The sequence below is a fragment of the Quadrisphaera sp. KR29 genome (assembly GCF_052644995.1).
The window spans coordinates 56,568-114,238 of record NZ_JBQXXG010000012.1; the positions used below are offsets into that span (position 1 = coordinate 56,568).

General features: G+C 76.1%; 44 protein-coding genes and 1 pseudogene (1 of these 45 only partly in view). 24 read left to right on the top strand and 21 right to left on the bottom strand.

Going from position 1 to position 57,671, the window contains the following annotated elements; genetic code table 11:
• Positions 1-30: 30 nt before the first annotated feature.
• From ACUN9U_RS12205 to ACUN9U_RS12215, 3 genes are all read right to left on the bottom strand, one after another.
• Positions 31-285, bottom strand: coding sequence for a MoaD/ThiS family protein (locus tag ACUN9U_RS12205; protein ID WP_445485333.1), 255 nt, complete (start codon positions 283-285; stop codon positions 31-33).
• 7 nt (positions 286-292) lie between these two features.
• The gene (gene moaA, locus ACUN9U_RS12210; RefSeq protein WP_445485334.1) at positions 293-1,378 is read right to left on the bottom strand and encodes a GTP 3',8-cyclase MoaA; all 1,086 of its coding nucleotides are present in this window, start codon (positions 1,376-1,378) and stop codon (positions 293-295) included.
• Between the two features lie 117 nt (positions 1,379-1,495).
• Positions 1,496-2,359: an aldose 1-epimerase gene (locus tag ACUN9U_RS12215; protein WP_445485267.1), complete on the bottom strand. Its 864-nt coding sequence runs from the start codon at positions 2,357-2,359 to the stop codon at positions 1,496-1,498.
• Between the two features lie 39 nt (positions 2,360-2,398).
• Between ACUN9U_RS12215 and ACUN9U_RS12220 the strand changes: the two genes are divergently transcribed.
• On the top strand, positions 2,399-3,391 hold the full coding sequence (locus ACUN9U_RS12220) for an XdhC family protein (RefSeq protein WP_445485269.1): 993 nt from the start codon (positions 2,399-2,401) through the stop codon (positions 3,389-3,391).
• Here the strand turns inward: ACUN9U_RS12220 and ACUN9U_RS12225 are convergent.
• From ACUN9U_RS12225 to ACUN9U_RS12235, 3 genes are all read right to left on the bottom strand, one after another.
• Complete coding sequence (locus ACUN9U_RS12225; protein ID WP_445485270.1) at positions 3,381-3,671, bottom strand: WXG100 family type VII secretion target; 291 nt, start codon at positions 3,669-3,671, stop codon at positions 3,381-3,383. The genes ACUN9U_RS12220 and ACUN9U_RS12225 overlap by 11 nt on opposite strands.
• Before the next feature lie 48 nt (positions 3,672-3,719).
• Complete coding sequence (locus tag ACUN9U_RS12230) at positions 3,720-5,270, bottom strand: sensor histidine kinase (protein ID WP_445485271.1); 1,551 nt, start codon at positions 5,268-5,270, stop codon at positions 3,720-3,722.
• A 74-nt stretch (positions 5,271-5,344) separates the two neighbouring features.
• Entirely contained in the window at positions 5,345-6,076 is a 732-nt protein-coding gene (locus tag ACUN9U_RS12235) for a response regulator transcription factor (protein WP_445485272.1), read from the bottom strand.
• Between the two features lie 218 nt (positions 6,077-6,294).
• On the opposite strand from ACUN9U_RS12235, the gene ACUN9U_RS12240 reads away from it, so the two are divergent.
• Positions 6,295-7,650, top strand: a complete 1,356-nt coding sequence (locus ACUN9U_RS12240) for a sugar porter family MFS transporter (RefSeq protein ID WP_445485335.1) — start codon at positions 6,295-6,297, stop codon at positions 7,648-7,650.
• Between the two features lie 71 nt (positions 7,651-7,721).
• Here the strand turns inward: ACUN9U_RS12240 and xylB are convergent, their stop codons facing one another.
• Together xylB and xylA are read right to left on the bottom strand one after the other, a co-directional pair.
• A complete protein-coding gene (xylB, locus tag ACUN9U_RS12245; RefSeq protein WP_445485273.1) occupies positions 7,722-9,179 on the bottom strand; it encodes a xylulokinase in 1,458 nt (485 codons plus the stop codon).
• Entirely contained in the window at positions 9,179-10,396 is a 1,218-nt protein-coding gene (xylA, locus tag ACUN9U_RS12250) for a xylose isomerase (protein ID WP_445485274.1), read from the bottom strand. Before xylA ends, xylB begins: the two co-directional genes overlap by 1 nt.
• A gap of 234 nt (positions 10,397-10,630) precedes the next feature.
• Here xylA and ACUN9U_RS12255 point away from each other — a divergent pair.
• Positions 10,631-11,665 (top strand): annotated as a pseudogene (locus tag ACUN9U_RS12255) (ROK family protein); the annotation flags it as partial.
• A 98-nt stretch (positions 11,666-11,763) separates the two neighbouring features.
• Here ACUN9U_RS12255 and ACUN9U_RS12260 read toward each other — a convergent pair.
• From ACUN9U_RS12260 to ACUN9U_RS12270, 3 genes are all read right to left on the bottom strand, one after another.
• On the bottom strand, positions 11,764-12,828 hold the full coding sequence (locus ACUN9U_RS12260) for a substrate-binding domain-containing protein (protein WP_445485275.1): 1,065 nt from the start codon (positions 12,826-12,828) through the stop codon (positions 11,764-11,766).
• Between the two features lie 101 nt (positions 12,829-12,929).
• Positions 12,930-14,111, bottom strand: a complete 1,182-nt coding sequence (locus tag ACUN9U_RS12265) for an ABC transporter permease (protein WP_445485276.1) — start codon at positions 14,109-14,111, stop codon at positions 12,930-12,932.
• Entirely contained in the window at positions 14,108-15,634 is a 1,527-nt protein-coding gene (locus ACUN9U_RS12270) for a sugar ABC transporter ATP-binding protein (RefSeq protein WP_445485336.1), read from the bottom strand. Before ACUN9U_RS12270 ends, ACUN9U_RS12265 begins: the two co-directional genes overlap by 4 nt.
• Before the next feature lie 163 nt (positions 15,635-15,797).
• Between ACUN9U_RS12270 and ACUN9U_RS12275 the strand changes: the two genes are divergently transcribed.
• Complete coding sequence (locus tag ACUN9U_RS12275; protein WP_445485277.1) at positions 15,798-16,994, top strand: Gfo/Idh/MocA family protein; 1,197 nt, start codon at positions 15,798-15,800, stop codon at positions 16,992-16,994.
• A 1-nt stretch (position 16,995) separates the two neighbouring features.
• Here the strand turns inward: ACUN9U_RS12275 and ACUN9U_RS12280 are convergent, their stop codons facing one another.
• Positions 16,996-18,066, bottom strand: a complete 1,071-nt coding sequence (locus ACUN9U_RS12280) for a LacI family DNA-binding transcriptional regulator (RefSeq protein ID WP_445485278.1) — start codon at positions 18,064-18,066, stop codon at positions 16,996-16,998.
• Between the two features lie 392 nt (positions 18,067-18,458).
• On the opposite strand from ACUN9U_RS12280, the gene ACUN9U_RS12285 reads away from it, so the two are divergent.
• The 7 genes from ACUN9U_RS12285 to ACUN9U_RS12315 all read left to right on the top strand — a co-directional run bounded on the left by ACUN9U_RS12285 (position 18,459) and on the right by ACUN9U_RS12315 (position 27,548).
• On the top strand, positions 18,459-19,769 hold the full coding sequence (locus tag ACUN9U_RS12285; protein WP_445485337.1) for an extracellular solute-binding protein: 1,311 nt from the start codon (positions 18,459-18,461) through the stop codon (positions 19,767-19,769).
• Between the two features lie 112 nt (positions 19,770-19,881).
• A complete protein-coding gene (locus tag ACUN9U_RS12290) occupies positions 19,882-21,228 on the top strand; it encodes an extracellular solute-binding protein (RefSeq protein ID WP_445485279.1) in 1,347 nt (448 codons plus the stop codon).
• A 70-nt stretch (positions 21,229-21,298) separates the two neighbouring features.
• Complete coding sequence (locus ACUN9U_RS12295) at positions 21,299-22,252, top strand: carbohydrate ABC transporter permease (RefSeq protein WP_445485280.1); 954 nt, start codon at positions 21,299-21,301, stop codon at positions 22,250-22,252.
• A 139-nt stretch (positions 22,253-22,391) separates the two neighbouring features.
• Positions 22,392-23,189 (top strand): carbohydrate ABC transporter permease, encoded by a 798-nt coding sequence (locus tag ACUN9U_RS12300; RefSeq protein ID WP_445485338.1) that lies wholly within the window; start codon positions 22,392-22,394, stop codon positions 23,187-23,189.
• A 10-nt stretch (positions 23,190-23,199) separates the two neighbouring features.
• Complete coding sequence (locus ACUN9U_RS12305; RefSeq protein ID WP_445485281.1) at positions 23,200-23,934, top strand: ThuA domain-containing protein; 735 nt, start codon at positions 23,200-23,202, stop codon at positions 23,932-23,934.
• Positions 23,931-25,073 carry a Gfo/Idh/MocA family protein gene (locus ACUN9U_RS12310; RefSeq protein ID WP_445485282.1) on the top strand — a complete coding sequence of 381 codons (1,143 nt, stop codon included), beginning with the start codon at positions 23,931-23,933 and terminating at the stop codon, positions 25,071-25,073. The genes ACUN9U_RS12305 and ACUN9U_RS12310 overlap by 4 nt, the downstream gene beginning before the upstream one ends.
• A gap of 84 nt (positions 25,074-25,157) precedes the next feature.
• On the top strand, positions 25,158-27,548 hold the full coding sequence (locus tag ACUN9U_RS12315; RefSeq protein ID WP_445485283.1) for a beta-xylosidase/alpha-l-arabinosidase: 2,391 nt from the start codon (positions 25,158-25,160) through the stop codon (positions 27,546-27,548).
• 74 nt (positions 27,549-27,622) lie between these two features.
• Here ACUN9U_RS12315 and ACUN9U_RS12320 read toward each other — a convergent pair whose 3' ends face one another.
• Both ACUN9U_RS12320 and ACUN9U_RS12325 read right to left on the bottom strand, forming a co-directional pair.
• Positions 27,623-29,161, bottom strand: a complete 1,539-nt coding sequence (locus tag ACUN9U_RS12320; RefSeq protein ID WP_445485284.1) for a S1C family serine protease — start codon at positions 29,159-29,161, stop codon at positions 27,623-27,625.
• 125 nt (positions 29,162-29,286) lie between these two features.
• A complete protein-coding gene (locus ACUN9U_RS12325) occupies positions 29,287-31,161 on the bottom strand; it encodes a thiamine pyrophosphate-requiring protein (RefSeq protein WP_445485285.1) in 1,875 nt (624 codons plus the stop codon).
• A gap of 219 nt (positions 31,162-31,380) precedes the next feature.
• Here ACUN9U_RS12325 and ACUN9U_RS12330 point away from each other — a divergent pair, with 219 nt between their 5' ends.
• On the top strand, positions 31,381-31,818 hold the full coding sequence (locus ACUN9U_RS12330; RefSeq protein WP_445485339.1) for a TFIIB-type zinc ribbon-containing protein: 438 nt from the start codon (positions 31,381-31,383) through the stop codon (positions 31,816-31,818).
• Positions 31,819-31,840: 22 nt separating this feature from the next.
• Here ACUN9U_RS12330 and ACUN9U_RS12335 read toward each other — a convergent pair whose 3' ends face one another.
• The 3 genes from ACUN9U_RS12335 to ACUN9U_RS12345 form a co-directional block, all read right to left on the bottom strand.
• Entirely contained in the window at positions 31,841-33,502 is a 1,662-nt protein-coding gene (locus ACUN9U_RS12335) for a DNA repair helicase XPB (protein WP_445485286.1), read from the bottom strand.
• A gap of 43 nt (positions 33,503-33,545) precedes the next feature.
• Entirely contained in the window at positions 33,546-34,235 is a 690-nt protein-coding gene (locus tag ACUN9U_RS12340) for a hypothetical protein (RefSeq protein ID WP_445485287.1), read from the bottom strand.
• A gap of 164 nt (positions 34,236-34,399) precedes the next feature.
• Positions 34,400-36,814 carry a helicase-associated domain-containing protein gene (locus ACUN9U_RS12345; RefSeq protein ID WP_445485288.1) on the bottom strand — a complete coding sequence of 805 codons (2,415 nt, stop codon included), beginning with the start codon at positions 36,812-36,814 and terminating at the stop codon, positions 34,400-34,402.
• A 151-nt stretch (positions 36,815-36,965) separates the two neighbouring features.
• On the opposite strand from ACUN9U_RS12345, the gene ACUN9U_RS12350 reads away from it, so the two are divergent.
• From ACUN9U_RS12350 to ACUN9U_RS12365, 4 genes are read left to right on the top strand one after another with little or no spacing between them, the layout of a single operon-like run.
• Positions 36,966-37,349, top strand: a complete 384-nt coding sequence (locus ACUN9U_RS12350) for a cold-shock protein (protein ID WP_445485289.1) — start codon at positions 36,966-36,968, stop codon at positions 37,347-37,349.
• A gap of 28 nt (positions 37,350-37,377) precedes the next feature.
• Entirely contained in the window at positions 37,378-38,163 is a 786-nt protein-coding gene (locus ACUN9U_RS12355; RefSeq protein WP_445485290.1) for a DUF3027 domain-containing protein, read from the top strand.
• Positions 38,147-41,257 (top strand): sacsin N-terminal ATP-binding-like domain-containing protein, encoded by a 3,111-nt coding sequence (locus ACUN9U_RS12360; protein WP_445485291.1) that lies wholly within the window; start codon positions 38,147-38,149, stop codon positions 41,255-41,257. The genes ACUN9U_RS12355 and ACUN9U_RS12360 overlap by 17 nt, the downstream gene beginning before the upstream one ends.
• Positions 41,254-42,528: a CapA family protein gene (locus ACUN9U_RS12365; RefSeq protein WP_445485292.1), complete on the top strand. Its 1,275-nt coding sequence runs from the start codon at positions 41,254-41,256 to the stop codon at positions 42,526-42,528. Before ACUN9U_RS12360 ends, ACUN9U_RS12365 begins: the two co-directional genes overlap by 4 nt.
• A 13-nt stretch (positions 42,529-42,541) precedes the next feature.
• On the opposite strand, the gene ACUN9U_RS12370 is transcribed toward ACUN9U_RS12365, so the two are convergent.
• Entirely contained in the window at positions 42,542-42,778 is a 237-nt protein-coding gene (locus tag ACUN9U_RS12370; protein WP_445485293.1) for a DUF2530 domain-containing protein, read from the bottom strand.
• Positions 42,779-42,870: 92 nt separating this feature from the next.
• Between ACUN9U_RS12370 and ACUN9U_RS12375 the strand changes: the two genes are divergently transcribed.
• The 4 genes from ACUN9U_RS12375 (at position 42,871) to ACUN9U_RS12390 (ending at position 49,585) form a co-directional block, all read left to right on the top strand.
• Positions 42,871-43,335, top strand: coding sequence for a MarR family winged helix-turn-helix transcriptional regulator (locus tag ACUN9U_RS12375; protein ID WP_445485294.1), 465 nt, complete (start codon positions 42,871-42,873; stop codon positions 43,333-43,335).
• Complete coding sequence (locus ACUN9U_RS12380) at positions 43,332-44,696, top strand: MFS transporter (RefSeq protein WP_445485295.1); 1,365 nt, start codon at positions 43,332-43,334, stop codon at positions 44,694-44,696. The genes ACUN9U_RS12375 and ACUN9U_RS12380 overlap by 4 nt, the downstream gene beginning before the upstream one ends.
• Positions 44,696-45,904, top strand: coding sequence for a class I SAM-dependent methyltransferase (locus ACUN9U_RS12385; protein WP_445485296.1), 1,209 nt, complete (start codon positions 44,696-44,698; stop codon positions 45,902-45,904). The genes ACUN9U_RS12380 and ACUN9U_RS12385 overlap by 1 nt, the downstream gene beginning before the upstream one ends.
• 135 nt (positions 45,905-46,039) lie before the next feature.
• Positions 46,040-49,585, top strand: coding sequence for an ATP-binding cassette domain-containing protein (locus ACUN9U_RS12390; RefSeq protein ID WP_445485297.1), 3,546 nt, complete (start codon positions 46,040-46,042; stop codon positions 49,583-49,585).
• Between the two features lie 175 nt (positions 49,586-49,760).
• Here ACUN9U_RS12390 and serC read toward each other — a convergent pair whose 3' ends face one another.
• The gene (gene serC, locus ACUN9U_RS12395) at positions 49,761-50,939 is read right to left on the bottom strand and encodes a phosphoserine transaminase (RefSeq protein WP_445485298.1); all 1,179 of its coding nucleotides are present in this window, start codon (positions 50,937-50,939) and stop codon (positions 49,761-49,763) included.
• Between the two features lie 10 nt (positions 50,940-50,949).
• Between serC and pdxH the strand changes: the two genes are divergently transcribed.
• The gene (gene pdxH, locus ACUN9U_RS12400) at positions 50,950-51,645 is read left to right on the top strand and encodes a pyridoxamine 5'-phosphate oxidase (RefSeq protein ID WP_445485299.1); all 696 of its coding nucleotides are present in this window, start codon (positions 50,950-50,952) and stop codon (positions 51,643-51,645) included.
• Positions 51,646-51,663: 18 nt separating this feature from the next.
• On the opposite strand, the gene ACUN9U_RS12405 is transcribed toward pdxH, so the two are convergent.
• The gene (locus tag ACUN9U_RS12405; RefSeq protein WP_445485300.1) at positions 51,664-52,413 is read right to left on the bottom strand and encodes a PIG-L deacetylase family protein; all 750 of its coding nucleotides are present in this window, start codon (positions 52,411-52,413) and stop codon (positions 51,664-51,666) included.
• Between the two features lie 304 nt (positions 52,414-52,717).
• On the opposite strand from ACUN9U_RS12405, the gene ACUN9U_RS12410 reads away from it, so the two are divergent.
• Complete coding sequence (locus tag ACUN9U_RS12410; protein WP_445485301.1) at positions 52,718-54,025, top strand: MFS transporter; 1,308 nt, start codon at positions 52,718-52,720, stop codon at positions 54,023-54,025.
• Positions 54,026-54,050: 25 nt separating this feature from the next.
• Here the strand turns inward: ACUN9U_RS12410 and ACUN9U_RS12415 are convergent, their stop codons facing one another.
• A complete protein-coding gene (locus tag ACUN9U_RS12415; RefSeq protein ID WP_445485302.1) occupies positions 54,051-55,439 on the bottom strand; it encodes a cryptochrome/photolyase family protein in 1,389 nt (462 codons plus the stop codon).
• 231 nt (positions 55,440-55,670) lie between these two features.
• Between ACUN9U_RS12415 and ACUN9U_RS12420 the strand changes: the two genes are divergently transcribed.
• On the top strand, positions 55,671-57,215 hold the full coding sequence (locus tag ACUN9U_RS12420; protein ID WP_445485303.1) for an MmgE/PrpD family protein: 1,545 nt from the start codon (positions 55,671-55,673) through the stop codon (positions 57,213-57,215).
• Positions 57,215-57,671, top strand: the 5' portion of a protein-coding gene (gene prpB / locus ACUN9U_RS12425) for a methylisocitrate lyase (protein WP_445485304.1). 476 nt of this gene lie beyond the right edge of the window; 457 of the gene's 933 nt are visible here — the first part of the coding sequence; it begins with the start codon at positions 57,215-57,217; its stop codon lies off the right edge, out of view. Before ACUN9U_RS12420 ends, prpB begins: the two co-directional genes overlap by 1 nt.

Sequence of the window (57,671 nt, forward strand, 5' to 3'; positions counted from 1 at the left end):
AGTCGGCCACGTCGTGGCCCTGAGAGCGGCTCAGCCGCCGGCGAAGGGCGGCAGGACGTCGACCTGCAGCGGCCCACCCACCGGGGCAGGCAGGACGGTGGTGCGGTCGCGGACGGCCACCTCCTCGACGAGCAGGGTCGCCACCTCCAGCACCGCGCCCAGCCGCGGGTGGCGCTGCGCCAGGGCCCCCACGAGCTGCTCGGCGGTCGCGCCGTCGGGCAGCTCCACCGGCTCCTCGTCGGTGCCGGCCGCGGCCGCCGCGCCCGCGAAGTAGCGCACCTGCAGCTGCACCTCAGCCGCCGATCGCGCTCATCGGGCGCGTCGGCCGCTGCCCGACGCCGACGGCCGAGGGGTCGTCGCTGCCGTGCCCGGCGACCTTGCCCCACATGGCGCCGCGCCAGGCGTCAGCCAGCTGCTCGTCGGTGGCGCCGACGCGCAGCAGGGCGCGCAGGTCGTGCTCGCGTGAGCCGAACAGGCACTCGCGCACCTGCCCGTCGGCGGTCAGCCGGGTGCGGTCGCAGTCCGCGCAGAACGGGCGGGTCACCGAGGCGATGACGCCCACGGTGCCGAGCGGCTCCCCGCCCTCGCCGCGGCGGACGTGCCACAGCTCGGCCGGTGAGGACCCGCGGACCGAGGCCGGCTCGGGCTCCAGGTGGTACCGGGTGGCCAGGGAGGCGAGCACCTCGGCGGCGTCGACCATGAGGGAGCGGTCCCAGGCGCCGTGCGGGTCGAGCGGCATCTGCTCGATGAAGCGCAGCTGGTAGCCCTCCGCCAGCGCCCACGACAGCAGGTCGGGCGCCTCGTCGTCGTTGGTGCCGCGCAGCAGCACCGCGTTGACCTTCACCGGTCCGAGGCCGGCGTCGGCGGCGGCCCGCAGGCCGGCCAGCACGTCGCCGAGCCGGTCGCGGTGGGTGATCGCCGCGAAGCGCTCGGGCCGCACGGTGTCGAGGGAGGCGTTCACGCGGGTCAGCCCCGCCGCGGCGAGCCCCGCAGCGCGGCGCTCCAGGCCGAGCGCGTTGGTCGTCAGCGACGTCTCCGGCGAGCGCCCGTCGGCGGTCGTGAGCGCAGAGGTCGCCGCGACGATCCGCTCCAGGCCGCGGCGCAGCAGCGGCTCGCCGCCGGTGAAGCGCACCTCGGTGACGCCGAGGCGCTCCACGGCGACGGTGATGAGGCGCACGACCTCGTCGTCGTCGAGCAGCGTGGACGCGGGAGCCCAGTCGAGGCCCTCGGGCGGCATGCAGTACGTGCAGCGCAGGTTGCACCGGTCGGTCAGGCTGACGCGCAGGTCGGTCGCGGTACGCCCGTGCCGGTCGAGCAGGCCCGGCGACGCGGTGACCGGGGGGCGGTCAGCGGGCAGGGGGGCGAGCAGCGGCTCCAGTGCGGTGCTCCCGCCACCGGCGGGCGCGCTGCGCAGCCGAGGGATGCCGAGGGCGACGCTCACCCCCTCACAGTAGGTCTGCCGGGGCCGTGCCTCCTGCGGGCCGCCGCTCCCCGCTCACAGCGCGGTCGTCCAGCGCCAGGTCATGCGCATGGCGTGCGCCTCGCCGGGCTGCACCGCGTGCGCGAGCCCGAGGGCTGCGGCGTCGGGGGGACCGGTCTGCGGCTCGACGCAGACGGCCTCCTCGCGCTCGGTGAACACCACGCCGTACTCGGCGTCGGAGGTGACCTCCAGGCGGACCACCCCGGGCCAGGTGATGGTGGCCGGCCACGCGACCCCGGTCACGGCCTCGTCGATCCGGTGGTGGTTCGGTGCGCCGTGCGGCAGCGGGCCGCGGCGGCCGTCGCTGATGCCCTCGTCGTCCTTGACCATCACCGCTGTGGCGGGGTCCGCCAGGGGGACGTCCAGCACGGCCTCCGCGCCGCCGACCCACCGCGGGTGCCACGGGTGCATCCCGATCCACGCGGGCATCGGCCCGTCGTCGGCGCCGCCGTCGTTCCAGCACTCCAGGCGCAGGTCCAGGGAGGTCGGGGTGAGGTCGTAGCGGATCTCGGCGTGCCCCGGCCACGGCCAGTGCTCCCCGAGGTCGCAGCGCAGCACCGCGCGGTGCTCCTCGGCCTCCACGACCTCCCACGGGCGGTGGGCCACCGTGCCGTGGATCGCGTGCGGCGCCTTGTTCGGCGGAAGCTCCACGGTGCGTCCGCGCCAGGTGAGCCGTGCGTCGCGCACCCGCCCGGCCCACGGGACCATCGGGAACGCCCCCCAGCCGTGCGGGGTCTCGCTGTAGCGGCCCACCAGCTGCAGCTCCTCCGGCTCCCGGCCCTCCCGGGTGCGCACCGCCCCCGGCACCAGCAGCGAGGCGACCCGGGCCCCGAAGGACTCGTCCACGACCAGGCGCGTCGCGCCAGCAGTCAGCTCCACGGGCCCCAGCCTGGCGCACGGCGCCCCCAGGATGTCCAGGTGCTCGACATCCTCGACGCCGTGCTCGCCGCCCGCGCCGCCGGCGGGCGCGCTGTGCTCGCGGTGGTGGCTGCCACGTGGTCCTCCTCCCCGCGCCCCGTCGGCTCCGCGATGGCGGTGCTGCAGGACGGCACGGCCCTGGGCAGCGTCACCGGCGGGTGCGTCGAGGGCGACGTGCTCGCCCGCGCCACCGACCTGCTGGCCGAGGCGGCCGACGACGCCGACGGCCAGCTCGCCGCGCGCGCCGAGCTCGTGCACTACGGCGTGAGCGACGAGGACGCCCTCGCCGTCGGCCTGCCCTGCGGCGGCGCCCTCGACGTGCTCATCAGGCCGCTGGACGACGCGCTCGCCGGCCAGCTGCAGGCCCTGGCCGCGGCCCGCGCCCGCGGGCGCGCCGCGCGCCTGGAGCTCGCCCTGCCCGGCGGTGGCGTCGTGCAGGTGGCCGTGGAGCCGCCCGAGGAGCTGGTGGTGGCCGGGGCGGTCGCCCTCGCCGACGCGCTGGCCGCGCAGGCCGCCCTGCTGGGGATGCGCACGGCGGTGGTGGACGCCCGGGCCGCCTTCGCCACGCCCCGGCGGCTGCCTTCGGCCGACGAGGTGGTGGTCGACTGGCCCCACCGCTGGCTGGTCGCGCAGGCCGCCGCCGGCCGCGTGGGGCGCCGGACGTCGCTGGTGGTGCTCACCCACGACGCGCGGTTCGACCTGCCGCTGCTGGAGGTGGCCCTGCGCCTGGACCTCCGCTACGTGGGGGCGATGGGGTCGCGGCGCACGGTCGCCGGCCGCCGGGAGCAGCTGCGGGCCCGGGGCGTCACCGAGGAGGAGCTGACCCGGCTGCACGCCCCCGTGGGCCTGGACCTGGGCGGCTCCAGCCCCGCGGAGGTGGCCCTCAGCATCGCTGCGGAGCTCGTGGCGGTGCGCCACGGCCGCGGCGGCGCACCCCTGCGCGACACCTCGGGCGCCCTGCACGGCAGCGCCGCAGACGGCCTCAGCGGCTGAACACGCGCACCGCGTCGGCCTCGGCGGCCTCGTAGGTCCGGCCCGTCGCGGCCAGCGCCTGTCCGATCGACTCCAGCGAGGTGCGGACCTGCTCCTGGGTGGCGCGCCACTCGGCGACCACGGCCTGGAAGGAGGACGACGCCGCTCCCTGCCAGCTGCCCTGCAGGTCGAGCAGGTGCCGCATCATCGCGTCGACCTCGCTGCTGATGACACCCGCGGACGTCGCGACCGCGGCGCTGGCGCCCTCCACGGCGCTGGCGTCGACCTGGAACCTGCTCATCTCGACCTCCGGGCTCGCGCCACCGCGGTGCGGTGACCTGCTGCGACGCTAGGAGGTGGGGTCGGCGCCCCGCCGCTGCAGCGGTCCGCCTGTGGACGCAGGGGCCTCGTCCACAGGCTCGTCCACAGGTGTGGGCGCGTCATCGTCGTGCGGGTCCTCCACCGCGGGAGCGTCCGCCAGGGGCAGCGCCACCTCGATGGTCGCCCCGCCGCCGGGGGTCTGGACCACGCGCACCGCGCCGCCGTGCGCCTGCACGATGCCCGCCACGATGGCCATCCCCAGCCCCGCGCCGCCGCCGGCGCCGCGCTGGCGGGAGGAGTCCGCGCGCCAGAACCTCTCGAAGACGCGGGCGGCGTCCTCGGGGGGGATGCCGGGGCCGTGGTCGGCCACCGCCCACACCGCCCAGCCGTCGCGCTGCCCCACGCCGAGCTCCACCGGCGTGCCGGCCGGGGTGTGGCGCAGGGCGTTGCCGATGAGGTTGGCCAGCACCTGGCGCAGCCGCGCCTCGTCACCGGTGACGAGCACCGGGCGGGGAGGCGCGCCGTCGACGCCGGTCACGCTGATGGTGCGGTCCGGGGCGAGGGCCCTGGCGTCGTGGCGCGCGTCGGCGACGATGGCGAACAGGTCCACGGGGTCGCGGCGCATCGGGCGCTGCTCGTCGAGGCGGGCCAGCACCAGCAGGTCCTCCACCAGGCCCCCCATGCGGGTCGCCTCGGACTCGATGCGCCCGAAGGCGGTGGTGACGTCGGCCTCCCGGCGCACGACGCCCATGCGGTGCATCTCGGCGAAGCCGCGGATGGCCGACAGGGGCGTGCGCAGCTCGTGGCTGGCGTCGGCGACGAAGCGGCGCATCCGGCCCTCGGAGGCCTCGCGGGCTGCCAGCAGGGTCTCGATGTCGTCGAGCATGCCGTTGATCGCCGTCCCGAGGCGGCCGACCTCGGTGCCCGGCGCCTCCACGCGCACCCGCCGGCTGGTGTCGCCGCCGCCGAAGGCCGCGGCCACCGCCTCCACGTCGCGCAGCGGGCGGAAGGCGCGGCGCACGCCGTAGGCGCCCAGCACCACGCAGGCGACGACGACGACCACGCCGACGAGCACGAAGTAGGCGGCCACGTCCTTGAGCGTGTGGTCGATGGGGGTCAGGGAGCGGGCCACCGCGACCGAGGCGCCCGGCTGCTGCTCGGCGGGGATCGCGACGACGCGCCAGTCGTCGCCGGTGATGTCGTCCTCGATGGTCTGCGGCCTGCCGCCGTGCGACTCCACCCAGCCCTGGGTGATGCCGGTCAGCTTGAGCTGCTCACCGCCCTGGGTGCGCTGGGACGGCACCAGCACGCCGCCGTCCGGGCCGGAGACCTGCACGACGTAGTCCGTCGGGGGCAGCGGGGAGCCCTGGCTGCCGGCCAGCCCCGCCCCCAGGCTGGAGGCTGCGACGACCGCGGAGCGCAGCTGCTCGTCGGTCTGCGCGAGGAGCACCCGCTGCAGCACGAGCAGCGTCACCGTGCCGGTGAGGAGCAGGGCCACGACGAGCAGCCCGGTCACGACCGCGATGAGGCGGGCGCGCAGGGACAGCTCGTGGCCGCGCTCCACGACGCGCGTGCGCACCCGGTCGAGCACGGGCAGCGGGCCGCGACCGGGTCCGGGGCGGTGCGCTCGGCCGTGCTGTCCGCCACCGGGGGTCAGGCGGTGGCCGGGGGCAGCCGCAGCACGTACCCGACCCCGCGGCGGGTGTGGATGAGCGGCTTCACGGGCTCGCCGGCGGCGTCGGTGCCGGTGTCCACCTTGCGGCGCAGGTAGGAGATGTAGGACTCCACGATGCCGGCCTCGCCGCCGAAGTCGTAGTGCCACACGTGGTCGAGGATCTGCGTCTTGGACAGCACCCGGTTGGGGTTGAGCATGAGGTAGCGCAGCAGCTTGAACTCGGTGGGGGAGAGCTCGACGGGGTGCCCGGCGCGGTGCACCTCGTGGCTGTCCTCGTCCATCTCCAGGTCGGCGAAGACCAGCCGCCCCGCGGCGGGGTCGGCGCCGGCGCCGGTGCGGCGCAGCACCGCGCGGATGCGGGCCACGACCTCCTCCAGGCTGAAGGGCTTGGTGACGTAGTCGTCGCCGCCGACCGTGAGGCCGGCGACGCGGTCGGCGACGTCGTCCTTGGCGGTCAGGAACAGCACCGGCACGTCGCGGCCGCGCTCGCGCAGGCGGCGCGTGACGGCGAAGCCGTCGAGGTCGGGGAGCATGACGTCGAGGACCACGAGGTCGGGGCGGGTGCGCTCGGCCTGGCTGAGCGCCTCCTGGCCGTCGGCGGCGGTGTGGACCTCGAAGCCGGCGAAGCGCAGCGAGGTCGACAGGAGCTCTCGGATGTTCGGCTCGTCGTCGACGACGAGGAGGCGGGCCTCGGCGGCTGTGCTGGTCATGGGAGGAGTCTGGACGCCGCACCTGGGAGCCGCCTGGACGTCTCCTGCCCGTCCGCCGTGCGCGGGAGGCGCAGCGGGTGTCTGCTGGGCGCGGACCCGGAGGCGTGCAGGGGAGCGCGCCGGCCTGGCCGGCGAGGCAGAGGGCCAGGTGGTGGCAGGTGGCTGAGCAGACCCGCGAGCGGGAGGGCACCGGGGGCCGGTCCGTGCTGACCCCGGCGATCCTGGCGACCGCCGCGGTCTCGGCGCTGGCGTCGCTGCTGTACGGCTACGACACCGGCATCATCTCCGGCGCGCTGCTGCAGATCAGCGACGAGTTCGGCATCGAGCACGGCATGGAGCAGGTGATCGCCGGCGGGATCCTGCTCGGGGCGGTCATCGGGGCCCTGGTGTGCAGCCGCCTGTCGGAGCGGCGCGGCCGCCACGTGACGATGATCGTCATCGGGTCGGTGTTCGTCGTGGGCGCCCTGCTGTGCGCGGTCGCCCCGGACGCGTGGACGCTGGCCGGCGCCCGCGTGGTGCTGGGCTTCGCGGTCGGCGGCGCCACGCAGACGGTGCCGATGTTCGTGGCCGAGCTCGCCCCGCCCGCGGTCCGCGGCCGGCTGGTGCTGACCTTCCAGGTGGGCATCGGCGTGGGCATCGTCGTCTCCACGCTGGTGGGCGCCAGCCAGGCGCTGAGCTGGCGCTGGTCGATCGGGCTCGCCGCGGTGCCCGCCGCGGTGCTGCTGCTCATCGTCCTGCGACTTCCGGAGAGCCCCCGCTGGCTGGTCAAGGACGAGCGGGAGGACGACGCGCGGGCCGTGCTCGAGCGCGTGCGCCCCTCCGGCAGCGACGTCTCGGCCGAGCTGGACGAGATCACCGGCAACGTCCGCGACGAGCAGTCCGAGTCCGAGGGCCACCGCGGCTGGAGCGGGCTGCGCCAGGCCTGGGTGCGCCCGGCGCTGCTGGTCGGCTGCGGCGTCGCGCTGTTCACCCAGCTGTCCGGCATCGAGATGATCATCTACTACGCGCCGACGATCCTCACCGACAACGGCTTCTCGCGGACCGCTGCGCTCAACGTCAGCGTGGCCCTCGGCGCCACCTACCTCGTGATGATGCTCGTGGGCCTCGCGATCGTCGACAAGGTCGGCCGGCGGCGCCTGACCCTGGTCATGGTGCCCGGGGCGGCGCTGGCCCTGCTGGTGCTGGGGGTCGTCTTCATCACCTCCGGCGACGACGTCCGGGGGTCCATCCCCTTCATCGTCGCCTGCCTGGTCGTCTTCATGGTCTTCAACGCCGGTGGCCTGCAGCTCATGGGCTGGCTGACCGGCTCGGAGATCTACCCGCTGGCCGTGCGCGCCGCGGGCACGTCGGCGCAGGCCGCGGTGCTGTGGACGACCAACCTCGTCATCACCCTGACGACCCTGTCGGTGATCAACGGCATCGGGCCCGGCCCCACGATGATCATCTACGCGGCGTTCAACGTGGCCGCGTGGGTCTTCGTGTGGAAGAAGATGCCCGAGCTCACCGGCAGGAGCCTGGAGTCGATCGAGGGCCACCTGCGCCAGGGCCGCTTCGCCCCCGCCGACTTCCGCTGACCCGCCCGAGCGCGGTCGTGGGCGGCCGGCCACCCGGAGGTGGCCGACCGCCCATGATCACGGAGACGGGGTCAGACCCCGTCGGTGAGGTCGCGGACCTCGGCGTAGCGGGCCCGCACGCGCTCGCCGGCCGCGCGCGCGTCGTCGTCGAGGTCGAAGACCTGCGCCGGGGCGAGCGACCACTCCGGAGGGGCGTCGGCGCCCGAGAGCACCCACGCCGCCTGGCGGGCGCCGCCGTCGGCGACGTACTCCCCGGGCTGGGGGACGACGACCTGGCGGCCGAGCACCGACGGCGCGAGCTGCTGGACCGCGGCCGAGCGGGCACCACCGCCGACGAGGAGCACCCGGCGCACGGACACGCCCTGCGCCTCGAGCGCGGCGATGCCGTCGGCCAGGCCGCACAGCAGCCCCTCGACCGCGGCGCGCGCCACGTGGGCGGGCGTCATGGTCCTCAGGGTGAGCCCGTGCATCGCCCCGGTGGCCTCGGGGCGGTTGGGGGTCCGCTCGCCCTGCAGGTAGGGGACCAGCACGAGGCCCTCGGCCCCCGCCGGCGCGGACAGGGCCAGCTCGGCGAGCCCGGCGTGGTCGACGCCGAGCAGCTTCGCGGTGGCGTCGAGCACCTGGGCGGCGTTCAGGGTGACGACCAGCGGCAGGTGGCGGCCGGTGGCGTCGGCGAAGCCGGCGATGGTGCCGGAGGCGTCGTGCACGGCGGTCTCGGTGACCGCGCCCACCACCCCGGACGTGCCCAGCGACAGGACGACGTCGCCCTCGCGGGCGGCCAGGCCGAGCGCCGCGGCGGCGTTGTCGCCGGTGCCGGGCGCCAGCAGCGCCTCGGGGTTCCCCCACTGGGCGCTGAGCCGGCCGCCCGCCTCGGACGGGCCGAGCACGCGCGGCAGCAGCGGCGAGCGCCCGCGGAAGGCCAGCTCCAGCAGGTCGCGGCGGTACTCGCCGCTCTCCGCCGAGAAGTAGGCCGTCCCCGAGGCGTCCCCGGCGTCGGTGACCAGGCCCTCCAGGCCCACGGCGTCGGAGCCGCCGGCGAGGCGCCAGGTCAGCCAGTCGTGGGGGAGGCAGACGGCGGCGGTCCGGTCGGCGGCCTCCGGCTCCGCGTCGGCCAGCCAGCGCAGCTTCGTGCCGGTGAAGGACGCCACGGGCACGAGGCCGACGGCGTCGGCCCACGCGCGGGCACCGGCCTCGTCGTCGCCGTCCCCGAGCTCGGTGACCAGGTCCCGCGCGGCCTGCGCCGAGCGCACGTCGTTCCACAGCAGGGCCGGGCGGACCACCTCTCCCGAGGCGTCGAGGCAGACCATGCCGTGCTGCTGGCCGCCGACGCCCACGGCGCCGACGTCGTCAAGGCCACCCGCCTGGGCGACCGCCTCGCGCAGGGCGCGCTCCCACTCGCGCGGGTGCACCTCCGTGCCGTCCGGGTGGGACGCGCGTCCCTCGCGGACCAGCTCGCCCGTGGCGGCGTCGCGGATGACGACCTTGCACGACTGCGTCGACGTGTCGACGCCGGCGACCAGCGGACGCATCAGCGAGCGCCGAGCAGGTGCTCGATCGCCAGCTGGTCGAGGTTGCCGATGCCGTAGCCGCGCCGGCCCTTGGCGTCGGCGTCGAAGTCCTCGAACGTCGAGCGGTCCTCGGCGAAGCTCGCCAGCGTCTCGCCGGAGCCCAGCGTGGGCTGCGCGAGCTCGGTGACGGAGGCCTTCTCGAGGGCGGCCTGCACCTCGGGGTCGGCGCGGAAGGCCGCGGCGCGCTCCTTGAGCAGCAGGTAGGTCCGCATGTTGGCGGTGGCCGAGTCCCAGATGCCGTCGAAGTCCTCGGTGCGGTTCGGCTTGTAGTCGAAGTGGCGGGGGCCGTCGTAGGTCGGGCCGCCACCCGGGAAGCCGTTCTCGAGCAGGTCGACGGTCCAGAAGGCGGAGAGCAGGTCGCCGTGGCCGAAGACGAGGTCCTGGTCGAACTTGGGCCCGTGCTGGCCGTTGAGGTCGACGTGGAAGAGCTTCCCGGCGGCCAGGGCCTGGGCGATGCCCGCGGTGAAGTTGAGGTTGGACATCTGCTCGTGGCCGACCTCGGGGTTCACGCCCACCAGGTGCGGGTGCTCCAGGGTGTACGAGAAGGCGATGGCGTGGCCGACCGTGGGCAGCAGGATGTCGCCGCGGGGCTCGTTCGGCTTGGGCTCGATGGCGATGCGCATGTCGAGGCCCTGCTCGGTGATGTACGTCGTGAGCAGGTTCACGGCCTCGGCGTAGCGGTCGAGGGCGGCCTTGACGTCCTTGGCGCCGTCGACCTCGGCGCCCTCGCGGCCGCCCCACATGACGAACGTCTGCGCGCCCAGCTCGGCGCCCAGCTGCAGCTGGCGGAAGGCCTTGCGCAGCGCGAAGCGGCGGACGTCGCGGTCGTTGGCCGTGAACGCGCCCTCCTTGAACACCGGGTGGCTGAAGAGGTTGGTGGTCACCATCGGCACGGCGAGGCCGGTGTCGGCGACGACCTTCTTGAGGCGGCCGAGGATCTCCTCGCGGCCGGCCGGGTCCTTGTGGCCCACCTCGAAGGGGACGACGTCGTCGTCGTGGAAGGTGATGCCGTACGCGCCGAGGTCGGCCAGGCGGCGGGCGGCGTCGATGACGTCGATGTCGGGGCGGGTCGCGGAGCCGAACGGGTCGGCAGCGGGCCACCCCACGGTCCACAGGCCGAAGGAGAACTTGTCCTCGGGCTTGGGGGTGAGGCGGGTGGCGGGGGTCAGGTCGGCCACGGGGTGGCTCCTCTCCATCGAGTGCTCCGGCGGACGCCGGAGCGTCGCGAGAACGCATTTGTTCTGTGATTGAACTTATGCGGTGGGCGTGGCAGTGTCAACGCCGTGCGCACCGTCGAGCCAGCGCGGCAGCGCGACCTGCGCGAGCGCAACCTCGCCACGCTCCTGGAGCGGGTCGCCACCTCCGACCCCACCGCCGCGCCCTCGCGCGCGGGCCTCGCCGCCGTGACCGGCATGTCCCGGGCCACCGTGTCAGCCCTCGTCGACGCGCTGCTGGCCGGCGGCCTCATCGAGGAGCTGCCTCCGCCGCCGCGCACGAGCGCCGGCAGGCCCGCCAACGGGCTGCGCCTGTCGGGCTCCCGCGTCGCCGCGCTCGGCGTGGAGCTGGGCGCGGACCACCTCGTGGCCTGCGTGCGCGACCTCACCGGCGCCGTCCGCGCCCGCGCCGCCGTCCCGGAGATCGACAGGACCGGCAGCCCCGAGCTGGTGCTGCGGGCCTCCGCCGACCTGGCCGCCGACGTCCTGGGGCGGGCCGCCGCGCAGGGCCTGGACGTGGTCGGCGGCGCGTGGGCCGTGCCCGGCCTGGTCGACGCCGTGGCCGGGCGCCTGCGCGTGGCCCCCAACCTCGGCTGGCGCGACGTGCCCGTGCTCGACCTGCTGCGCGAGCACCCGGCGCTGGCGGGGCTGCCGCTGTCGGTGGACAACGAGGCGGCGCTCGCGGCCGTGGCCGAGCTGTGGCAGCCCGCCGGGGGCGCGCTGCCGGCGCCGCGCAGCTTCCTGCTCGTCACCGGGGAGGTCGGCATCGGCGGCGGGGTCGCCCTGGACGGGCGGGTGCTGCGCGGCCAGCGCGGCTGGAGCGGTGAGCTGGGGCACGTCACCGTCGAGCCCGACGGCCCGCGCTGCGCGTGCGGGGCGCGGGGCTGCCTGGAGGCGTACGCGGGCCAGGAGGCCCTGCTCGCCCGCGCCGGGCTGCCGGTGCGCCCGCGCACCGCCCGCGGCGCCGACGGCTCCGGCGGGCCGGACGGCGCGGGGGGCACCCCCGCACTGCTCCGCGCCGCCGCCGAGGTCGGCCACCCCGGCGTGCTCGAGGCCCTGCGAGAGGCCGGCCGGGCCCTCGGCGTGGCCCTGTCGGCGGCGGTGAACCTCCTCGACGTCGACGCCGTGGTGCTCGGCGGCTCCTGCGCCCCGCTGGCGCCGTGGCTGGTGGGACCCCTCACCGCGGAGCTGGAGGAGCGGGTGCTGCGCGGGAGGCTGCTGCCGGTGCAGGTGCGCGTCTCGGCCACCGGGGCCGACGCCGCGGTGATGGGTGCGGCGGCCCTGGTGCTGCAGGACGTGCTCGACGCGCCGGGCGCCGCGACCGCGGCGGGTCAGGACTCGAAGGCCGTCGGCAGGTACTGGTCGACGTTGTCCTTGGTGACCACGGGCGCCGACAGCGTGATCTTGCGCGGCACCTCGACCTCCACGAGGTCGCCCAGGGCCTTCTCCTGGACCAGCAGCCGCGCGAGGCGGATGCCGTCGGCGGCCTGCGTGGAGGGGTAGATGACCGTCGCCTGCAGCGAGCTGGCGCCGGACTGGATGTCCCGCATGGCGTTGGCCGAGCCGGCGCCACCGACCATGAAGAACTCGCTGCGCCCGGCGTTGGCGATCGCGGCCAGGACGCCGACGCCCTGGTCGTCGTCGTGGTTCCAGATGCCGTCGATCTTGGGGGCCGCCTGCAGGAGGTTGGCCGTGACCTCCTCCCCGGACTCCACGGTGAACTCCGCCGCCACGCGGTTGGACACGCTCAGGCCGCACTCGGACAGCGCGTCGGCGAAGCCCTGGGAGCGGTCCTGGGTGAGCGGCAGGGAGTCGATGCCCGCGATCTCGGCGACGACGGCGCCGGGGGTGTCGCCCAGCTGGGAGCACATGTACTGCCCCGCCGAGACGCCCATGCCGTAGTTGTCGCCGAGGACGGTGACGCGGGCGGCGTTGGGGTCGGAGAACTCCCTGTCGACGTTGATGACGGGGATGCCGGCCTGCATGGCCCGCAGCGCCACCGGGGTCAGCGCCGCGCCGTCGAAGGGCAGCAGCACGATGGCGTCGACGCCCTCGTTGATGAAGGTCTCGACCTGGCTGATCTGGGTGTTGACGTCGTTGGTGCCCTCGGCGACCACGAGGTCCACGTCCGGGAGCTGCTCGGCCTGGGCGCGGGCGCCGTTGGTGATGGCCGCCATCCACCCGTGGTCGGCGGCGGGGGCGGAGAAGCCGATGCGGACGGTCTCGCCCGCCTCGTCGTTGCTGCCGCCGCCCGCGGCCGGGGCGGCGGCCGCGGAGGGCGCGGCGGCCTCCGGGGTGTTGCCGGTGCAGCCGGCGAGCAGCGCCGCCGCGCTCAGGGCTGCGGCGGTCGTCAGGGTGAGGCGGCGCTGGCGCGACGTCGTCGTCGTCCTGGTCACGGTCTTCCTCCGGTCGTCGGTGCTGGGTGGGGCGGGGTGGTGCGGGAAGCCTGCTGCGCCCGGTGCCTGGAGCGCGGTCAGGAGCGGGGTGTGCGGCGCGGTCACGCGCCGGGGGCGCCGGGAGCGCCGCCGGCCGCGGCGCCCGGGGTGGGCGTGCCGGCGGCACCGGCGGGCGGTGCGGCGGCGCCGGGGGGAGCCGCCGGGCCCCCGCGCGCGCGGCCCCCGCCCGCCGCGACCCGCGCTGCCACGCGCTGCTGGAGCAGCACGGCGGCGACGATGATCGCGCCCTTGGCGACCGCCTGCGCCGAGCTGGAGAGGTTGTTGAGCGTGAAGACGTTGCTCAGCGTGGTGAAGATGAGGACGCCGAGCACGGTGCCCACGATGGTGCCGCGCCCGCCGACGAGCAGGGTGCCGCCGATGACCACGGCGGCGATGGCGTCGAGCTCGAGCAGCGTGCCGTGGGTCGAGGAGCCCGTGGTGGTGCGGGCCATGTACATGACGGCGGCGATGCCGCACGTCAGGCCCGAGAGGGCGTAGAGGGCCACGGTGTGGCGCTGCACCCGGATGCCCGCCAGGCGCGCGGCCTCGGCGTTGCCGCCGATGGCCACGGTGCGCCGCCCGAAGGTGGTGCGGTTGAGCAGCACCCAGCCGGCGACGGCGACCAGGGCGAAGACCACGACGAGGACGGGGACGCCCAGCACGCTGCCGGAGAAGAAGGCGATGAAGTCGCGGTCCTGGACGATCTGGGTGCGCCGGTTGGAGAGGATCTCCGCGAGCCCGCGCGCCGCGGCCAGCATGGCCAGGGTGGCGATGAAGGCGACCAGCCGGCCGTAGGCGATGACCACGCCGTTGACGACGCCCGCCGCCGTCCCCACGAGCAGCGCGGTGGTCACGAGCACGATCCAGTGGGTCCCGGCGGCCACCGCCTGGGTGGCGAGCGTGGTGGCCCAGACCGAGGACAGCGCCACCAGCGCCCCGACCGAGAGGTCGATGCCGCCGCCGATGATGACGAAGGTCATCCCGACGCTCACCACCCCGATGATCGAGGCCAGGCGCAGGATCGTCAGGCCGTTCTGGAGGTCGGCGAAGCGGTCCCCGGCGGTGATGACGCCGACCAGGCACAGCAGCACCAGCGCGACGACGAGTCCGGCGCTGCGCCCGACGCCCAGGGAGCCGCCGGCCCCGCGCCGCCCGGTCCCGGTGCTGCCACCGGGTGCCGGGCCGGGCGCCGGTGCGGTGGCCGCGCCACCGCCGGGGGTGGTGCTGGTGGTGCTGCTGGTCACGCTGCGCTCCCGTCCGCCGCGGCGCCGCTGCGGGGCGCCTGCTCCATCACCAGGTCGAGCACGCGGTGCTCGTCGAGCTCCTCGGCGCGCGCGGTCGCCACCACGCGCCCGTCGGCCAGCACCAGCACCCGGTCGGCCAGGCCGAGCACCTCGGGGATCTCGCTGGAGACCAGGACGACGGCGACCCCCCGGTCGGCCAGCGAGCGCACCAGCGCGTAGATCTCCGCGCGCGCCCCGACGTCGACGCCCCGCGTGGGCTCGTCGAGCAGCAGCACGCGGCAGTCGCGCAGCAGCCACCTGGCGAGCACCACCTTCTGCTGGTTGCCGCCCGACAGCGTCCTGACCTCCCGGGCGACGTCGACGGGCCGCAGGTCCAGGGCGCGGGCCTGCTCGCGGGCCGCCTCGACCTCCGCGCCCCGGTCGAGGAAGCCGGCCCGCGCGAAGCGGGCCAGGCTCGCCAGGGTGGTGTTGGCGGCGATGGACTCGCCCATGAGCAGGGCCTGGCTCTTGCGCTCCTCGGGGGCCAGCCCCACCCCGGCGGCGACGGCGGAGGCCACGTCGCCGCGGCGCAGCGCCCGGCCACCCACCCGCACCGCGCCGGAGGTGGCGCGCCGCGCCCCGGCCACGGTCTCCAGCACCTCCGAGCGCCCGGAGCCGACCAGGCCCGCCAGGCCCAGCACCTCCCCGGGGCGCACGGAGAAGGAGACGCCCTCGAAGGCGCCGCGCAGCGCCAGGTCCTCCACCTCCAGCACCGGCGCGGGACCGTCGTCGTCGGGCAGCGGCGCGGCGGCGCGCTCGGGGAAGACGCTGTCGATGCTGCGCCCGGTCATGAGGGCGATGAGGTCGTGGGTGGCGGTGGTGCGCGCGGGCAGGCCCGAGGCCACGGTGCGCCCGTCCTTGAGGACCGTGATGCGGTCGCCGATCTGGCGGATCTCCTCCAGCCGGTGGCTGATCCACACCACGGCCACCCCGGCGGCGGTGAGGTCGCGCACCACCCCGAACAGGTGCTGCACCTCCTCGGTGTCCAGCACCGCCGAGGGCTCGTCCATGACGATGAGGCGGGCGTCCTGGGACAGGGCGCGCGCCATGCTCACCATCTGCTGGGAGGCCGCCGGCAGCTCACCGACCTCGGTCCCGGGCCGGATCTCCGGGTGGCCCAGGCGCCGGAGCAGGTCGGCCGCGGTGCGGCTGCTGCGCTGGCGCCGCAGCAGCCGCAGCGGCGAGGACATCCGGTCGAGGTGGATGTTGTCGGCCACCGACAGGCCGGGCACGAGGTCGAGCTCCTGGTAGATCGTCGCGACGCCGCAGCGCATCGCCGCCCGGGGGTCGGCGAAGGAGACCTCCGCGCCCTCCCAGGTGATCGTGCCGGCGTCGGGCCGGTGGGCCCCGGCGAGCACCTTGATGAGCGTGGACTTGCCGGCGCCGTTCTGGCCCATGAGGCAGTGCACCTCGCCGGCGCGCACGTCGAGGTCCACCCCGTCCAGGGCCCGGACGCCGGGGAAGCCCTTGGTGATGCCGCGCATGGAGAGCAGCGGTGCACCACCTTGATCATCTTTGACCACGTCATGACCCTAGGGCCGCATTGCGCCGACGGTCAAACAAATCATGGTCCGCGTGTCGGGCGCGTAGGCCGTCCGTGGTGGGATGGCCGCCGACAGCAGTGGGCTCGAGGAGGAGCGAGGACAGATGACGACGAGCACCGGCGGGCAGCGGGAGCTTCGGGTGGCGATGGTCGGGCACGGCTTCATGGGCGCCGCCCACAGCCAGGCGTGGCGCGTGGCCCCCCACTTCTTCGACCTGCCGCTGGCGGTGCGGCGCTCGGTGGTGGTCGGCCGCGACGCCGGACGCGCCGCCGCCGCGGCGGAGAAGTTCGGCTGGGAGGCCTCCGCCACCGACTGGCGCGAGGTCATTGCCCGCGACGACGTCGACCTGGTCGACGTGGTCGCCCCCGGCGACGCGCACGCCGAGGTGGCCATCGCGGCCCTGGAGGCCGGCAAGCACGTGCTGTGCGAGAAGCCGCTCGGCAACACCCTCGCCGAGGCCGAGGCCATGAACGCCGCCGCCGAGAGGGCCGCCGCCTCCGGCGCGAAGGCCATGGTCGGCTTCAGCTACCGCCGCGTGCCGGCCGTCGCCTTCGCCCGCCAGCTCGTGGCCGAGGGCGCCGTCGGCCAGGTGCGCCAGGTGCGCGCCTCCTACCTGCAGGACTGGCTGGCCGACGCCAGCGCGCCCATGACCTGGCGGCTGGACAAGGCGCTGGCCGGGTCCGGTGCGCTGGGGGACATCGGCGCCCACGCCATCGACCTCGTGCAGCACGTGCTCGGCACCGAGATCACGCAGGTGAGCGGACTCATGCACACCTTCGTCACCGAGCGGCCGCTGTCCGGCGGGCGCGGCCTGTCGGCCAGCTCGTCCGGCGGGGCGGGCGACGAGGTCGGGAAGGTCACCGTGGACGACGCCGCCCTGGCGATGGCCCGCACCGCCGAGGGCGCCCTGGTCTCGCTCGAGGCCTCGCGCTTCGCCACCGGGCGCAAGAACGGCCTGCACCTGGAGGTCTACGGCTCCGACGGCGCGATCGTCTTCGACCTGGAGGACATGAACGTCCTCCAGGTCTACGACGCCCGCGAGGGCGCCGACCGCCAGGGCTTCAAGCGCGTCCTCGTCACCGAGCCCGAGCACCCGTGGATGGCCGGCTGGTGGCCGGCCGGGCACATCATCGGCTACGAGCACACCTTCACCCACCAGGTGGTCGACCTGGTCGGCGACATCGCCGCCGGCCGCCAGCCCGCGCCGAGCTTCGCGGAGGGCCTGCAGGTCCAGCGCGTGCTCGACGCCCTGGAGCGCAGCGCGGGCGAGGGCAGCGCCTGGGCGCCGACCTCGGCCTGACTCAGCCCCGGTGGTGCGGGGGAGCGGTGCTCTCCCGCACCACCAGGCGGGTGGCCAGCTGCAGGTGCGCGGCGGCGGCCCCCGCGCGGGGGCGGGGCGGGGCGCCGGCGCGCCGCGCCCCGACCTCCTCGAGCACCATCCGCACGCTCTCCCCGGCCATCTCGCCCAGCGGCTGGCGGACCGTGGTCAGCGGCGGGGACATGTACTGGCACATCGAGACGTCGTCGAAGCCGACCACCGACAGGTCGCCGGGCACGTGGAGCCCGCGGCGGCGCGCCTCCTGGTAGACGCCGCTGGCCATGAGGTCGGAGCCGGCGAAGATGGCGGTGGGCGGGTCGGGGTGGTCCAGCAGCGCCGTCGCGGCGCGCTGGCCGCCGGCGGCGGTGAAGTCGCCCTGCTGCACGAGGGACTCGTCCACCGGCACCCCCGCGCGCGCCATGGCCGCGCGGTAGCCCTCCAGGCGCTCCTGGCTGCACAGCAGGAAGGGCACTCCGGTGATGGTCGCGATGCGACGGTGGCCGAGGGCCAGCAGGTGCTCGGTGGCGGTGACGCCGCCGGCGAAGTTCGTGGCGCCCACGGTGGGCAGCGCGGGGTCGGAGCTGCCGGCGGGGTCGAGCAGGACGACGGGGGCGCCCAGCGAGGCGACGTCCTCCGCGCTGCCGCCGCCGAAGCGGTTGATGACCAGGACCACGCCGGAGGGGCGGCGGGAGCGCAGCGCGCCGAGCCAGGACCTGTCCCCGCCGTCGTGGTCGTGCGCGGCGTTGACGACCAGGCCGGCCCCTGCGCGCGAGGCGCTGGCCTCGGCGCCGGCGAGCACCTCCAGGGCGTAGGCGCTGGCGAGGTCGGTGATGACCAGCTCGACCAGCGGGGAGCTGGTGCGCTGCTCGCGCAGCCGGCGCCGGGGGCGGTAGCCGGAGCTGGCGATGACGCCGCTGACGAGGTCGCGCGTGTCGGGCGCCACGTCGTCGCGCCCGTTGAGGACCTTGGAGACCGTGGGCACGGAGACGCCGGCCTGCCGCGCGACGTCGGCGATGGTGATCCGGCCCTCGGCGCGGCCGGTGGTGCTGCTCATGCCCACTCCCGTCGCGGGTTGGTGTGTCGGCGGATGTTAGCCGAAAGTTTCGGCTCTGTGGAAGGGCTCCTCGGCAGCGCAGAGGAGTCGGCTGCTCACGCAGGGCAGCGACCGCGCCAGCCGTCGTTCATCGACTGGTCCGCTCGGGTGTCGATCGAGGCGTCGATCAGCGTGACGGAATCGTGACCTGCCCAACACCTGCTGCGTGGTCGGAATCGCTTGACGCCCCTGGGATCGCCTCCTACTGTCCAGCAGGCAAGCGCAACGGTCGGAAAGTTTCGATCGCTCGCCCGACCACCAGCACGCCGCGCCGATGCGGCCTGAACGACGGAGTTCACGTGGACGCTTCACCGATCCCCGGCAGCGGCACCTCCCGCCGCGGCTTCCTCGCGATGCTCGCCATGGCTCCCCTCGCGGGCGCCGCCCTCTCGGCGTGCGGCTCCTCCGGTCCCGGCGGCAGCGGCGGCGGTGGTGGCGGCGACGGCAAGGCCTCGATGTGGTACCTGTCCGGCGAGCCCAACGAGACCATCAAGGGCGACAACCTCAAGGCCTGGAACGACGCCAACCCCGAGGAGACCATCGGGGTCACGTTCTTCCAGAACGACGCCTACAAGACGAAGATCAAGACGGCGATCGGCGCCGGCCAGGCCCCGACCATCATCTACAGCTGGGGCGGCGGCACGCTGGCCAGCTACGCGGCGGCCGACCAGGTGCTCGACCTCACCGACTGGTTCGACCAGAACCCCGACGTGAAGAACAGCGTGCTGGCCTCGACCTTCGGCGCCGCCACCGTCGACGGCAAGATCTACGCCTACCCCAACGAGAACGCCGCGCTGATCCTCTTCTACTACAACAAGAAGCTCTTCGACCAGGTCGGCGCGCAGCCGCCCACCACCTACGCCGAGCTGCTCGAGCTGGTCGACACCTTCAAGGGCGCCGGCATCGCCCCCATCGCCCTGGCCGGTCAGTCCCGCTGGACCTCGATGATGTGGCTGGAGTACTTCTTCGACCGCATCGGCGGCCCGGAGGTCTTCCAGGCCATCTTCGACGGCACCCCCGACGCGTGGTCGAACCCCGACGCGATCAAGGCGCTCCAGACCACGCAGGACCTGGTGAAGGCCGGCGGCTTCATCACCGGCTTCGAGTCGATCACCGCCGACAGCAACGCCGACCAGGCCCTGATCTACACCGACCGCGCCGCCATGATGCTGCACGGCTCCTGGGTGTACTCCGGCATCAAGAACGACGCCGCCGACTTCGTGTCCGAGGGCAACCTGGGCTGGTTCGCCTTCCCCGCCGTCGAGGGCGGCAAGGGCGACGTCAAGAACGTCGCGGGCAACCCGGCGCAGTACATGTCCATCTCCTCCAAGGCCACCCAGGAGCAGCAGGACATCGCCAAGAAGTACTTCGCCGACAAGGAGAACGGCATCTTCTCCGAGCCCGTCATCGACGCCTACGTCGAGTCCGGGCAGGTCTGCATCGCCGCCGGCATCGAGGACAAGCTCGCCCAGAGCGAGGACGCGGACTTCCTGCAGTTCGCCTACTCGGCGATCCAGGAGGCCCCCAGCTTCGTGCAGTCCTGGGACCAGGCCCTCTCGCCCACGCAGGCCGAGGCGCTGCTGAGCAACATCGACCAGCTCTTCAGCCTCTCCATCACGCCCGAGCAGTTCGCCCAGAACATGAACGCCACGATCGGCCAGTGACCCGTCCAGCACGCCAGTGACACCCGCGCCGGGGGGCGGTCGACAGACCGGACGTCCCCCGGCGCGAGGCGGCGCAGAGCGCGCCGCACCTCACCGAGGAGGAACCCCAGGCATGAGCAGCACCCGCCCGACGTCCCAGGCCTCCCGCCGCCAGTTCCTGAGCATGATCGCCCTGGCGCCGGTCGCCGGCTACGCCCTCTCCGCCTGCGGCACCTCCGGACCGGGCGGCTCCGGCTCGGGCGGGGACGCGGTGGCCACGGAGTGGTACCTGTCCGGCGAGCCGTCGGAGACCATCACCACCAACGCGGTCAACGCCTTCAACGAGGCCAACCCCGACAAGAAGATCGGGCTGACGTTCTTCCAGAACGACGCCTACAAGACGAAGATCAAGACGGCGATCGGCGCCGGCCAGGCCCCCACGATCATCTACGGGTGGGGCGGCGGGACGCTGGCGAGCTACGTGGCAGCCGGCCAGGTCGACGACCTCACGGGCTGGTTCGACCAGAACGCCGCGGTCAAGGACCGGCTCTTCCCCTCCAGCTTCGGCCCGGCGACGGTCGACGGGAAGCTCTACGCGCTGCCCAACGAGACCGTGACGCCCATCGTCATGTACTACAACGAGGACCTCTTCCAGCAGGTGGGCGCGGAGAAGCCCACCACCTGGGACGAGCTGCTGGCCCTGGTGCCCGTCTTCCGCGACGCCGGGGTGGCGCCGCTGTCCCTGGGCGGGCAGTCGCGCTGGACCTCGATGATGTGGCTGGAGTACCTCTTCGACCGCATCGGCGGCGCCGAGGTGTTCCAGAACATCGCCGCCGGCCAGCCGGACGCCTGGTCGGTGCCCGCGGCGGTCGACTCCCTCACCAAGATCCAGGACCTGGTCCGCGCCGGCGGGTTCGTCGACGGCTTCGAGTCGGTGACGGCCGACAGCAACGCCGACCAGGCCCTCCTCTACACCGGGCGCGCGGCGATGATGCTCCACGGCGCGTGGTGCTACGGCGCCATGAAGAACGACGCCCCCGACTTCGTCACGGGCGGCAAGCTCGGCTTCGGCGCCTTCCCGACCGTCGAGGGCGGCACGGGCGACCCGAGCAACGCGGTCGGCAACCCCGGCCAGTACATGTCGATCTTCTCCCGGGCCAGCCAGGAGGCCAAGGACGCCGCGCTGGCGTACTTCGCCGACGGGATCATGACCGACGACGTCATCCAGGCCTACATCGACAACGGCCAGGTGCCGATCGTCACCGGCATCGAGGACAAGCTGGCGAGCTCCGAGGACCCGGAGTGGCTCGACTTCATCTTCCAGCTGGCCTCCAAGGCCGCGGTCTTCACCCAGTCCTGGGACCAGGCGCTCAGCCCCTCCACCGCCGAGGCGCTGCTCACCAACATCGAGCAGCTCTTCGCGCTCTCGATCGACCCGCAGACGTTCATCACCAACATGAACGCGACCCTGGGCCAGTGACCCTCCCCGCGGCCGCCCCTCGCGGGGCGGCCGCGGACCGCCCCCAGCTCCCGAGGAGAGGACAGGACCCATGAGCGCCTCAGCGACGACGACGCGCGCACCCGCCCGAGGGGCCAGGGCCGCCAGAGGCGGCGCCCCGAGCGAGCACCGCAGCGTCAAGACCGGCTCCGTCGCCTGGATGGCGCTGCCCGCGCTGCTGTTCTTCATCGCCTTCGGCGGCGTCCCGCTCATCGGGGTGCTGCTGCTGAGCTTCACGCAGTGGGACGGCATCGGCGCCATCAGCTGGCTGGGCGTCGGCAACTGGGTCTCGGTGCTGCAGGACCCGGTGATGTGGAAGGCCATGGCGCTGACCTTCGGCATCATGATCTTCAGCTGGGCCGTGCAGACGCCGCTGGCCCTGCTGCTGGGCGTCTTCACCGCCGGGACGCAGAAGTACCGCGCCTTCCTGGCGGTGCTGTACTTCCTGCCGCTGCTCATGAGCGCCGCGGCCATCTCCATCGCCTACAAGGCGCTCCTGGACCCCAACTTCGGCCTGGCCGCGTCGTTGGGCATCCCGATCCTGGTCCAGAACTGGCTGGGCAGCCCGACCCTGGTGCTCTTCGTCATCATCTTCGTGCTGAGCTGGATGTACATCCCGTTCCACTCCCTGATCTACCAGGGCGGCGTGCGGCAGATCCCCAGGACGATGTACGAGGCCGCCAGCATCGACGGCGCCGGCACCGTCCGGCAGTTCTTCTCCATCACCCTGCCGCAGCTCAAGTACACGATCATCACCTCCTCCACCCTCATGGTGGTCGGCTCGATGACGTCCTTCGACCTCATCTTCGTCCTCACCGGCGGCGGCCCCGGCGACGCCAGCCGCGTGCTGGCCCTGGACATGTACCTGCGCGGCTTCCGCGCCAACCAGATGGGCCCGGCGAGCGTCATCGCCGTCCTCATCGTGCTCATCGGCCTGGGCCTGGCGCAGCTGCTGCAGCGCATCGGCGGCAAGGACAAGACGAGCAGCCAGATGGAAGGCATGTGACGTGACGGACATCAGCCAGGGCTCTGCGCCGACCCCCGCCCTCGACGGGGACCCCAGCACCACCCCCACCGCCCCGAAGGGCTCCGGCAGCCAGGTGGGCCAGCCCCGCCGCGGCCAGCGGGCCAGCCGCCCCAACTGGATGGCGGGCATCTTCGGCTGGGTGTGGCTGGCGATCATCATCGTGCCGATCTACTGGATCGTCATCACCAGCCTGAAGCCCTCCAGCGAGTACTTCACGACCAACCCGCTGCTGCCCTCGACGTCGCCGACGCTGAGCGCCTACCAGCTGGTGCTCGAGAACGACTTCGCGATGTACTTCCTCAACAGCGCCATCGTGACGCTGGGCACGGTCATCCCCGCCGTCCTGATCTCCTTCATGGCGGCCTTCGCCATCGTCCGCGGCTCGGGGCGCTTCCTGCGCTACACCAACGCCTTCCTGCTCATGGGCCTGGCGATCCCGCTGCAGGCGACGATCATCCCCGTGTACCTGCTGATCATCAGGCTGTCGCTGTACGACTCCCTGACGGCGCTGATCCTGCCCAGCATCGCGTTCTCCATCCCGCTGGCGGTGCTGGTGCTGTCCAACTTCATCCGCGACGTGCCGAACGAGCTGTTCGAGTCGATGCGCCTGGACGGCACCAGCGAGTGGGGCACCGCCTGGCGCCTGGCCTTCCCGCTGACCCGTCCCGCCGTCGCCACGGTCTCCATCTACACCGGCCTGCAGGTCTGGAACGGCTTCCTGCTGCCCCTCGTGCTGACCCAGAGCCCGGACCTGCGCGTGCTGCCGCTCGCGCTGTGGACCTTCCAGGGCCAGTACTCCGTCAACGTCCCCGCGGTCCTCGCGGCGGTCGTCCTGTCGACGCTGCCGATCCTCGCCTTCTACGTCGTGGGCCGTCGTCAGCTCGTCTCCGGCCTCACCGCCGGCTTCGGAAAGTGAGCACCACCCCTTGACCAGCACCACCAAGCGCGCCCTCGTCACCCGCGGCGGCTGGGACGGGCACCAGCCCGTCGAGGCGACCGAGCTGTTCATCCCGTTCCTGCGCGAGCACGGCTTCGACGTCCGCGTCGAGGAGGGCCCGGCGGCCTACGCGGAGTCCGACTACATGGCCGGGCTCGACCTCGTGGTGCAGAGCATCACGATGTCGACCATCGAGCCCGACGCGCTGAAGGGCCTGATGGCCGCCGTCGCGGCGGGCACCGGCTTCGCGGGCTGGCACGGCGGCATCGCCGACTCCTTCCGCAACAGCTCGGACTACCTGCAGCTGGTGGGCGGGCAGTTCGCCACGCACGCCGCGCTGCACCCGCCGGCCGAGCGCACGGGCGAGATGGAGGACAACTACGTCCCCCACCGCGTGGAGCTGACCGCCGCCGGCCGTGAGCACCCGATCACCGCCGGGCTGGACGACTTCGAGCTGGTCACCGAGCAGTACTGGATCCTCTCGGACGACCTCAACGACGTCCTGGCCACCACCACCACGGACACCCGCGCCTGGGAGCCCTGGCACCGGCCGATCACCTGCCCCGCGGTGTGGACCCGCGCCTGGGGCGAGGGCCGCGTGTTCGTGGCCACCCCGGGCCACCGCGTCGACGTGCTGCAGGACCGCAACGTCCGCACCCTCGTGGAGCGCGGCCTGCTGTGGGCGGGACGCTCGCTCGACGTCGCTGAGGAGACCGCCCGATGAGCCACCTCGAGCAGCCGCTGCGCGTCGGCGTCGTCGGCGCCGGCAAGATCAGCGAGCAGTACAGCCACAACCTGTCCCGCCTGCCGCAGCTCGCGCTGGTGGCCGTGGCCGACCTCGACACCGCCCGCGCCGAGGCGCTGGCCGCCCAGCACGACGGCGCGCGGGCGCTGCCGCTGCAGGAGCTGCTGGAGGCCGACGACGTCGACGTCGTCCTCAACCTCACCATCCCCGCGGCCCACGCCGAGGTGGCGCTGGCCGCCATCGCCGCCGGCAAGCACGTCTACGGCGAGAAGCCGCTGGCGGCGACGACGGCCGAGGGGCGGACGGTGCTCGAGGCCGCCGCCGCGGCCGGCGTGCGCGTCGGCTGCGCGCCCGACACCGTGCTGGGCACCGGGGTGCAGACGGCGCGCGCCGCCGTCGAGTCCGGGCTCATCGGCACCCCGCACGCCGCCACCGCGACGTTCGTGGCGCCCGGGCACGAGCTGTGGCACCCCTCGCCGGAGTTCTACTACGCCCCCGGCGGTGGCCCGCTGCTCGACATGGGGCCGTACTACATGACGTCCCTGGTGCACCTGCTCGGGCCGGTGGTCCGCGTGACCGGCCTCGCGTCGGCGCCCCGCTCCACCCGGACGGTGGCCAGCGGCCCCAAGGCGGGCCTGGAGTTCCCCGTCACCACGCCCAGCCACGTCACCGGGCTGCTGCAGCACCGCGACGGCGCGCTGACCACCGTGGTGATGAGCTTCGACGTGTGGGGCTCGCGGGCCCCCCGCCTCGAGGTGCACGGCCCGAAGGGCTCGCTGTCGGTGCCGGACCCCAACTACTTCGAGGGGGCCGTCGAGCTCTGCAGCCCCGACGTCGCCGGGCTGGACGAGTGGGGCCGCGCGCAGTGGGAGCAGCTGGAGCCCAGCGCCGGCTACGTCGGCGCGGGGCGCGGCGAGGGCCTGGCCGACCTGGGCCTGGCGCTGGCCGCCGGCACCGCCCACCGCGCGTCGGGCGAGGTGGCGCTGCACGTGCTCGACGTCATGGAGCAGGTGCTGGCGTCCGCGCACGCCGGCGGCGCCCCCGTCGACGTGACCACCACGTGCGAGCGGCCCGAGCCCGTGGCCGGCCTCGTCGACCTGCCGGCGCAGACCGCCTGACACCCCCCACCACCGTGATCATGGGCGTTCGCCACCGCGAGGGTGGCGGACGCCCATGATCACGGGGATCTTGGAGAGCTGATCGTGAGCACGGACCTTCCCGCACGACCCGCGCCGGCCGTGGCCGACGTCGACCCGTCGGCACCGCTGAGCCCCGAGCGCGCCGCGCGCGTGGAGGAGCTCCTCGCCGCGATGAGCGTCGAGGAGAAGCTCTTCCAGCTGGTGGGGCTGTGGGAGGGCCGGGGCGGCACGGGGGAGGGCGGCGACGTCGCCCCCATGGCCGACGCCATGCAGGGGGACGCCCCCGACAGCCTCGAGGGGTACGCCCAGCGCGGCCTCGGCCAGCTCACGCGCGTCTTCGGCACCACGCCCGTCGACGCCGTCGAGGGCGCCAAGGGCCTCGTGGCCAAGCAGCGCTGGCTGCAGGAGCACTCCCGCCACGGCGTCCCGGCGCTCGTGCACGAGGAGTGCCTCACCGGCCTGGCGGCCTGGGGCGCCACGACGTTCCCCGCGCCCCTGAGCTGGGGCGCGAGCTTCGACGAAGGTCTCGTGGAGCAGGTCGGCGCCGCCATCGGCGCCTCGATGCGCTCCCTCGGCGTCCACCAGGGGCTGGCGCCGGTCCTCGACGTGGTCCGCGACGCGCGCTGGGGGCGCGTCGAGGAGTGCGTGAGCGAGGACCCCCACCTGGTGGGCGAGGTGGCGACGGCGTACGTGCGGGGGGTCCAGTCCGCCGGCGTCGTCGCCACCCTCAAGCACTTCGTCGGGTACTCCAACAGCCGGGCCGGCCGCAACCTCGCTCCCGTGCACGCCGGTCCGCGCGAGGTCGCCGACCTGCTCGTGCCCTTCGAGATGGCCCTGCTCGACGGCCGCGTGGGCTCGGTGATGAACAGCTACGCCGAGGTCGACGGCGTGCCCGTGGCCGCCGACGCCTCGCTGCTCACCGAGCTGCTGCGCGAGCGGTGGGGCTTCGAGGGCACCGTGGTGGCCGACTACTTCTCCGTCGCCTTCCTCCAGACGCTGCACGGCGTGGCCGCCGACGTCGCCGACGCCGGGGCGCAGGCCCTCGAGGCCGGCATCGACGTGGAGCTGCCCACCGGCGTGGCCTACCTGGCGCTGGCCGAGGCGGTCCGGGGCGGCGCGGTGCCGCAGGACCTGGTCGACAGGGCGCTGCGGCGCGTGCTGACCCAGAAGGCCGCCCTCGGCCTGCTCGACCCGGGCTGGGACCCCGCGGCGGGGCTCGGTCCGGCCGGCGACGGGGACGTCGAGGCCATCGACCTCGACCCGCCCGCCCACCGCGACCTGGCGCGCCGGCTCGCCGAGGAGTCCGTGGTGCTGCTGTCCAACGACGGCGCGCTGCCGCTGGCGCCGACGGCGGCCCGGCGCCTGGCCGTGGTCGGCCCCAACGCCGACGACCCGTCCGCGCTGTTCGGCTGCTACTCCTTCGCCAACCACGTGCTCGCGCAGCACCCGGGCACGCCGATGCGCCTGACCGTGGACCCGCTGCTCACCGCCCTGCGCGCCGAGTACGCCGGGGCCGAGGTCGTGCACGCCCGCGGCTGCGACGTCGACACCGAGGACACCTCCGGCTTCGGCGAGGCCGTCGAGGCGGCCCGCGGAGCGGACGCCGTCGTCGTCGTCCTGGGCGACCGGGCGGGGCTGTTCGGGCGCGGGACCAGCGGGGAGGGCTGCGACGCGGAGTCTCTGGACCTGCCCGGCGTGCAGCAGCAGCTGCTCGACGCGGTGCTGGACGGCGTGGCCGAGGGCACCCCGGTGGTGCTCGTGCTCCTCACCGGCAGGCCCTACGCCGTGGCGAGCGCCCTGGAGCGGTGCTCCGCGGTGGTGCAGGCGTTCTTCCCCGGCCAGGAGGGCGCCGGCGCCCTCGCCGGGGTGCTCTCCGGGCGGGTCAACCCCTCCGGCCGCCTGCCGGTGACCCTGCCCCGCTCGGTCGGGGCCCAGCCGTACAGCTACCTGCACCCGGTCCTGGGGGGCGCCTCCTCGGTGTCCAACATCGCCACCGAGCCGGTCCGCCCCTTCGGGCACGGCCTGTCCTACACCACCTTCGAGCGCTCGGACCTGCAGGTGGAGTCCGCTGAGGTCCCCACCGGCGGGTCGGTCGTCGCCTCGGTGGTGGTCACCAACACCGGGGAGCGGGCCGGCGCCGACGTCGTGCAGCTGTACGGGCACGACCCCGTGGCCTCGGTGACCCGCCCGGTGACCCAGCTGCTGGCGCACGCCCGCGTGCACCTGGAGCCGGGGGAGTCCGTGCGCGTGCTGCTCGACGTCCCCACCCGCAGGCTGGCCCTGACCGACCGCCGCGGCGTGCGCGTCGTGGAGCCCGGAGCGGTGCAGCTGCGCGTCGGCCCGGACGCCGAGCACGTCGAGCTCACCGCGGACGTGGAGCTGGTCGGCGACGCGCACCCGGTCACCACGGCCGACCGGCGCGCGGTGCTCACCGCCTTCGAGCCGCTCGCCTGACGGACGGCAGCAGCGACGCAGGAGGCCCGCACCCCCACCGGGGCTGCGGGCCTCCTGCGTGCGCGCCGCAGGCGTCAGCCGTCGCTGTCGCTGCCCAGCTGGACCTGGACGTCCTGCTCCTGGCCGCCGCGGACCACCGTCAGGGTCACGGTGTCGCCCGGGGCGCGGCTGCGGACCTGCGCGGTCAGCGACTCGGCGCTGGTGACCGGCCTGTCGTCGACGGCGGTGATGAAGTCGCCCTGCTGGATGCCGGCGCTGGCCGCCGCGCCCCCGGAGACGACCTGCGCCACCTCCGCCGCCTGGCGGCTGGTGCCGTCGACGGTGGCGATGCTGCTCTCGCTGGTCATGCTCACCCCGAGGCGCGCGTGCTCGGCCGTGCCGGTCTGGATGAGCTCGGTGGCCACCCGCTTCACCTCGTTGCCGGGGATCGCGAAGCCCAGGCCGATGCTGCCCGCCTGGCCCGAGCCGTCGGAGGTGGAGGCGATGGAGGAGTTGATGCCGATCACCTGGCCGCGCGCGTCGACCAGCGGGCCGCCGGAGTTGCCGGGGTTGATCGCGGCATCGGTCTGCAGCGCGTTGGTCACCACGGTGCTGTCGGACTGCTGCTGCTGGTTGAAGCCGAAGGGGTCGGGCTGCTGGGACTCGCTGGCCTGCGTGGTCACCGGGCGGTCGGTGGCCGAGATGATGCCGGTGGTCACCGTGTCCTGCAGGCCCAGCGGGTTGCCGATCGCCATGACGCCCTGCCCGACCGCGGCCTGGCTGGAGTCGCCGAAGGTCGCCGGCTTGAGGTCGCTCGGCGGGTCCTGGATCTGGATCACCGCCAGGTCGGTGGAGGGGTCGGTGCCGGCGATCTCCCCCTGGTACACGCGGCCGTCGGACAGGATGATCCTGATCTGGGCGCCGCTGCCGGTGGCCGCGGTGGCGACGTGGTTGTTGGTCACCACGTGGCCCTCGGTGTCGAACACCACGCCGGTGCCCTCACCGCCGCGCTGGCCGTCGGAGACCTGGATGGTCACGACGCTCGGCTCGACGGCCTTCGCCACCGTGCCCCAGTCGACGCTCTGCCCGATCGGGACGGCCTGCCCCGCGGTGCCGCCGGAGCTGGCCGCACCGCCGGAGCCCGAGGAGCCGTCCACGGTGCTCGACGCCGACGCGGGGGCCGCCGTCTGGTCGGTGGCCTTGGCCAGGCCGAAGGCGCCGCCGCCGGCGATGAGCGCCGCGAGGGCCGCCACCGCCACCACGCCGCCCCACCCCGGGCCGCGACGGCCGCGGGAGCCGCGGGAGGCGCCGCCGGTGCCGTGCCCGCCGCCCCCGTCGGGGTCGCTGGCGGGGGTGCCGTACCACGGCGAGCCGCCCCCGGCGCCCGGGTGCGGAGCCGTCGCGGTGCCCTGGCCGCCGAAGCGGTGCCCGCCGTGCCCGGGACCGCCTCCGAAGGCGCGCGGGTGCTGGCCCTCCTGCGCGGCCTGGGGCGCGGTGGGGACGGGGCGGTAGGGGTCGCGCGCCGGCTGCGGACCGGTGTGCCCGCTGCCCACCCAGCCCTCGCCCGGCGGCGCCCAGGACGGGTTCTGGCCGCCGGGTGCGCCGGGACCGGGGGAGTGGGTGTCGTGGCTCATCGTCTTCTCTCCGTCAGGAGTGGACCGGGGCGTTCTGGTAGTAGAGAACAGGTCGGGGCTGCACGCACCGTGGACGGTTGCTGGAAGCTCTCTGGGAGCTGCGTCACCGCTGGGACGGCGACCGGTCAGCGCTCCGTGCGGTGCCTCACCGCCGAGATGACAGGGGCCACGACCTGCCGCAGGCCCTGCCTGACCAGCCCGGGGACCTCCCGGTCGCCGTGCAGCGCGCTGCGCAGGCCGCTCTTGACGGTCTGCAGAGCCTGCTCGCTCGACACGTGCGGCGGGATGATGGGCGTGGCCGGGTCGACCACCGCGTCGATGACGAAGGGCCGGTCCGCGGCCAGCGCCGCCGCCCACGCGGCGTCGACGTCCTCGGGGCGCTCCACCCGGACCCCGCCGAGGCCGAGCAGCTGCGCCCACTGCGCGTACGGCACGTCGGGCAGCGACTGCGAGACCGGGTCGGGCACCTCGCCCAGCTCGGCGCGCACCTCCCACGTCTCGAAGCTCAGGTCGCGGTTGTTGAGCACCAGGACCGCCAGGCGCGGGTCGTCCCAGCTCTGCCACTGGCTCGCGACGGTGATGAGCTCGTTGACGCCGTTCATCTGCATCGCGCCGTCGCCCACCAGCGCGATGACCGGGCGACCCGGGTGCGCGGTCTTGGCCGCCAGCGCGTACGGCAGCGCGCCGCCCATGCTCAGCAGCAGGCCCGACAGCGACCCGAACTGGCCGGGGCGCAGGTCGACGTCGCGGGCGTACCACGCGGTGGCCGTGCCGCAGTCGACGGCGAGCAGGGCGTCGTCCGGCAGGTGCGGCTGCAGGCCCCGCACGACGGCCTCCGGGTTGACCGGCTCGGCGGCGGCCGCGCAGCGCGCCTCGCGCAGCGCGTCGTCGTCGGCCTTCCAGGTGGCGATGCGCTCGCGCCAGGCGCCGTCGCCGCGCGGGCGCAGCAGGGGCAGCAGCGCGGCGAGGGTCTCCGCGGCGTCGCCGACGAGGTTCACCTCGGTCGGCGTGCGCAGGCCGCACTTGGCGCCGTCGAGGTCGACCTGCACGCTGCGGGCCTGGCCGGGCGGCGGGTAGTGCTCGCCGTACGGCATCGTCGAGCCGACCACGAGCAGCGTGTCGCAGTGCTGCATGAGCTCGTAGCTCGCGCGGGTGCCGAGCAGGCCGATGGCCCCGGTGACCCACGGCAGCCGGTCGTCGAGGACGTGCTTGCCGAGCAGCGCCTTGGCCACGCCGGCGCCCAGGACGTCCGCGACGGCGGTCAGCTCGGCGGTGGCGCCGGCCGCCCCCACGCCCGCGAGGACCGCGACGCGCTCGCCGGCGTTGAGGACGGCGGCCGCCTCCCGCAGCGCCGCCTGCGGCGGGGCGCCCGGGTCGGTGCTGGGCACGCTGGAGGTGTGGCTGTAGCCGTGCGCGAAGGGGGTCTCCAGGACGGCGTCGGCGCTGCCGAGGTCGCTGGGGACGATGACCGCGCACACCGTGCGGTGGGCCAGCGCCGTGCGGCAGGCCTGGTCGACGGCGTGGACGACCTGCTCGGGGGAGGACAGCTGGATGACGTAGTCGGCGACGTCCTCGAACAGCGCCTTCGCGTCCACCTCCTGGTAGAAGCTCGTGCCCAGGGCCGGCGTCGCGGACTGCCCGACCAGCGCGACCACGGGAACCCTGTCGAGCTTGCCGTCGTAGAGCCCGTTCAGGGCGTGGAGGGCGCCCGGGCCGCTCGTGACGACGCACGCGCCGATGGGGGAGCCCCCGTACTTGACGTCCGCGACGGCCGCGAAGGCGGCGGTCTCCTCGTGCCGGACCTGCACCAGCTGGGCCGCGCCGGCGCGGCGGGCGCGGCTGATGCCGGCCATGACCCCGCCGACGCCGTCACCGGGGTAGCCGTAGTAGCGGCGCACGCCCCAGCGCGCCAGGCGCTCGACCACGTGCTCGCCGACGGTCGTCGGCTCCGGGACCTCGGCCCACTGGCCGGTGCTCTGCTGCGGGCGGGTCTGCGTCACGGGTGGCCCCTACCCACCCCGTGCCATCTCGATCACCCTCTGCGTCGCAGCCGAGCGCCCGGTTGCTGTTCCGGAGAGGGGCCGAACCGCAGCGGAGCGCTCGGTTGCGGATCGAGAGGAGGACGACGACGGGGGAACGCCCCGGGGGCCGTGCCCGTTGACCGAGGCATGAGCACGCCGACGTCGCCGACGCTGACCTGCCCGAAGTGCCACGGCGCCATGCGCAGCTACGAGCGCAACGGCGTCACGATCGACCAGTGCACCGAGTGCCGCGGGATCTTCCTGGACCGCGGTGAGCTGGAGCGCCTGGTCGACGCGGAGGCCGCGTACTACGACGACAGGCCCTCGGCGCCCCAGCACCAGCAGCCGGTGCAGCCGCAGCAGCCGCAGGGCCAGCCGTACGGGCAACAGGCGCCCAGCTACTCCCAGCCCGCCTACGGGGCGACCGGCGGCGCCTCGCACGACGCGCAGCAGCGCACCGGCTCCAGCGCCCAGGCGGCCCCGCAGGCCGGCGGCTCATCGGGGTCCGACCTCGGCAGGCTCGCGAGCGAGGTGTTCAAGCAGGTCAGCGCGGCGCGGTCGTCGTCGTCCTCGAGCTCCTCGTCGCAGTACGGCGGCAAGCGGAAGAAGTCGTTCCTCGACCAGCTGCTCGGCTGAGGCGGCACCGCCGCCGGCGCGCTCAGGCGCCGGCGGTGGTGGTGCCGGTCTGGGGGAGGTCGTCGGCGTCGACGATCGAGTACGCGTAGCCCTGCTCCGCCAGGAAGCGCTGGCGGTGGGCGGCGAAGTCGGCGTCGACCGTGTCGCGCGCCACCACCGTGTAGAAGCGGGCCGTGCGGCCGTCGGCCTTGGGCCGCAGCAGCCGGCCCAGGCGCTGGGCCTCCTCCTGGCGCGAGCCGAAGGAGCCCGACACCTGCACCGCGAGCGAGGCCTCCGGCAGGTCGATGGAGAAGTTGGCGACCTTGGAGACCACGAGCACGTGCAGCTCCCCGGCGCGGAAGGCGTCGAAGAGGCGCTGCCGCTCGGCCACTGTCGTCTCGCCGGTGATGACGGGCGCGTCCAGGTGGTCGCCGATCTCGCCCAGCTGGTCGAGGTACTGCCCGATCACCAGCGTCTGCTCACCGGGGTGGGAGCGCACCAGGCGCTCCACCACGCGCGTCTTGGAGCTCGACGTGGCGCACAGCCGGTACTTCTCCTCCGGCTCCGCGGTGGCGTAGGCGAGGCGCTCGCCGTCGGGGAGCGTCACGCGGACCTCGACGCAGTCGGCCGGGGCGATCCAGCCCTGCGCCTCGATGTCCTTCCACGGCGCGTCGAAGCGCTTGGGCCCGATGAGGGAGAACACCTCGCCCTCGCGGCCGTCCTCGCGCACCAGCGTCGCGGTCAGCCCGAGCCGCCGGCGGGCCTGCAGGTCGGCCGTCATCCGGAAGATCGGCGCCGGGAGCAGGTGCACCTCGTCGTAGACCACCAGGCCCCAGTCGCGGGCGTCGAGCAGCTCCAGGTGCGGGTAGACGCCCTTCCGCTTGGTCGTCAGCACCTGGTAGGTGGCGATGGTGACCGGACGGACCTCCTTCTTGGAGCCCGTGTACTCGCCAATCTCGTCCTCGGTGAGGCTCGTGCGCTTGAGCAGCTCGCTGCGCCACTGCCGCGCGGAGACCGTGTTGGTGACGAGCACCAGCGTGGTCGCCTTCGCCTTGGCCATCGCCCCCGCGCCGACGATCGTCTTGCCGGCCCCGCAGGGCAGGACGACGACGCCGGAGCCGCCGTCCCAGAAGCCGTCGACGGCCTGCTGCTGGTACGGCCTGACGTGCCAGCCGTCCTCGGCCAGCTCGATCGGGTGCGCCTCGCCGTCGACGTAGCCGGCGAGGTCCTCGGCGGGCCAGCCGAGCTTGAGCAGCACCTGCTTGAGGTTGCCGCGCTCGGAGGGGTGCACGAGCACGGACTCCCGGTCGAGGCGCTCCCCGACCAGGGGCGCGACCTTCTTGGAGCGCAGCACCTCCTCGAGCACCGGCACGTCGGTGGCGTGCAGGACGAGGCGGTCGCCGTCCTTCTCCAGGCGCAGGCGGCCGTAGCGGTCCATCGTCTCGGCGACGTCGACGAGCAGCGCGTGCGGCACCGGGTAGCGCGAGTGCTCGATGAGCGCGTCGACGACCTGCTCGGCGTCGTGGCCTGCGGCGCGCGCGTTCCACAGGCCGAGCGGGGTGATGCGGTAGGTGTGCACGTGCTCGGGGGCCCGCTCCAGCTCCGCGAACGGCGCGATGGCCTTGCGGGCGGCGGGGGAGGCCGGGTGGTCGACCTCGAGCAGGAGCGTCTTGTCGCTCTGGACGATGAGGGGGCCGTCGGTCACCGCAGGGCCAACGCCGCGGGGCCCGCGGCGCTTCCCGGGCGCCTCAGACGGACACCCCGCCGGGGACGCCCGGGCCGCCGGTGCCGAACCCCGCCCAGGCGAAGAGGGCGAACACGCCCACCAGGACCAGGACGACCAGCGCGGTGAGCACGGCGAAGACCACCCACCCGGTGCGGGTCAGCCGGCGTGCGCCGGCCGGGTCCGTGCCGGCGCGCGTCAGGGCGACGATCCCGAGCACCGCGGGCGCGGCGTAGGCCAGGCCGACGACCGTCCAGGAGAGGACGAGCGCGAGCAGCCCGCTCAGCACCAGCAGCACCACGCTGCTGGGGGAGACCGGGTGCCGGGGGGCCGAGGAGGCGGGCACCCCGGCGTAGCCCTGGCCGTAGCCGTACCCCTGGCCGGGAACCTGGCCGTACCCCGGCGTCATGGGCCCGGGGGCGGCGTGGGAGCCCTGCGGGGGCTGCGGGTACCCGGGGGCCGGCGCCTGCCCGTAGGGGGGCTGGCCGTAGGAGGGCTGGCCGTAGGGGGGCTGGCCGTAGGGGGGCTGGCCGTGCGGCGGCTGGGGCGCGGAGGCACCGCCGCCTGCGGGCTGGGCCCACCCGCCGGGAGCCGGCTCGTCCCGGTGGGTGGTGGGGTGCTCGGACACCTGCGGCTGCGTGCTGCCCGCTGACGGCTCGACCGGCTGCTCGCCGTCCGGGGCGTCCCACGAGGAGCGGTGCGGGTCCTGCGTCACGAGCGTCCTTCCCGAGGTGGAGCGGTCCTCCCACGGTAGCCGCGGACCCCCGGTCCGACCCGGTCACGCAGGCGCCGCAGTGTCAGGTCACACGGAACCGTCAGGCCCAGGAGGCCGCGCACGGCCTCCTGGACCTGACGCTGCGGGCGGGCCTGGTGCTGCGGTCAGGCGAGCGCAACCCCGCTGATGCGGTGCACCGACATCGTGCGCACCTGGCCCGACTCCGCGTCGAGCGCCGTCACCAGGCCGCCGTCCACCGCCACCGGGGAGAGCTGGCGCACCGTCAGCCGCCCCGCGGCGTCCGACATCCCCACCCACACCGCGCGACCGGCCGAGGCGGCGTCGCGCAGCGCCGCCAGGGCCGAGGCCGGGTCGGTGGCGGTCAGCGCCGGCGGCTCGCCCCGCTCGTCGGCCTCGGCGGCGCGGCGCACCGCCTCGGTGTCGCCCGTCCGCAGGCCCGCGACGACAGCGGCGACCTGCGCGGCGCTCGGCGCCGGCGGCTCTCCCGTCACGGGGCGCGGCACCTGGCGCTGGGGGGTGCGCCGGGCGGCCGGGGCGCGGACCACGACGTCGCCGTCGCCGCCCTCCACCGCGGGCGCCAGGCCCATCGCGCGCAGCACCTCCAGCACGGTGGCGGGGTCGGCCTGGGCCGCGGCCACCGTGGGCGCCAGCCGGCGCAGCCTCAGCGGCGCGGCGGCGCGGGCGGTGAGCACCTCGGCGAGGGCGGCCTCGTCGTCGCTGCGCAGGTAGGAGGACGCCACACCCACCCGCAGGCGGCCGTGGCGGCGCGCGACGTCGCGCACCAGCACCTCCAGCGCCTGCGGCACCGGCGTGGCCGACGCGTCCCGAAGGAAGGCGAGCACGTCCTCCGCGGAGCGGCCGACGTCCATCGCCCGGCGCACCGAGGCCGGCGTGAACCGGTAGACGGTGGCGCCGCCGCGGGAGTCGACGTCGGCCACCAGAGCCAGCTCCACGGCCACGGGTCTCACCAGGGGCCCCGGCGCCACCGCGGTCAGGTCGGCCTGCAGCAGCACCTGCTCCACCGGCGCGGGCAGCAGCCCGGCCAGCACTCCGGCCGGGTCGCCGGCGGCGGAGCCGGGGGTGTCGAGCAGCGCCCGGCCGTGCTCGGCCAGGGCACCCAGCCCGAGCACCCCCAGCCAGGCGCCCTCGCGCAGCGCCCAGCCGACCAGCCGGGGTGCCAGCGCGCCCGCCCGGCGGGGCGCCTGCCAGCGCACCCGCTCCAGCAGCGCCTCCTCCGCCGCGGCGGAGCCCGGCTCCAGGGTCGCCAGGGCCTCCAGCACCGCGCGGCGCACCGGCGCCGCCGAGGTCCGGTCCAGGTCGTCGGACAGGGCCGTCCGCGCGGCGCCGCGCGCGTCCTTCTCGCCCACCAGGCCGGGCACGCGCGAGGTGCGCAGCCACGCCCCCGCCAGCACGGCCCAGCGCGCCGGCACCGCCAGCTCCAGCCACTCGTCGGAGGCGGGGGTCGGCGCCCACGCGGCGTCGGCCTCCCCGTCGTCGCCGACCAGGCCGGCGGCGCGCGCCAGCTCGGCCCAGAACGCCGCCTGCTCCCCGTCGACCTCCAGGCGGTCGGCGAGGCGCTTGAGCTCGCGCACCCCCAGGCCGCCGGCGCGCAGCACCGGCGGCGGCGCCGCGCTCCAGGCGGTCAGCAGCGACTCCACCAGCCGCGCCGCCTCGGCCGCCTGGCCCGCCGCGGCGCCGTCGACCAGGGAGGGCCGGCGCGCCGCGGCAGCGGTCGGCGCCGGGGCGCCGGCCGCGGGCGCCAGCGGCGGCGGCTCGTCGTCCAGGCGCGCCAGGACCGCGCCGCCGCGCAGCGCCACGGCCACCTCCCGCGGCAGCACCACGTGCCCGGGGCCGGCAGCGGCGAGCATCCCCCGGGCCAGCAGCCACTCCAGCGGCGTGCCCGCCTCGGCGGTGCGCACGGCCCTGTCGGCGCCCGCGACGGCGCCGGTCGGCGGCCCCCAGGTGAGCCTGTCGAGCAGCTCGCGCGAGGCCGGCGGCGCGCCCTCGAGCAGCGCGCGCAGGCGGTCGGGGTCGGACAGGAGGGCCGCGACGGCGTCGAGGTCGGCCACCGGGTCACCGGCCGGCGCCACCCCGAGGTCCTCCGCGAGCTCGCGGACCCGCGCGGGCGAGCGGGTGCCCAGCGCCTCGCGCAGGGTGGCGCCCAGGCCCGCCGGGGTGGGCCCGAGCACGTCGGCGGCGGTGCGCACCGGCCGCAGCGCGCCGTCAGGCCCCCACACCAGCGCCAGCGCGACCAGGCGCCGCAGGTGCGGCAGCACCCTGGCCCGGGGCGCCGCGCAGGCGCGCACCAGGGCGGGCAGCGCCACCGGCTGCGCGCTCGGCCCGGCCAGCGCCACCAGCGCCTCCAGCACCTGCAGCTGGGGGGTGGTGAGCCTGTCGACGGCGCGCTGGGTGCTCACCCGCGTGCTGGCGCGGGCGGCCAGGGAGGCGGTGTCACCGGGGACCGGGGCGGCGAGGTCGGGGCGGCCCACCAGCAGGTCGGTGAGCGCCTCGTCGTCGCGGGAGCGCAGGTCGTCGGCCAGGGAGCGGGGGGCCGGCACCGGGACACCGTACGCGCCGGGAAGGCGCGCCCGCGGAACGGCGTTGACCGCCCCGGTAGGCTTGCTGACCGGGCCGCAGCGGCGCGGCGCGAGCACACCGCCGGCCGCTGGCCGGCTCCACCCACCGACACGAGAGTCCTGAGGTCCCACCGTGCCCACTGGCAAGGTCAAGTGGTTCGACGCCGAGCGCGGCTTCGGCTTCCTCGCCACCGACGACGGCGAGGAGGTGTTCCTGCACGCCTCCGCGCTGCCCGCGGGCACGCCCACCGTCAAGCAGGGCGCCCGCCTCGAGTTCGGCGTGGCCGACGGGCGGCGGGGCAAGCAGGCGCTGTCCGTGAAGGTGCTGGAGCCCACCCACTCCGTCGTCGCCGCGCACCGCAAGCCGGCCGAGGACATGGTCGGCATCGTCGAGGACCTCATCAAGGTGCTCGAGGGGCTCTCCGGCCAGCTGCGCCGCGGCCGCTACCCCGACAGGTCCAGCACCGGCAAGGTCGCCGCCGTCCTGCGCAAGGTCGCGGACGACCTCGACGCCTGACCACCCCCCGACCAGGTCCGGAGGACCCGTGCCCGCCACGCGCACCCGCCGTCCCGTGCTCGACGCCGTCGCGGCGGCCGCCGTCGACCTCGCCCGCGAGGCCGCCGAGGAGGTCTCCCGGGAGACCTCCGGCGGCTCCACCGTCGGGGAGCACCTCGGGGCCGCCGCCGAGGGCGACCGCGTGGTGGTGCACCGCTTCGCCAGCACCGACCCCGGCTACCGGGACTGGGCCTGGACCGTGGTGGTGGCGCGCGCGTCGCGGGCCAGGGCGGCCACGGTGAGCGAGGTCGCGCTGCTGCCCGAGGCCGGCGCGGTCCTGGCGCCCGCCTGGCTGCCCTGGGACGAGCGGCTGCGCCCCGGCGACCTCGGCCCGCACGACGTGCTGCCCCGGGTCGAGGACGACCCGCGCCTGGAGCCCGGGTACGCCGCGGTGCCGGGCACCCGGCCCGACGGCGAGGAGCAGGACGAGGCCGACCGGGTGGCGCTGTGGGAGCTCGGCCTGGGCCGCGCCCGCGTGCTGTCCGCCGAGGGCCGCGACGAGGCCGCGACCCGCTGGTACACCGGCTCGCACGGTCCCACCGCCGAGCAGGCCCGGGCGTCGGCCGCGCCGTGCTCCTCGTGCGGCTTCTACCTGCGCCTGGCCGGCCCGCTGAGCACGGTGTTCGGGGTGTGCGCCAACGAGTGGTCCCCCTCGGACGGCCAGGTGGTCTCGGTCGACCACGGCTGCGGCGCCCACAGCGAGACCGACCAGGTCCTCGAGCCGGAGCCGCGCGGCGCGCTGGTGCTCGACGAGCGCGGTGTCGACCCCGTCTGACCCCTTCGGCGCGGCGGCGCTGCGCCGGGCCGTCCTGGACGCCTGGACCGCGTCCCCGGACCGCTTCCGCGAGGACGCCAACGCCGAGGAGGACGTCGCCCTCGGCGCCTACCGCGACCGCGCGGTGGTCGAGCTGGCGCAGAACGCGGCCGACGCCGCCGCGCGCGCCGGCGTCCGCGGCCGCCTGGTCCTGCGCCTGGAGCAGGACGACGGCGGCGGCCCCGCGCGGCTGCTGGCGCTGAACACCGGCGCCCCCCTCGACGCGGCCGGGGTCCGGTCCCTGGCCGCGCTGCGCGCCTCCGCCAAGCGCCCCGGCGGCGCGGACGCGCCGCTGACCGGCCGCTTCGGGGTGGGCGCCGCCTCCCTGCTCGGCGTCAGCGAGGACGTCACGTGGGCCTCCCTCGCCGCCGGCGGGTCGCTGGCGGGCGTGCGCTTCGGCGCAGACCCGGCCCGCGCCGCCGTGGCCGGCCTGGCCGCACCGGCCCTCGACGCCGAGGTCGCCGCCCGCGGCGGCGCCGTCCCCGTGCTGCGGCTGCCCTTCCCCCTGCCCGGCGGCGGCCACCTGGCCGAGCTCCTGGCGCGGGAGGGCTGCGACACCGCCGTCGTCGCCGTCCTGCGCGACGACGACGCCGCGCGGGCTGTCGCGGCGGCGCTGGACGCCGTCGACGACCCGCTGCTGCTGGGCCTGCCCGCCCTCGGCGAGGTCGTGGTCGAGCAGCCCGGCTCGCGCCGGGTGCTGCGCGACGTCGACGGGCGCTGGCACCTGCTGGCGCGCCGCGGGGCGCACGAGGCCGCCGACCTGGCCGGGCTGGGCGCGGAGGAGCGTGAGCGCGCCGCGCGCGCCGGCTGGTCGCTGACGTGGGCGCTGCCGCGCGAGCCGCGTCCGCTGCCGGGGGTGCTCCTGGCGCCCACGCCCACCGACGAGCCCCTGGCGCTGCCGGCGGTGCTGGTCGCCGACCTGCCGCTGGACGCGGGCCGCCGCCGCGTGCCCGACGCGCCTGCGGTCCGCCGCGTGCTGCGCGAGGCGGGCGCGGCCTACGCGGCCCTGCTCGAGCAGCGGGCGCTCGCGGGCGAGGACGTGCTGGCCGCCGTCCCCGTCGGGCTCGCGGCCGGGTGGGTGGACGCGGCCGTGCGCGAGGCGGCCGTGGCCGCGCTGGCGGGCGCGCGCGTGCTGCTGCCGGTCGAGGGCGGTGGGCCGCTGCGGCCCGACCGCGCGCAGGCCCTGGACGACGGCCCGCTCGCCGACGACCCCCGGGCCCTGGGCGTGCTCGCCCCGCTGGTCGGCGGGCTGGTCGCCGCCCCGCGGCGGGCGGGTGCGGCCCTGGAGGTGCTCGGGGTGCGCCGGGTGGGCCTGCCCGAGGTGGCCGAGGCGCTGCCGCCGGAGCCCGCCGCCTGGTGCGCCGCGGCCGCGGCGCTGGCCCCCGCGGTCGTCGACCCGGCGGCCCGCGAGCAGCTGGCGGTGCTGCGGGTGCCGCTGGCCGGCGGGCGCACGGCCCCCTCCCCGCGCGGGCTGCTGCTGCCCGCGGCTGACCTGGACCCGGCCGCGCTGGCCGGGCTGGCCGCCGCCGGGCTGCGCCTGGTGCACCCGGTCGTGGCCGCCGACCCCGCCGCCGCGCGCCTGCTCACCGCGCTGGGCTCGGTGCCCGCGGCGGCGCGCGACCTGCTGGCCGCGCCGGAGGTGGCCGCGCTGGTGGGCGACCTCGAGGACGACGACGAGCGGGTGGAGCACCTGCTGGCCCTGGTCGCCGGCGCGGTGGCCCGCGGCGGCCTGGCCGACGGCGAGCTGCCCGCGCTGGCGGAGCTGCCGCTGCCCGCGGAGACGGGGGAGGTGCTGCCGGCCGCCGGGCTGGTGCTGCCGGGCTCGCCGGCGGCGGACCTGCTCGACCCCGAGGAGGTCGCGCCTGTCGGCCCCGGGCTCCTGGCGCGCTGGGGTGCGCCCGTGCTGGCGGCCGCCGGCGTGGCGGGGCAGCTGGTGGTGCTGGCCCTCGGCGACGTCGACCTGCTCGACCCGCCCGAGGAGCTGCTCGACCTCGCGGGGGGCCCGGAGTGGGTCCGGGACGCCCTGGAGCGCGGGGGTGCCGGTGCCACGGCCGGCTCGGTGGTGGCCGTGCGCGACCTCGACCTGGTGCGCCGGGGAGCGCGGGGACGGCTCCTGGAGCACCTGGCCTCCTCCCCCCGCCTGCGGGCCGCGGTGCTGGCCCCGGTGCGGGTGGTGCGCCCGGACGGCTCCTGGACCGAGGTCCCGCCGGTCAGCGGGGCCTGGCTGCGCGCCGAGCTCGGCCTGGCCGGCTGCGCCGCGCCGGGCTGCGAGCCCGCCCTGGCCGCGGTGCTGCCGCCGGCGCCGGCGTGGGCGCACGGCGCCGACCCCGTCCTCGGGCGCGCGCTGGGGCTGGTGGCCGGCCCGGCCGACCTCGACGGCCTGGACGCCGACGGCTGGCAGCGCGTGCTGGACGCCGCAGCCCCGGGCCGGGACCTGCCGCCGGGCCTGGCCGGCCCGCTGGGTGCGGCGGCGCTGCTGCCCCTGTGGCGCGCCCTGGCGCGCGCCGCCGCCGCCGACCCGGGGCTGGCCGCCTCGCTCGACCCGCCCTCGCACGTGCTCGCGCTGGACGCGGCCGGTGCCGTCGTCCGCGTGCCCGCCGAGGGCGCCGCCGTGGTGGACGACCCGTGCTGGGCGCAGCGCACCGACCTCGGCGCCCGGCTGGTGGCGGGCCCGGACCTGGCCGCCGCGCTGGCCGACGCCCTCGACACCTCCCTGTCCAGCGAGCGGGGAACGGGCACAGTGGTGCCCGTGGGCGCGACGAGGCTGGCGGAGGTGCCGCCGGAGGTGCTCGCCGCGCTGCCCGGCTGCCCGCGCCGGTGGACCGAGCACGAGGCCCTGGAGGTCGACGGCGTGGACGTGGCGTGGTGGGTGTCGGGGCGCGGGGCCGGGGCGGCGGTGCACGCCGCCACGCCGGCGGGCCTGGCGCGGGGGCTGGCGCTGGCGGCCGGCCGCTGGGAGGCGCGGGCGCTGGTGGTCGAGCTGCTCACCGGCCCCGCCCGCGCGGCGCTCGCCCTGCTCGAGGACGCCGCCGGGACCCCGGGGGAGCGCGCGTGAGGCGGCCCTGCGCCCTGGCCCTGGCCGCGGTGCTGCTGGCCGGCTCGGCGGCGTGCACGTCGACGGCGGCCGGACCCGCGCCGACGGCGACCACGACCGGCGCGCCGGCCGCCACCTCGAGCGCCGGTGCCAGCGCGGACGGGGTGGCCCACACGCCGGGCACCGCGGTGCTCGCCTTCGCCGGTGACGTGCACTTCGAGGGCGCCTCGTCCTCCACCACCGACCTCGGCAGCGCCTTCGACGTGCTCGCCCAGGCCGACCTGGCGGTGGTCAACCTCGAGACCGCGGTGACCACGGGCGGCACGAGGGTGGACAAGCAGTTCGCCTTCCGGGCGCCGCCGCAGGCGGTGGCGGCCCTGCGCGACGCCGGGGTGGACGCGGTCAGCCTGGCCAACAACCACGGCATGGACTACGGCGCCTCCGGCCTGCGCGACACCCTCGAGGCCGGCCGCGAGGCGGGGCTGCCGGTGCTGGGCGCCGGGCAGGACGTCGACGACGCCTTCCGGCCCCTGCGCCTGGAGCCCCAGGGCGTGCCGGTCTCGGTGATCGCCGCCACCGACGTCCTCGACTCCTCGGTGCAGACAGCCTGGACGGCCACGGCCACCAAGCCCGGCCTGGCCTCCGCCAAGGACTCCGAGCGGCTGCTGGAGGACGTGCGGGGCGAGGCCCAGGCGGGCCGCGTGGTGGTCGTCGTCCTGCACTGGGGGACCGAGCGCGTGCAGTGCCCCACCGCGCGGCAGCGGGCGCTGGCCGCCGACCTGGCCGAGGCCGGCGCCGCGGTGGTCGTGGGCAGCCACGCCCACGTGCTGCAGCCGACGGGCCGGGTGGGCTCGGCGCTGGTCGCCTACGGGCTGGGCAACTTCCACTTCTACGCGAAGGCGGGCAACACCCTGGGCACGCAGACGGGCGTGCTCACCGTCGAGGTGGGCCACGACGGCGTGCGGGGCAGCCAGTGGCACCCCGCGGTGATCAGGTCGGGCACGCCCGAGCTGCTCACCGGGCCCAGCGCCGCCGACGGCGGCCGGAGCCCGCAGGAGCTGGACGACCTGGCCGCCGCGTGCGCCGCGGGTGCCGCCCCCGCGACCGCCCGGACCGCTGCCGACGGGGACGACGGCGGCGACGGCGGCGGGGGTGGCGGCGGCGCGGGCGCCCCGGCGTCCAGCACGCCGACCAGCCCGGCCGCGCCCGCCGAGGTGCCGCGGACGGCGCAGCCGGAGCCGCCGGCGGCCTCCCCGTCCGAGCCGGCGGCCACGGCGACGGCGACCGGCTGACCCCGGAGGCCCGTCAGCGGCGCCGGCGGCGGTTCTCCCGGGCGAGGGCCACGAAGCCGAGCGCGGCGCCGGCGAGCGCCGTCCAGAGCCACCAGCCGCGGTCCGTGGCGCTCAGCCACCCGTGCCCCAGCAGCGCGGCCACGAGCAGCACGAGCCAGGCGGTGGTGATGACGCCGAGGGGGCGGCGGTCGTCCGCCGGCGGCGGTGGCGGCGCCGGGCTGCGCTCCTCGCGCCGCAGGTAGAACCGCACCGGTCCACCCTAGGGCGCAGCGCCGGGCGCCGGGGCGGGAACACGGTGGCCCTCGGCTACCGTTAGCAGGAGTAATGACCTACGCTCACCAGGTGACGCCGGCCCCCGCCCCCGCGCCCCGGACGGCGCCCGCCCGGTGCCGCCCGGCGCCGCTGGCCGCCGAGCTGCGCGTCGGCGCCATGCGCCTGGCCCGCCGGCTGCGCCGCGAGCGCAGCAGCGACGGCATCACCGACGCCCAGTACTCCGTGCTGGCCTGCTTGGACCGGCGCGGCCCGCAGACCCTGCGGGCGCTGGCCGACCACGAGAACGTGCAGCCGCCGTCCATGACGCGCACGGTCACCGCCCTGGAGGAGGCGGGCCTGGCCCGCCGCACCCCCCACCCCGACGACGGGCGCCAGCTGCTCGTCGTCCTCACCGAGGCGGGCGCCCGCCACGTCCACGAGACGCGCCGCAAGCGCGACGCGTGGCTCGCCGAGCAGCTCGCCGCCCTCGGCCCCGAGGACCGCGAGGTCCTGGCCCGCGCCGCCGCCCTGCTGCAGGAGATCGCCACCCGATGACAGCCCTCACCGCCGCGCACCGCGCGCTCGCCCCCACGTTCCGCTCGCTGGCCGTGCGCAACTACCGGATCTGGGCCGGCGGCGCGATCGTCTCCAACGTCGGCACGTGGATGCAGCGCGTCGCGCAGGACTGGCTGGTGCTGACGCAGCTGACGAACAACAGCGCCGTCGCCGTCGGCGTCACCACCGCGCTGCAGTTCGGCCCGCAGCTGCTGCTCGGCCCGCTGACCGGTGCGGTGGCCGACAGGTTCCCCCAGCGCGCCGTGCTCGCGGTGACGCAGGCGCTCATGGGCGCCTGGGCGCTGCTGCTGGGCCTGCTCGTGGTGCTGGGAGACCCGCAGCTGTGGCAGGTCTACGCGCTCGCCGGTCTGCTCGGGGTGACGAGCGCCTTCGACGCGCCGGTGCGGCAGACCTTCGTGACCTCCCTCGTGCCGCAGGCGATGCTGCCCAACGCCGTCGGCCTCAACAGCGCCTCCTTCCACGGCGCCCGGCTCGTCGGCCCCGCCGTGGCCGGCCTGCTCATCGCCGCCGTGGGCACCGGCTGGGTGTTCCTCATCAACGCGGCGACCTTCGCGGCCACCTTCGCCTCGCTCTTCCTCATGCGGCGCAGCGAGCTGGTGGCCGCGCCGCGGCGCAAGCGGGGCCGGGGCGCCACCCGCGAGGGGCTGGCCTACGTGCGCAGCAGGCCCGACGTCGTGCTGATCCTGCTGGTCGTCGGCGTGGTGGGGGCCTTCGGCCTCAACTTCCAGATGACCACGGCGCTCATGGCGCGCGTCGAGTTCGGCCTCGGCGCCGACAGCTACGGCCTGCTCGGCTCCATCATGGCCATCGGCTCGCTGACCGGGGCGCTCCTGGCGGCCCGCCGCGAGCACCCCCGCCTGCGGCTGGTGGTCGGTGCGGCCACGGCGTTCGGGGTCTTCTCGATCGTCTCCTCCCTCATGCCCGGGTACTGGACCTTCGCGGCCTCGCTCATCCCGGTGGGCCTGGCCTCCCTGACGCTCATGACCGCCGCGAACGCCACCGTGCAGATGACCACCGCGCCGGAGCTGCGCGGCAGGGTCATGGCGCTGTACATGGCCGTCTTCGCAGGCACGACGCCGATCGGCGCGCCGGTGGTCGGCTGGGTAGGGGAGACGTGGGGGCCGCGGTGGTCGATCGCCGTCGGCGGCATCGCCGCCCTCCTCGTCGTCGCCGTCGTCGTCGCGGTGGTGGCCCGCCGCCAGGAGGTGCACGTCCACTACCGCCTGCACGAGCGGCCCCACCTCCTCGTCGAGGTGGACGCCCTGGCCCCGGCGGGCGACGTCGAGGCGCCCGTCCGCCGCGAGCCGGTGGCCTCCGGTGCGGGGCGGGAGGTGGCCTGATGGCGCTGGTCGAGCTCACCGCGGCGCTGGCGGCGCTGCGCGCGGCGCTGCTGGACGGCACCTTCGTCCGCGCCACCGCCAGCGGGCGTCGCCGCGGCGCGAGCGCGCCACCGGACGCGCCGGAGCGCCTGGAGGTGCGCCCGGTGCTCCTGCGCGGCGTGCGCCACGCGCAGGTGACCGAGCGCACCGGGCCGGTGGTCCGCACCCGCAACCTGCGGGTGGAGGACCCCGCCGACGTCGCCGGCCTGGACGCGCTGCTGGCGCTGCCCTTCACCTCCTGGCACGCCGAGACCGCCGCGGGCGCGCTGCAGGTGCAGGTGACCAAGAAGGGCCTGGCGACCCTCGGGCGCGCCGCCGCCACCGGGCCGGCGCCCGCGGAGCAGCTGGCCAACGACCGGCGCAAGCAGCACCTGCTCGACCCCGACGACCCGCTGTTCGCGGTGCTCGGCGCCGGCGGCGACAAGCGGCGCCAGGTCGACGCCTTCCTGCGCCAGCTGTCCGCGGCGCTGCCGGCCGACCTGGCGGCCGACCGGCCGCTGCGGGTGGTCGACCTCGGCTGCGGCAACGCCTACCTCACGCTGGCCGCGCAGCGCTGGCTCGCCGGGCGCCCCGCGGGCGCGCGCACGGTCGGGGTCGAGCTGCGCGCGGACCTCGTGCGGCGCTCCACCGAGCGCGCCGCCGCCGCCGGCGTGGACGGGCTGGTCTTCACCGCGGGGACCATCGCCGACGCCGACCCCCCGCACCTGCTGGGCGGCCCGCCCGACGTGGTCCTGGCCCTGCACGCCTGCGACACCGCCACCGACGACGCGCTCGCCCGCGCCGTGGCCTGGGGCGCCCCCGTGGTGCTCGCCGCGCCCTGCTGCCACCGGGACGTGCAGCGCCAGCTGGTGGCGGCCGGTGCCGGCACGCCGTCGTCCTCGCTGGCCCCCGCGCAGGACGCCCTCGTCGCCTCCCCGATCCTGCGCGAGCGCTTCGCCGACGTGCTGACCGACTCCCTGCGCGCCGCCGCGCTGCGCGCGCGCGGCTACCGGGTGGACGTCGTGGAGTTCGTCGACAGCAGGCACACCCCGCGCAACGCCCTGCTGCGCGCCGTGCGCCCGGACCGGCCCGAGCGGGCGGCGGCGCGCGAGGCCGCCCAGCGGGAGCTGGAGGAGCTGGCGGCGTCCTGGTCGGTGCGCCCGGCGATCGCCGACCGCCTCGCCCCCTGACCGCCTCGCCCCCTGACCGCCTCGCCCCCTGACCGCGGGGAAAACGGGAGGCGGGCCGTCGGACGGCGGTTGTAGCGTCACAACGGCCCCTCCTGGGGACCGGCCCACCACCACCTGCCTCCTGGAGGTCCTCCCGTGCGCGAGCACGCGCCGCTGACGTGGCGCCGGCTGTCCGGCTGGGGCAGCACCACCGCCCTGGCGCTCGCCGTGGTGGCCGCCGTGGCCGAGACGGTCGGCACCGTGGTGGCCGGCTCGCTGGCCGATGGCCCCACCGCCGGTGCGGTGGCCCTGCTCGCGGCGCTGCTCATCGGCTCCGCCGCGCTCGACATGGTGGGCCGCACGGGCTTCTCCGGCGTCGTCGGGCGCGCCGAGGGCGTGCTGCGCGCGGACCTGCTCGACGCCGCCCTGCGCCAGCCGCTGACCTCCCTGGAGTCCCAGGGCGTCGGTGAGCTGCTCGACAGGGTCGACGACGACACCCGCCAGCTCGCGCAGCTGGTCCGCCAGACCGGGTGGCAGCTGGGCAGGGCGCTGCTGCGCTCGGTGCTCGCCTGGGTGGTGGCCGGGCTGACCTTCTGGCCGGCGTGGATCGCCTTCCCGCTGGTGGCGGCGCTGGCCTACCTGTGGGTGCACCGGCTCACCCCGGTGGTCGCGGCGCGCAAGACCGAGGAGGAGCTGGCCTGGTCGGACTCCGCCACCCAGCTGGAGGAGTCCGTCGCGGGCCGCGACGACGTGCGCACCTCCCTGGGGCAGGCCCACGTGCTCGCGCAGTTCTCCGCCCGCTCCGCGGAGGTGCTGCGCCGCTGCGCGCGCACCTGCCGGGCGGCCACCACCGTGGGCCTGCGCACGGGGCTGGTGCTGCACTCCCTGCTCGCCGCGCTCGCGCTGGCCGGGGTGTGGCTGGTCACCGGTGGGCAGCTGGGCCTGCCGCTGCTGGTCACGCAGTGGCTGCTGGTCACCACCTTCGTCGGGCGCCTGGGGGAGGTGGCCAACCACCTGCCGGAGGTGCAGGAGGGCCTGGGCGCGCTCACCCGCATCCGCTCGCTGCTGGCCGCTGACCGCGAGCCGTCCGACGGCGCGCCCGTGCCCGCCCAGACCGGGGACCCGGTGCGCGACGGCGTGGAGGTGCGCGACCTGCGCTTCACCTACGGCGAGGGCTTCACCCTGGCCATCGACTCCCTGGTCGTGCCGGCCGGCACCTCCTGCGCGGTGGTCGGGCGCAGCGGCGCCGGCAAGTCCACCTTCGCCAAGCTCCTCAGCCGCGCCGTGGAGCCGCCCGCCGGCACCGTGCTCGTCTCCGGGCAGGACGTGGTGGCCACCGAGCTCGCCTCGCTGCGCCGCGCCGTCGGCGTGGTCACCCAGCGCACCGAGGTCCTCTCCGCGACGCTGGAGGAGAACATCACCCTGTTCGCGCCCGTCCCGCGGGAGCGGGTGCGGGCGGCGCTGGCCGAGCTCGGCATCACGGCGTGGGTCGCGTCGCTCCCCGACGGGCTCGACACCCGCCTGGGCGCCTCCGGGGCCACCCTGAGCGCGGGGGAGGAGCAGCTGGTCGCCTTCGCGCGCCTGCTGGTGCGCGACGTGCGCGTCGTCGTCCTGGACGAGGCCACCGCCCGCATGGACCCGCAGACCGAGCAGCTGGTCACCCGCGCCTCCCAGCGCCTGCTGGCCGGGCGCACCGGGGTGGTCATCGCCCACCGCCTGTCCACGACCCGCTGGTGCGACGCGGTGGCGGTGCTCGACTCCGGCCGCCTGGTCCAGCACGGCCCGCGGGCCGCCCTCGCCACCACCCTGGGCCCGTTCCGCGACCTGCTCGTCGCCTCCGGCCTCGAGCGGCCGTCCGCGCCGGCCACCCCGGGGACGACGGCGCCGCTGGCGCCCGCCCGCTCCGGCGGCGGCTCGAGCACCGCCGTGGTGGCGCCGGCACCCGCCCCGGCCTCCGCCGCGCTCGTGACGCGGCGCGAGCGCCGCGACCCGCGCCCGGCGCCGCCCGCCCCGCGCCCGAGCCTGGCGCGGCAGGTCGCCAAGCTGCTCGTGGTGCACCCGCAGTGGGGCCTGGTCGGCACGTTCGCCTTCCTGGCCGTCACGCTGCTCGGCGCCTACGGCGCCCTGACCGGCTGGGCGTGGGGCCAGCTCGTGGAGGCGCTGCGCGAGGGCGAGCAGCCGTGGCTGCTGGCGGTGCTCGTGGCCACCTGCCTGCTGCTCACCCCCGTCGGCATCGCCGTGGCCTTCCGCGTGTACCCGATGTGGTGGTCGGCGGCCACGCTGCGGCTGCGCCTGGCGGTGCTGCGCGGGCAGACCGAGCAGCGGCGCCTGCGCCGCACCCCGCCCGGGGAGGTCGCCGCGCGCGCCCTCGACAGCGACCGGCTGGTCATCTACTGCGACCGCTGGGTCGACGTGTTCATCGGCGCGGCCGCGGTGCTGGCCACGGGGCTGTTCAACGGCAGCGCCGTGGCGGCGCTGGTGGCCGGCGGGGTGCTGGCGCTCTCGGCGCTGACCGCCGCGGTGGGCGCCCCGGCGGCGGGCCGGGCCGGGCGGGTGGCCGGTGACGAGCGCGCCAGGTTCGGCAAGGAGCTGGTCAGCGCCCTGGACGCGGTGCGCACGGTCAAGCTGGCCGCTGCCGTCGGCGCGGTGCAGGCCCACCTGCAGGCCGTCGACGCCCGCAGGGTCGAGGCCAGCGTGCGCGAGCAGCGCATCCGCAGCCTGCTCGAGGGCGTGCCCGGCGTGCTCGTGCAGGTCGGCGTGGTGGCCGCGTGGGTGCTGTTCCTGTGGGGGGTCTGGGGGCTGGGCACCGCGCTGGCCGTCTCCACCGCCGTCGCGGGCTTCGGCTGGTTCGGCATCGTGGCGGGCGCCGCGGTGGTCGAGCTGCCCATCGCCCGCACGTGGCTGAGGGCGGCCAGCGAGCTGGCCGGTCGCGCTGACCTCGTGGCGCTGCCGCCCTCGGTCGACCTCGTCACCGGCGCCGCGCCCGCTCCCGAGCCGGCCGGACGCGTGCCGCTGCAGCGGCTGCGCCTCGAGGGCGTCACCGCCGTCCACGACGACGGGACCGTCGGGGTGCGCGACGTCTCCCTGGAGGTGGAGGCCGGCTCCCTGGTGCTGCTCGTGGGCCGGGTCGGCTCGGGCAAGTCCAGCCTGCTCTCCTCGCTGGTCGGCCTGGTCGACCACGAGGGCTCCATCGCCTGGAACGACACCGAGGTGGGCGACCCGCAGCTGTTCCTGCGCCCGGGCCAGGTCGCGCACGTCGCCCAGGTGCCGCGGGTGCTCTCGGGCACCTTCACCGACAACGTCACGCTCGGGCACGAGCGCGGCTCGGTGGCCCTGGGCAGCGCCATCCGCGACGCCCGGCTCGACAGGGACGTCCGCGAGGCCGGCGGCACCGGGGCCCTCGTGGGGCACCGCGGGGTGCGGCTGTCCGGTGGCCAGGTGCAGCGCCTGGCGCTGGCGCGGGCGCTGGCGACCGAGGCCGAGCTGGTCGTGGCCGACGACGTCTCCTCCGCGCTGGACGCCAGGACCGAGCTGGAGCTGTGGTCGGCGCTGCGCGAGCGGGGCGCCACGGTGGTGGGCTGCAGCGCCAAGCGCAGCGCGCTGGCGCTGGCCGACGTCGTCGTCGTCCTGGAGGACGGGCGGGTCGCGGCCACGGGTGCGTGGTCGGAGCTGTCCGAGGAGTGGGGCCACCTCGCCGGGTGACCCGGGGTCCACCCGCAACCGAGCGCCTGATTGCGGTCACCACCCCCTCGGGAGCCGCAGCCGAGCGCCTGGTTGCGGTCAGCGCCCGCCGGGAGCCGCAGCCGAGCGCCTGGTTGCGGTCAGCGCCCGCCGGGAGCCGCAGCCGAGCGCCTGGCTGCGGGTCAGGGGAGCGGGGTCAGGACAGCGCCGTGACCACGTGGTCGACGCACGCCGTCAGCGCGGAGACGTCGTGGGGGTCGACGGCGGGGAACATCCCCACGCGCAGCTGGTTGCCGCCCAGGCCGCGGTAGGGCTCCACGTCGACCACGCCGTTGGCGCGCAGCACCGCGCGCACCGCGGCGGCGTCGACCGAGGGGTGCAGGTCGACGGTGCCGACCACCGGGGAGCGCAGCGTGCGGTCGCGCACCGCCGGGCGGGCGTACTGGCTCGCCTCGGCCCACTCGTACAGCCGCGAGGCCGACTCCGCCGAGCGCGAGCAGGCCCACTCCAGCCCGCCCCTGTCGAGCATCCACTCCACCTGCTCGGCGAGCATGAGCAGCGTCGCGACCGCGGGGGTGTTCACCGTCTGCTCCCGCCGGCTCTCCGCCGCCGCCGCGAGCAGGTCCAGGGAGCCCGGCACCCACCGGCGCGGCTGCAGCTCCTCGGCGCGGGCGAGCGCGGCGGGCGACAGCAGCGCCACCCACAGCCCGCCGTCGGAGCCGAAGGACTTCTGCGGCGCGAAGTAGTAGGCGTCTGCCCGCCCGACGTCCACGGGCACGCCGCCGGCGGCCGAGGTCGCGTCGACGAGCACGAGCGCGCCGTCGTCGGCCGCCAGCCCGGCCGGGCGCTCCACGGGGACCACCACGCCGGTGGAGGTCTCGTTGTGGGGCCAGGCGTAGGCGTCCACGCCAGGCTCGGCGGCCGGGGAGGGGGCGCTGAACGGCTCCGAGCGGCGCACGTCGGGGGCGGCCAGGAACGGCGCCGCCGCGGTCGCCGCCGCGAACTTCTCGCTGAAGGCCCCCAGCACGAGGTGCTGGGCGCGCTCGCGCACCAGGCAGGTGGTGGCGACGTCCCAGAACGCCGTGGAGCCGCCGTTGCCGAGGACGACCTCGTAGCCCTCGGGCAGGGAGAACAGGTCGGCCAGGCCCGAGCGGATCCGCGCCACCAGCGAGCGCACCGGCAGCTGGCGGTGCGACGTGCCCAGCACGGTGCGCCCGACGCCGGCGATGGCGGCCACCTGGTCGTCGCGGACCTTGGAGGGGCCCGAGCCGAACCTGCCGTCGCGCGGCAGGAGCGAGGGCGGCACCGTGATGGTCGGCACACCCGGGGCGCCGGGGCCCGGGGTGGGCGTGTCGCGAGCGGTCACGGCGTGCATCCTGCACCGTGTGGACAGCACGAGCGGTGAGCTGGGGCACGAGCTGGCGGAGCACCGGGTCGACTACTCCGACGCCGGCCTGGACGCCGCCGACCTGGCGCCCACGCCGCTGGAGCAGTTCCAGCGCTGGTGGGGGGACGCCGCGCACGACCCGCGCATCACCGAGCCCAACGCCGTGGTGCTGGCCACGGCGGGCGCCGACGGCCTGCCGGACGCCCGCACGGTGCTGCTCAAGGGCGCTGACGCGCGCGGCTTCGTCTTCTACACCAACCTCGGGTCGGCCAAGGCCCGCCAGCTGGCCGCCGTGCCGCACGCCGCGCTGGTGCTGCCCTGGCACCCCCAGCAGCGCCAGGTGCGGGTGCGCGGCAGCGCCGAGCAGGTGGACCGGGCCGAGAGCGCTGCCTACTTCGCCTCGCGCCCCCGCGGGTCGCAGCTGGGCGCCCACGCCTCCCGGCAGAGCGCCGAGGTCGCCTCCCGCGAGGAGCTGGCGCGGGCCTACGAGGAGGTGGCCGCCCGCTTCCCGGAGCCCGGCCCGGTGCCCCTGCCCGACGGGTGGGGCGGCTACCTCGTGCGCCCGGTGGAGGTGGAGCTGTGGGTGGGGCGCCGCTCCCGCCTGCACGACCGGCTCGTCTACCTCTCGGTCAGTGGGGAGCCCGCGCCCCTGGACGACGCCTCGGCCTGGCGGGTGGTGCGCCGCCAGCCCTGAGCCCCGCCGCGGCGGCGCTCACTGCTGCAGGGCGAGCTCCACGGCGAGCACCGACCGGCCGGCCCAGCCGGGGGCGTCGCGGCGCACCACCTGCTCGTAGACCCGCTCGGCCTGCCGGCGGACGGGCACGTCGGGGTCGAGCGCGCGGAAGTACTCCTCGTGCAGGGCCAGCGCCGCGATCCCGGCCTCCACGGTGTCGGTGATGTCGACGGCGTGGGTGGGGGAGGTGCTGTTCGCGACGACGACGCGGGCCACGCCCTTCCACGGGAGGAAGCCCTCGTGCCCGAGCTCGGGGAAGATCCAGCGGTTGGCGGCGTCGGCGACCGCGTCGAGGACGGTGCGCCCCAGCGCCACGTGGTCGGGGGTGTTCCAGGTGCCCGGGCCCCAGGTGTCGTGGTGGTTGATCGTCACCACGAGGTGCGGGCGGTGCTGGCGGATGGCGCGGGCGACGTCGCGGCGCAGGTCGACCCCCTCGGTGAGGCGGCCGTCGCGGTGGCGCAGGAACTCCACCTCGCGCACCCCGACGGCGCCGGCGCTGGCCAGCTCCTCGGCCTCGCGCAGCGGGCCCGCCTTGGCCGGCGGGACCGTGTCGATGCCGGCCTCCCCGGAGGTCGCCATCGCGTAGACCACCTGCTTGCCGGCCGCCGTCCAGCGGGCCACGGCGGCAGCGGTGCCGTACTCGACGTCGTCGGGGTGGGCGACCACGCACAGCACCCTGTCGAAGTCCTCGGGCAGGGCGGGCAGGGGCGCGGGGGCGGCGTCGCTCACGGGCGCCATCGTGGCCGATGCGCCGCGAGCGAAAAACCCTCGACGCCGCAGCGGACCGGACGTAGCGTGGAGGCACACGGGAGAGGAGGTGGTCCGAGAAGTGGTTGATCTTCGGACGCGTGAGGTGACTGCCCGCTAGCCGAACGGCAGCGTGAGCCACCCGGACGGCCTGCGAAGACCAGGCAGTCACCGGAGCCCGCGGGAGTCGCGCCCTCGTCCAGCGCGACGCCCCCTCCAGGTCGGAGGGGAGCCCGCGGGCTCTTCCACGCCCGGGTGTCGGGTGCCTGAGGCACCATGGACCCTCGTGCCCGCGCTCCTCCTCGACACGGCCCCGCTGCGCTCCTCCCCGGAGTACCGGCGCCTGTGGACCGGGCTCACCCTGGCCGGCGTCGGCAGCCAGCTCGGCGTCACCGCCGTGGCGCTGCAGGTCTACGACCTCACCCGCTCCTCCTTCGCCGTCGGGCTGGTCGGCCTGGTCTCCTTCGTCCCGCTCGTGGTGCTCGGCCTGTACGGCGGCGCGCTGGTCGACGCCCACGACCGCCGCCGCGTCGCCGTGCTCTCCTCGGTCGCCCTGCTCGTCGCCTCGGTGCTCATCGCCGCCCAGGCCTGGCTCGGCGTCGGCTCGGTGGCGCTGCTGCTCGGGCTGGTGGCCCTGCAGAGCGCCGCCTTCGCCGTGAACTCCCCGGCGCGCACGGCGATCATCCCCATGCTCGTGCCGGCCGAGCAGCTGCCCGCCGCCAACGCCCTGGGCACCCTGTCGATGAACCTCGGGGTCACCGTCGGCCCGCTGCTCGGCGGCGTGCTCGTCGGCACCGTCGGCTTCGGGCCCGCCTACACCATCGACGTCGTCACGCTGCTGGTCGCGCTCGTCACCGTGCTCAGCCTGCCGCCGCTGCCGCCGCTCGGCGGCGCCCGGAAGGCCGGCCTGGCCAGCGTGCTCGAGGGCCTGCGGCTGCTGCGCGGCTGGCGCAACGTCCGCACGACCTTCCTGCTGGACCTGTGCGCCATGGTGCTCAGCCAGCCGCGCGCCCTCTTCCCCGCCGTGGGGGCGGTGCTCATCGGGGGAGGGGCGACGACGGCGGGCGTGCTCGCCTCCTCCGTGGCCGTCGGGTCGGTGCTCGCCAGCCTGGTGTCGGGCCCGCTGGGGCGCGTCCACCGCCACGGGCTGGCCATCGCGGTGTCCGTGGCCGCGTGGGGCGCCGCGGTCGTCGCCTTCGGGCTCGTGCTGCTGCTGGCGGCGCCGGCGCACGGCGGAGCCCCCAGCGGCTCCGTCACCACCACCGCCGTGCCCTGGACGTCGTGGGCGCTGTGGGCGGCCTGCACCGCCCTGGCCGCGGCCGGCGCCGCCGACGCCGTGAGCTCGGTGTTCCGCCAGACCGTGCTGCAGTCCGCGGCGCCGGACTGGGCCCGCGGCCGCCTGCAGGGCGTCTTCATCGTCGTGGTGGCCGGTGGTCCCCGCCTGGGCGACCTCGTGGCCGGCGCCGACGCCGACGTGCTCGGTGAGGCGCTCGCGGCGGTGGCCGGCGGCGCGGCGTGCGTCCTCGCCGTCGTCGTCCTCATGGCCTGGCAGCGGGGCTTCCTGCGCTACGACTCCCGCCGCCCCGTCCCCTGAGGACGACGACCGCGGCGGGCGGTCGTCAGCCGCGGACGGCGGCGTAGCGCGCCAGGGCCTCCTCGCGCTCGGCCCTGTGGTCGACGATGCGCTCCGGGTAGCCGTGGTCGTACCCGCCGGCGTGGTCCCACGGGGAGTGGGCGGCCTTCCCGGGCAGGTGCCGCAGCTCGGGCACGTAGCGGCGCACGTACTCCCCGTCGGGGTCGAACTTCTCGCCCTGGCTGACGGGGTTGAAGACCCGGAAGAACGGCGCCGCGTCGGTGCCGGTCCCGGCGGTCCACTGCCAGCCGTGGTTGTTGCTGGCCAGGTCGCCGTCGCGGAGCCACCGCATGAAGTACCGCGCCCCCAGCTGCCACTCCAGGTGCAGGTCCTTGACCAGGAAGCTGGCCACCACCATGCGCACCCGGTTGTGCACCCATCCCTCGGTGCGCAGCTGCCGCATGCCCGCGTCGACGAAGGGGTAGCCGGTGCGACCCTCCTGCCAGGCCTCCAGGTGCGCCTTCCCGTCGCCGCGGGCCGGGTCGTCGAAGCGCATGCCCGCCAGCTGCGGGCGGTAGTACTCCCGCGCGGAGTCGGGCCGGTGCCACAGCACGTCGGCGTAGAACTCCCGCCAGATGAGCTCGGTGCGGAACGTCTGCCCGCCCTTCGTGGAGCCGTGGCGGCTGGCGGCGAGGTCGGCCAGCAGCGTGCGGGGGTGCACCTCGCCGTACTTGAGGTGCACTGACAGCTGGGAGGTGCCGTCGCGGTCGGGGCGCTCGCGGTCGGTGTCGTAGTCGTCCAGGCGGTCCTGGAACGCCTCCCAGCGGCGCAGCGCCGCCTCCTCCCCGACCTCGGGGAGGGTGAGGCCGGCGCGCGTGAGCTCCTCGGGCTCGTCAGGGACCTCCTCGCCCTCCACGCGGCGCACCCAGCGCAGGTCCGCCGGCGGCGGGGCGGCCGGCCCGGGGTGCCCGTGCGCGGCCCAGGCGCGGGAGAACGGGGTGAAGACCTGGAACGGGGCGCCGTCGGCCTTGACCACCGTGCCGGGGCCGATGGCGTACGGGGTGCCCGTGCGCACCAGGCCCACGCCGTCGCCCTCCAGCGCGGCCTCCACGCGCTCGTCGCGGGCGCGGCCGTAGGGGCCGGCGTCGGCGGTGACGTGCACGTGCTGCGCGCCGACCTCGCGGGCGACCTCGCGGACGACGTCCTCCGGCCTGCCGGACCTGACCACCAGCGCGCCGCCGGCGCTGGCCGACCACGCTCGCAGCGACCTGAAGAGCCACGCGGTGCGGGTCGGCCCCGCGGGGCCCAGCAGGGCCGGGTCGAGCACGAACAGCGGCAGGACGCCGGAGCCCCCGGCCTCCTCGGCGGCGGCGAGCAGGGCCGGGTGGTCGCGCAGGCGCAGGTCACGGCGCAGCCAGAGCACTGTCGGAGCCATGCGGCGAGGCTCGCACCCCGGCCGGGCGGCCACCACCGCAGCCACCCGCGGCCGGGCGAGCGCGCCGGGCACGGGGCCTTCCCGAGATGGCCCTCACCGGACGCCACCGCCTGCGCCCGCGGATGAGGGCCACCTCCGGAAGCTGCCGGGAGCCCGCCTGCTGCGCCACGCCCCCGGTGACCGGGGAGGGGCGCCCTGGCCCGCCCGCGGGGCGCGCGCCAGGATCGTGGCGTGAAGGCGCACCAGGTCCGAGCCCACCGCAGCGACGAGAACCTGCCCCGCACCGAGCAGCTGGCGTGGAAGCTGGCCCAGCTCGCCGCGGACACCAACGAGTTCGCAGACGTCGACGCCATCGACCCGGCTGTCGTCGACATGGTCGTCAACCGCGTCATCGACGACGCCGCCGTGGCCACCGCCTCCCTGACCCGCGCGCCCGTGGTCGCCGCCCGCGCCCAGGCGATGGCCCACCCGGCCTCCGGCGCCGCGCCCAGCCAGGGCACCGGCTCCACGGTCCACGGCGCGCCCGGGCGCTACGGCCCGGAGTGGGCGGCGTGGGCCAACGGCGTCGCGGTGCGCGAGCTGGACTTCCACGACACCTTCCTGGCCGCCGACTACTCCCACCCCGGCGACAACGTCCCGCCCGTGGTCGCCGTCGCCCAGCACCTGGCCGCCACCCGCGGCACCACCGGGGCCGACGTCGTGCGGGCCCTGGTCACCGCCTACGAGGTGCAGATCGACCTGGTGCGCGGCATCTGCCTGCACGAGCACAAGATCGACCACGTCGCGCACCTCGGCCCGTCGGTGGCCGCCGGCCTCGGGACGCTCCTGCGGCTGCCGACCGAGCAGGTCTTCCACGCCATCGGGCAGGCGCTGCACACCACCACCGCCACCCGGCAGTCGCGCAAGGGCGAGATCAGCACCTGGAAGGCGCACGCCCCCGCCTTCGCCGGCAAGGCCGCCGTCGAGGCCGTCGACCGCGCGATGCGCGGCCAGACCAGCCCGACGCCGATCTACGAGGGGGAGGACGGCGTCATCGCGCGCCTGCTCTCCGGCTTCGGGCGCGTCTACGAGGTGCCGCTGCCGGAGGCGGGCGAGCAGCGCCGCGGGATCCTGGACAGCTACACCAAGGAGCACTCCGCGGAGTACCAGGCGCAGGCCTGGATCGACCTGGCGCGCCGCCTGGGCGCGCAGCACCCGGCGCTGCGCGACCCGGCCCAGGTGCGCTCGGTCGTGCTGCACACCAGCCACCACACCCACCACGTCATCGGCTCCGGCGCGAACGACCCGCAGAAGTACGACCCCACCGCGAGCCGGGAGACCCTCGACCACTCGATCCCCTACATCGTGGCGGTGGCCCTGCAGGACGGCGGCTGGCACCACGAGCGCAGCTACGCCCCCGAGCGCGCCGCCCGTCCCGACACCGTGGCGCTCTGGCAGAAGGTGACCACCACCGAGGACCCGGAGTGGACCCGCAGGTACCACGACCCGGACCCCATGAGGAGGGCCTTCGGCGGCCGCCTGGAGGCCGAGCTGGCCGACGGGAGCCGGGTCGTGGAGGAGATCGCCGTCGCCGACGCCCACCCCGCCGGGGCGCGCCCGTTCGCCCGCGCCGACTACGTGGCCAAGTTCCGCACCCTGGCCGAGGGCGTGCTCGACGACGACGAGGTGGAGCGCTTCCTCGACGTCGCCCAGCGCCTGCCCGAGCTGGAGCCGGGGGAGCTGTCGGGCCTGACCGTGCGGGCGCGCGTGGCCACCCCGGCGGGGGGGCTGTTCTGATGCTCCACGCCCCGCGCACCGCCTCCGAGAAGCGCCGCGCCCTGCGCGTAGGGCTGGCCAGCGGGCGGCTGCAGAGGTTCGTGGGCGCCTTCACGCCGCTGTCGACCTCCCTCGTCGCGGGGAAGGGCTTCGAGGGCGTCTACGTCTCCGGCGCCGTCGTCTCCGCCGAGCTGGGCCTGCCCGACATCGGCCTGACCACGCTGACGGAGGTGGCCCAGCGCGCCGCCCAGGTGGCCCGCACCACCGACCTGCCGGTGCTGGTCGACGCCGACACCGGGTTCGGGGAGCCGATGAACGTCGCGCGCACCGTGCAGGTCATGGAGGACGCCGGGGTCGCCGGGCTGCACCTGGAGGACCAGGTCAACCCCAAGCGCTGCGGGCACCTGGACGGCAAGCAGGTGGTGGACCGCGCCACCGCCGTGCAGCGCATCGCCGCCGCGGTGCGCGCCCGGCGCG

Excerpts from the sequence above, each read along its gene's own strand:
- ACUN9U_RS12320 (WP_445485284.1), bottom strand. The coding sequence starts at position 29,161 with ATGAGCCACGACACCCACTCCCCCGGTCCCGGCGCACCCGGCGGCCAG.
- ACUN9U_RS12290 (WP_445485279.1), top strand. The coding sequence starts at position 19,882 with ATGAGCAGCACCCGCCCGACGTCCCAGGCCTCCCGCCGCCAGTTCCTG.
- ACUN9U_RS12385 (WP_445485296.1), top strand. The coding sequence starts at position 44,696 with ATGGCGCTGGTCGAGCTCACCGCGGCGCTGGCGGCGCTGCGCGCGGCG.
- ACUN9U_RS12310 (WP_445485282.1), top strand. The coding sequence starts at position 23,931 with ATGAGCCACCTCGAGCAGCCGCTGCGCGTCGGCGTCGTCGGCGCCGGC.
- ACUN9U_RS12330 (WP_445485339.1), top strand. The coding sequence starts at position 31,381 with ATGCGCAGCTACGAGCGCAACGGCGTCACGATCGACCAGTGCACCGAG.
- ACUN9U_RS12380 (WP_445485295.1), top strand. The coding sequence starts at position 43,332 with ATGACAGCCCTCACCGCCGCGCACCGCGCGCTCGCCCCCACGTTCCGC.
- ACUN9U_RS12225 (WP_445485270.1), bottom strand. The coding sequence starts at position 3,671 with ATGAGCAGGTTCCAGGTCGACGCCAGCGCCGTGGAGGGCGCCAGCGCC.
- xylB (WP_445485273.1), bottom strand. The coding sequence starts at position 9,179 with ATGCGTCCGCTGGTCGCCGGCGTCGACACGTCGACGCAGTCGTGCAAG.
- ACUN9U_RS12285 (WP_445485337.1), top strand. The coding sequence starts at position 18,459 with ATGCTCGCCATGGCTCCCCTCGCGGGCGCCGCCCTCTCGGCGTGCGGC.
- ACUN9U_RS12295 (WP_445485280.1), top strand. The coding sequence starts at position 21,299 with ATGAGCGCCTCAGCGACGACGACGCGCGCACCCGCCCGAGGGGCCAGG.
- ACUN9U_RS12235 (WP_445485272.1), bottom strand. The coding sequence starts at position 6,076 with ATGACCAGCACAGCCGCCGAGGCCCGCCTCCTCGTCGTCGACGACGAG.
- ACUN9U_RS12415 (WP_445485302.1), bottom strand. The coding sequence starts at position 55,439 with ATGGCTCCGACAGTGCTCTGGCTGCGCCGTGACCTGCGCCTGCGCGAC.
- ACUN9U_RS12280 (WP_445485278.1), bottom strand. The coding sequence starts at position 18,066 with ATGAGCAGCACCACCGGCCGCGCCGAGGGCCGGATCACCATCGCCGAC.
- ACUN9U_RS12270 (WP_445485336.1), bottom strand. The coding sequence starts at position 15,634 with ATGCGCGGCATCACCAAGGGCTTCCCCGGCGTCCGGGCCCTGGACGGG.
- ACUN9U_RS12275 (WP_445485277.1), top strand. The coding sequence starts at position 15,798 with ATGACGACGAGCACCGGCGGGCAGCGGGAGCTTCGGGTGGCGATGGTC.
- ACUN9U_RS12300 (WP_445485338.1), top strand. The coding sequence starts at position 22,392 with ATGGCGGGCATCTTCGGCTGGGTGTGGCTGGCGATCATCATCGTGCCG.
- serC (WP_445485298.1), bottom strand. The coding sequence starts at position 50,939 with ATGCACGCCGTGACCGCTCGCGACACGCCCACCCCGGGCCCCGGCGCC.